A 55,727-nucleotide genomic window follows, 5' to 3' on the forward strand; every position below is an offset into this window, starting at 1 on the left:
CCGGAAGCCGGCTTCATGCAGCGCAAGGCCGTGGTCGACAGCTTCCGCGGGCGCGATGCCGCGCATGATCGCGATCAGCGGGCACGCGTCAAACGCGCGCATCAGCGCGGCGTGCGGCGTGTACGGCGCGGGCAGCGTAAGGTCGGACGACATTGGCGGTTCCTCTTCAATCGGTTCATTGGTCGGCGCAGACGGGTTCGCCGTCCGCGCGCACGAGTCCGGCACGCGACGCGATCCACCACAAGCCGCGCTCGGTCGCCTGTGCGACGACGCGTGCATGCGTGCAGCCGAATACGCTCAGCGCGTCGACGTAGCGCGCGCACAATCCGTCGTCGCCGATCAGCAGCAGCGGCTGGTTCGCGAGCGCGACACCGCGCTCCGCGAGCATCGCGTCGAGCGCGTTCAGCTCATGGCCGATCAGCAGCCCGGACAGATAGTCGCCCTGCGCATCGGGCGCGAGCCGGTCGGTCAGGCCGAGCGTGCGCGTGCTGAAGATCGTCGCGAGCAGCCCCGCGCGCTGCGCGCCGCGGGCCACCGCGACACCGCGCGCGAACGCCGCGCGATCTGGCGACGCGCTCGCGCGCATCGTGCGGCCGAGGATCGTGTGATCGCGCAGCGCCGCGAACAGCTCGCCCGTCATGAAAGTCTGGAAGCGCTCGATGAGCCCGTCCTTCACCCATGCCCACTTCGCATGCGTGCCCGGCAAGCCGATCAGTACCCCTGAACGATCGGCATCAAGCATGGGATCGTTCGCGAGTGCGCCGAATATCTGCGTTTCTTCGCCGCGCATCACGTCGGGCAATTCGCCCGTCGCGATCACGCCCGGCACGATCGACACCGTCGTGCCGCGCGCCGTCGTCACCGTGACGAGCCCCGCGACGAGCGCGTCGGCGCCGGCCGGCACCGCGACGTACGGCGCCTCGCGCCAGCCCTGCGCGCTGCCGACCATCCCGGCCGCCAGCACCGGCACGCCCGGCGCGCGGTCGAGCCAGTCGCCGCACGCTTCCTCGAACACGACGTCGAAGGCACGCGCGCCGCCGGCCGGCACGTGCATCACGCCTGCCGCGCGGCTGCGCGTGTCGAGCAGCGCGCCGTGCGCGTCGAACAGATACGCGCGCAGCGACGTCGTGCCCCAGTCGAGCGCGATCAGCGACGGGGCGGCGGAGTTGGCGTCCGGAGCGGTCCGGGTCGAATGGGTCATCGTTTGATCCTGCGGGTACCCTGCGGCGGGCTCCAGCCCAGTTCCGCGGAAATGGCTCGCGCTTCGCGCTGCACGAGCGGAATCAGTTCGTCCATCCGGTCGTGTGGCATGTACGGGATCGTGCTCGCGACCGATACGGCGGCGACGATCGCACCCGACGCGTCGCGGATCGGCGCGGCCACGCAGCGGATCGACGCTTCGTTTTCCTCGAGGTCGAACGTGTAGCCGCCGGCCGCGTAATGCGCCATGCGCTGCAGGAACGCGCTCGTCTCGGGCCGGTTGTCCGGCTTGAAATTGACGCCGGCCAGCGCGCGCCGCGCGGCTTCGAACAGCGAGCGCCACCGGTCCGGATCGAGGTCGAGCATCATCGCCTTGCCGATGCCGGTCGACGCGAGCGGCATCCGGTGGCCGACGCGCGAACGCATCTCGAGGCCGCGCGTGCCGGGAATCTTGTCGATGTACAGCACGTCGTCGCCGTCGCGCACGCCGAGGTGGATCGTGTCGAGCGTCGCTTCGGCGAGCGCCTCGAGGTGCGGCCGTGCAACCGCCGTGAGCGGCATCTGCTCGAGCGCGATCGTGCCGAGTTCGATCAGCTTCGGGCCGAGCAGGTAGCCGCCCTGCACCTGGCGCAGGTAGCGCGCCTGCACGAGGCTGCTGACGAGACGGTGCGTCGTGCTGCGCGTCGTGCCGAGCGCGGCGCCGATCGCACGCATGTCGCGCGCGCCGTTCGCGATCGCTTCGAGGATCGCGAGGCCGCGCAGCAGCGTCTGCGTGCCGGCCTGCTGCGCGGCGAGGTCGAGCGGCGTGCTGGTCGCGCCGATGCTGTCGGTCAGCGGCGCATCGTCCGGCGTCGCGCGCCGGGCGTCGAGAGCAAGGGTATCGGGCATCTTGGTCATGGAACGGGCTTCTTCAGCGGAATCGGTCTAGCCGCTGTCGCGAGGCCGGAACGAAGTCCGGCGTCGCGGCAACGCGGCGGTCGATGCACCGAGGAAAGCGCCCGGCGAACGTCATGGAAGGTGTCTCCGTGTGCGTCGGGCGCCGCGCGATGCGTGGGTCCGAAGCTGTCGATGTGCTTCGGATTGTAGGAGCGCACGCACTCGCCTCCAATATTTGAGTGCATTGTCCAGATAATGAGAAAAGCGACGGAAGCCGCGGCATTCGGCGCGGAACTGCCGCGCCATGCGCACGGGGGCGGAACCCGACACGTTGCGGGTCCCGCCCCCGTTATCCGCGCGCCGCGCGCTTACTGCTGGTTCGTGCTGCGCGCCTGCATGTAGCGCTGCACGTCGGAGAACGACACGCGGCCGCTACCGTTCGCGTCGATCTGCCGGAAGTGGTTCGCGACGTAGCCGAGGCCGGCCGCGCGCGCCTGCGCTTCGGTGATCGAGCCGGTGTTCTGCGTGTCGGCCGCGCCGAACTGCCGCGCGAGCTTTCGCACCACCTGCGCGTGCAGCGCGGCGCCCGTCGTCTGCGTGCCGGCGGTCGGCTTGCGCGCGGCCGGCGGCACGTATGGATCGCCGAGCTGCGCCTGGCGCGCGCGCGCCGGGGTGGCGGCGTCGCTCGCCTGCGCGAACGCGGACACCGATGCGGATGCTGCAACCCCGGCGCATGCGAGCGCCGCGGCAACGACGATGAAACGTTTCTTCATGTCAGGCTCCAGTCTGGAATGAGGTCGTCGACGGCCGGCGAACGGCGCCGCCGCGGGCGCGCGTCGCCAGGCCCGCACATCGCATCAGTGCGCGGCCGCGTTGTAGAAAGTCACGAGGTCGGCTTTCTCCTGCGGACGCGACGTATCGTCGAGATAGACCATATGTCCACCCTGATAGTCCTTGATCGTCAGGTTCGGTTGCGTGCCGAGCCGCGCGAGGTCGAGCTCGGTCTGGTAGAACGGCGTCGCGATGTCGTGATACCCGTTCAGCGACAGCACCTTCAGCGACGGATTCAACGTCAGCGCCGCCGCGAGATCGGGAATCGTGTCGGGCATCGCGAGGCCGTCGTGCGTCCAGTCCCAGGTCTCGATCGCATTGCTGCTGAGCGAATACGCCGACTGCGCGCTGTACTTCAGCACGTTCGGCAGGTAGCTGCCGATCGTGTCGGTGAACGGCTTCGTGATGAACGTGCTCGACGGGTCCCCGTCCGCCGCGAGCGGGCTCGACGACGGCACGTTCACGCGTGCGTCGTAGCGGCCGATCAGCGTGCCCGGGATCAGCGCCACCTGGAAGCTGTTGTCGAAGAAGGTCGGGACCACGTTGAAGTCAGCATTCCAAAGCGACTGCTTCACGCCGGTCGAATTCACCATCGTCGTGACGAGCGCAGGCGGAGGCGGCGTGTGGCTCGCGAGATAGGCGTTCACGGCGGGCGTGTAGCTGCCGGCCGTCAACTGGCGCATCTGGTCCGCGTACTGCGGCAGGCTCGACGGGTTCGGATTGTCGAGCTGGTAGTACGCGCCGACGGTGCCGTAGGACGGCACGAAGCCCGCGCAGCTCACCGGGCTCGCCCCGTTGTTCGAGTTGCCGACATAGTCGCTCGCCATGTCGCAGTTCGCGTTGTAGTTCAGGATCGACGACTGCAGCACGATGCCGTCGAGCTTCACACCGGCCGTCTCGAGCAGGTTCGCGAGCACGTCGGTGCGCGGCGTGCCGTACGACTCGCCGAACAGGTATTTCGGCGAATCGTTGCGCCGGTTCACGGCGATGTAGCGCGTCACGAAGTCGCGGAACGCGCCGCCGTCCTGGTCGACACCCCAGAACGTCTGGTTCGTGTTCGGCGCGATCGCCTCCGAGAAGCCGGTGCCGATCGCATCGACGAACACGAGGTCGGTCGTATCGAGCAGGCTTTCCGCGTTGTCGACGAACGGGAACGTCGAGGCATTCGCGTTCGGGTCGCCCGTCTGGATCCGCTTCGGACCGAACGAGCCGAGATGCAGCCACACCGATGCGGAACCGGGGCCGCCGTTGTACAGGAACGTGACGGGCCGCTTCGCCGCGGGCTGGTTGTCCGCGGTGTACGCGATGTAGAAGAACGAGGCTTCGGGCGCGCCCGTCTGCGGATTGCGCGCGACGAGATGGCCGGCGGTGGCCGTGTAGCGAATCGTCTTGCCGTTCAGCGTGATCTGGTGATGGGTGACGGCGGCCTTTTCGACCGCGGCGGACGCGTCGAGCGATGCGGTCGCGCTCGATGAATAACTGTTGGGATCGTTGTACGGCCTGTCCACCTGGGCGGCGGGATCGGCTGAATTGTCGGTACCTGCTGCCGAGGACGGGGTCACGTCGTCGTTGCAGGCCGTCAGAATCAGCGAAGAGAACACAACTCCCAACCACAGCTTCGCTTTGCTCGCTGGCATCGTTGCTTTCCTTCTCTCGAATGTTTTTTTGTGTCGAGCAGCCGGGTGAGCCGCCCCCCGCCTCGATTGCGGCCGATAAGCCGAGGCGCCGGCCAATATACGCGAGCGGGTCGGCTTTGAAAAATTTGGAAATATTCGATCGATGGCCGGTGCAGTGCACACCTTTCAGGAATGCTTCGATTCGCGAACCGTCGCTTTTCAGTCGCCTTTCGATTGCTTTCGTGTTTACTCCGGAGCACTAAAAATCACGCGGATTTCGTGCCATATCGACAAACAAAATTCCGCGCGTGCGGGCATTGCTCAGCAAAGTGAAATAGACGAATTCGTCTAATGGATGCGGCCCGAAATGCGGGCATCACGAATGCGCTGCAGTGCACCAATAGCGCGCCGGCGACGGAACGGACAATGCAACGGCGCGGGTGCGCCGCTCACTGCGATTGCGGAAGTTCGGCCGCGCCCATCCGGCGGGCAATGACGGCCGCGCGCTGCGCCTGGTAGGCCGAGCCGCGGTGCGCGTCGAACCAGCGCGGCTTCGGCAGCATCACCGCGAGGCGCGCCGACTGCCACGCGCCGAGCCGGCTCGCGGGAATCCTGTAGTAATAACGGGCGGCGGCCTCGGCGCCGTACACGCCGCGGCCCCATTCGACCGAATTCAGGTAGATCTCGAAGATCCGCTCCTTGTCGAGCACCGTCTCGAGCATCCACGTGATGATCAGCTCCTGCCCCTTGCGGATGTAGCTCTTCTCGCGCGACAGGAACAGGTTGCGCGCGAGCTGCTGGGTGATCGTCGAACCGCCCGCGACGATCCGGCCGCGCGCCTTGTTCTTCTCCCATGCCTGCAGGATCGCGTCGACGTCGTAGCCGTTGTTGGTCGCGAAGGTCGAATCCTCCGACGCGATCAGCGCGCGCTTCAGGTTGCGCGAGATCTGGTCGTACGGCACCCACTGGTGCTGGATCCGCGCGGGCGGGTTGTCGCGCGACAGCCACCATGCGTCGGTCCGCATGAACGCGGTCGAGCCGGGATTGATGAACGACCACGCGGCGATCTGCACGAGATAGAACAGCTGCGTCGCGAGCCATGCGCCCGCGAACACCGAACCCGCATAGACGAGCCAGCGCGTCGCGCCGACCGTGCGCGTGCGCTGCGTGCCGCTGACCGCCACCACGTGCCGCGCCCTGCTCAGGCCGCCGCGAGCGCCTGGCGCAGCGCGGCCAGCACCGGTGCGCCGTCCGGCCGCACGCCGCGCCAGATGAAGAACGATTCGGCCGCCTGCTCGACCAGCATCCCGAGCCCGTCGGCCGTGCGCGCGCCGAGCGACGCCGCATGCTGCATGAACACCGTCGGCTGCGCGCCGTACATCATGTCGTACGCGAGCGTGCCCGCGCCGAACGCGGCCGCGTCGCACGCCGGCAGCGCCGCATCGAGGCTGCCTGCCGTCGCGTTGACGATCACGTCGTACGGCTCGGGCCGCACGGCGTCCGGGCCGCCGCCCGACAGTACGCAGCCCGCATCGTGCGCGGCCTGCGTGAACTGGCCGACGAGCGCCTCGGCCTTGCTCGCGGTGCGGTTCACGATCGTGATCGACAGCGGCGCGCGCTCGAGCATGGGCAGCACGACGCCACGCGCCGCGCCGCCCGCGCCGAGCAGCAGGATGCGCGCGCCCGCGAGCGACACGCCGAGATTCGATTCGATGTCGCGCACGAGGCCGACGCCGTCCGTGTTGTCGCCGTAGATGCCGCCGTCGGCATCGATGCGCAGCGTGTTCACCGCGCCCGCCGCCGCCGCGCGCGGCGACAGCGTGTCGGCGAGCGCATGCGCGTCGAGCTTGAACGGCACCGTCACGTTCGCACCGCGTCCGCCTTCGGCGATGAACGCGCGCACGGCGGCCTCGAAGCCGTCGACCGGCGCGAGCCGGTGCTCGTAGACGATCGCCTCGCCCGTCTGCGCGGCGAACTGCGCGTGGATGAACGGCGACTTGCTGTGCGCCACCGGGTTGCCGAACACCACATAGCGGTCGGCGCCGCTCGTCGACGCGGCTGCGTTCATGATGCGCGCCCCTCTTCGCTTGCCGCGCTTTCCTGGCTGTTGCCGCTCGCGGCCTCGTCGCCCGCGGCCGTCGCGCCGTCCGCTTCGGCCAGTGCTTCAGCCTCGGCTTGCGCCGACGCGTCCTGCGCATCGACCAGCGTGTCGTCGCCGCCTTCGTTCTCGTCTTCGTCGTCGGCCGCGTCGCCGCTCGTCACGGTCGGCGCGTCGAGCACGTTAAGCAGCCGCACCGACGCCTCGATCGTCAGCTCGTCGAGCGACATCACGTCGAGCAGCACGCGCGTGCCGCGCGCATGCACGCCGAGCCCCGGCACGTGCAGCAGCAGCGGAATTTCCTCGAGGCGCACCAGGTCGCCCTTCACGACGCTCGCGACGACCTGCTTCTTCTGCTCCTGCGCGAGCCAGCGCAGGCACCAGAAGTACTCCATCCGGCGCTGGTAGTCGGCGTACGCGGTATAGGTGTCGTCGAAGCCCTGCACGACCGCGTACAGGTCGGCGTCCTTCGGCTTGAACGGCGCGGCGAGCTTCGCGGTGACGCCGTGCTGCACGCATGCCAGCAGTTGCCACTGGTTCACGAGGTCGACGTAACGGCGCAGCGGCGACGTGCTCCACGCGTATTGCGCGACACCGAGGCCTTCGTGCGGCGCGGCCGTCGTCTGCATCCGCGTGCGCTTCGGGCCCGGCGCGCCGAAGCCGCGCTGCGAGCGATAGATGCCGGGCACCGTGTGATCGTGCAGGAACGCGCCCCACGTCGAGTTCGCGAGGATCGCGAGCTCCGACACGATCAGGTCGAGCGGCGAGCCGCGGCGGCGCGGCGTGATCGTCACGTGCTCGCCTTCGACGTAGAAGTTGTAGTCGGTGTTGCGCTGCACTTCGCGCTTCAGGCCGTAGCCCGCGCGCGCGACCTGACGCTTCTCGAACAGCGCCTGCGCGAGCGGCCACAGCACGGCGATGTCGTCCTTGTGCGGATAGTCGCCGGTGCCGGCGGCGAGCGTCTCTTCGTTGACGAGCTCGTCGAGCGTGTTGTGGCGCAGGTTGTTCTTCACGAACACGAGTTCGGCGCGCGTCTCGTTCGCGACGATCTCCTGCGTCTCGCGGTTGACGATGATGTACAGCGACAGCGCCGGGCGGTAGTCGCCTTCCTTCAGCGTGAACACGTCGACCACGTCGTCCGGCAGCATCGTGATCTTGTCGCCCGGCATGTAGACGGTCGACAGGCGCGCGCGCGCGATCGCGTCGACCGCGTCGCCGCGCACGATGCCGAGCGCCGGCGCCGCGATGTGCACGCCGATCCGCACGCGACCGTCGGACAGGTGCTCGACCGAGAACGCGTCGTCGATTTCGGTCGTCGTGATGTCGTCGATCGAGAACGCCTCGACGTCCGCGCGCGGCAGGTCGTCCGGCAGCGGGCCGACCGTGACGGCCGGGAAGCCGGTGCCGTGCGGGAAGAATTCCGCGAGGAAGCGCGCCTCGTGCAGCGCACGCGGCGACGCGATGCCGCCGCAGTCGAGCATCAGCCGCGCCGGCGACACGCCGCGCGCGCCGGCCGCCGCTTCCATCGCCTTGTATTCGATCGCGTTCTTGTCCGGCCGCGTGAGCAGCCCGAGCACCTTGCCCGCGAACGCTTCCGGCAGCTTGCCGGCCTTCAGCTCCTCTTCGTACTGCGCCTGGACGAGCGCCTGCTGGCGCTTGCGCTCGAGCGACGCGAGCGCCATCTTGAGCTGCTCTTCCGGCGCGCGCTGATACTGGCCGCGCCCCTTGCGGCGGAAGTAGACGGGCGAGCCGTGCAGCCGCAGCACCAGCGCCGCGCGCTCGACCGGACCGTAGGTCGCGCCGAAGTATTCCGCGGCCAGCGCCGTATACGCGAATTCGTCGGCCGGCGCGCATTCCCACAGGAAATCCAGGTCGATCTGCTGCGCGGCCGTGTCGGCTTCCTGCATCAGCTCGCTCGCGGCCGGCTTCTCGAATTCGATCAGCACGTCTTTCGCGCGCACCTTCGCCCGCCGCCCGCCGGGCAACTCGACTTGAAACGCGTCGCCCTGGCGCGACAGCACGCTGCCCGCCTTGAAACTGCCCGATTCCTCGAAGAAAACGTTCACTCAGTACTCTCGTTCAGACTGCCGGGCGCCGCATCGGCGGCGCCGCATGATGATGGGAATTCGATCGGCATGACGCCGGGTTCATGACGTTCGGTCGTCGCAAAAGGCGAGAACGTCGTCGACATAGTCGGCAAATTCGCTGATTCCGTGGTCGCTGCCTTCGATCACGCGCGTTTTCGCGCCCGGGTAGTGGGCGAGCATCTCGCGGTAGTCCAGCACTTCGTCGCCCGTCGCCGCGAACAGATAGTAGCGTTCGGGCCGCGAAATCGCCGGCACGCGCAGCGCATCGAGCTCCTGCAGGTGATGGCGTTCGACGACGATCGAGCCGCCGCCGTGCCACAGCGGCTGTTCGCCCAGATGCTGCTCGAGGTCGCGCTGCGGCACGATCGCCGGATTCAGCAGCACCGCCTTCCAGCCGTGCTTTTCGGCGAGCCAGGTCGCGTAGTAGCCGCCGAGCGAGCTGCCGATCACCGTCACGTCGCGCACCCCGGCCACCGCGGCTTCCGCGACGGCGATCGCCTCGAGCGGCGACACCGACAGCGACGGACAGCGCCATTCGGGCGTGCGGCCGAGCTCGGCCATGCGCGCGGCGAGGAGCCGCGACTTCTGCGACTCCGGCGACGACCGGAACCCGTGCAGGTACAGGATCACGCGCGGCTCCCGAGCGCGTCGAGCAGCTTCTGGTGCACGCCGCCGAAGCCGCCGTTGCTCATCACGAGTACGTGGTCGCCCGGGCGCGCGGCCTCGACGACCGACTTCACCAGGAGATGGAGATCGTCGAACGCGCGGGCCTTGTCGCCGAGCGGCGCGAGCGCGTCGCCGAGATTCCAGCCGAGCGCGTCGCGCCCGGTCGGCGCGCCGTAGCCGAACACCAGGTCGGCGTCGGCGAGACTGGCCGGCAGTTGCGCCTTCATCACGCCGAGCTTCATCGTGTTCGAACGCGGCTCGAGCACAGCGAGAATACGGGAGTTTTGGCGGCCGATGCGTGCACGAAGGCCGGCGATCGTGGTTTCGATCGCGGTCGGATGGTGCGCGAAGTCGTCGTAGACGGTTACCCCATCCACGCTGCCGCGCACTTCCATGCGCCGCTTCACGTTGCGAAACGATGCGAGCGATTCGGCCGCCTGCGCGGGCGGCACGCCGACGTGGCGGGCGGCGGCGATCGCCGCGAGCGCGTTCATCCGGTTGTGGTCGCCCTGCACCTGCCACGCGACCTCACCGACACGCTCGGCCTGCGAATACACGGCGAAGCGTTCGTCGACCGGCACGCCGTCCTCGGCCGGCAGCGCCTGCCAGCCGCCATCGACGCCGAAGCGCTCGACCTCGCTCCAGCAGCCGCGCGCGAGCACGCGCTCGAGCGCGTCCGAGCGGCCGTTGGTCACGATCCGGCCGACGCCCGGCACGGTGCGCACGAGATGATGGAATTGCGTTTCGATCGCGGCGAGATCCGGGAAGATGTCGGCGTGATCGAATTCGAGATTGTTGAGCACCGCGGTGCGCGGCCGGTAATGGACGAACTTCGAGCGCTTGTCGAAGAACGCCGTGTCGTATTCGTCGGCCTCGATCACGAAGAAGCTCGAATCGGTCAGCCGCGCCGACACGCCGAAGTTCAGCGGCACGCCGCCGATCAGGAAGCCCGGGTTCAGGCCGGCATCTTCGAGCAGCCACGCGAGCATCGACGACGTGGTCGTCTTGCCGTGCGTGCCCGCGACCGCCAGCACCCACTTGCCTGCCAGCACGTGTTCGCCGAGCCATTGCGGGCCGGATACATAAGGCAGGCCGCGATCGAGGATCGCCTCCATCAGCGGGTTGCCGCGCGTGACGACGTTGCCGATCACGAACAGGTCGGGCTTCAGGTCGATCTGCTCGGCGCCGTAGCCCTCGATCAGCGTGATGCCCTGCGCCTCGAGCTGCGTGCTCATCGGCGGATAGACGCCCGCGTCGCAACCCGTCACCGTGTGGCCGGCCTCGCGCGCGAGCACGGCGAGACCGCCCATGAAGGTGCCGCAGATGCCAAGAATGTGGATGTGCATAGATGAATGCTTTCGCGCCGCCGGGCGCCGTCGATTCGGAAAGATGGTCTGCGGCACGCCGGACGGGCCGCCCGGCCAACGACTTTCGCCGCGACACAAAGACCGTCATTGTAACTGACGGCCCGCCGTGCCCGGCGGCCCGAACGACGGATCCGGACGCCGCGCGGCACGGCAGGCGACGCGCGGCCGCACCGCGTTCGGCCGCCGCGCGATCGAGTATGATTGCCGGATCATGTCTCGCAAACCTCTTGTCGACCCGCGGCGCGCCCGCGAGGAAATCGCCCAGTCCGCCGCCCGCCTGATCGCGGAGGACGGCCTCGATTACGCCAGCGCGAAACGCAAGGCCGCGCGCCAGCTGTTCGGCGATACGCGCGTTGCCGGCGAATGGCTGCCGGATAACGACCTGATCGAGGAAGAACTGCGCGAGTACCTCGCCCTGTTCCAGAGCGACACGCAGCCGGACGAACTGCGCCGCCTGCGCGAGATCGCGCTCGACTGGATGCGCCGGCTCGCCGAGTTCAATCCGTACGTGACGGGCGCGGTGCTGAACGGCACCGCGAACGCGCATTCGGACATCCATTTGCAGATATTCACCGACAACCCGAAGGACGTCGCGATCTACCTGCTGAACCAGAACGTTCAGTACGACGTGTCCGAGACGCGGCATTTCGCCGGTCGCGCCGACGTCGAGACGCTCAGCTTCCTGTGGCGCCCGCGGCGCGACGTGGACGCGATCGGCATTCATGTCGCGCTCTACGCGAGCGACGACCTGCGCGGCGCGGTCAAGGCGGACGCGCGCGGCCGGATCGCCCGCGCGGACGCCGCCGCATTGCGTGCGCTCGTCGAAGCCAGCAACGCCCCTTCCGAACCGGAATGATTCAACGATGATGATGAAACGCATGTTGCCGCTCGCGGTGGTCGCGGCCGCCGCCGTCGCCGGCGGGCTCGCCGCCGGCCACTGGTTCCGCGGCGGCAGCGCCGATGACGGCGTCGCCGTCGCCGCGCCCGCTGCGCAGGGCAGCCCGGTCGACCAGCTGTGGGCCGCGTCGCTGACCGGCGTCGACGGCAAGCCGGCGTCGCTCGCTTCCTTCAAGGGCCAGAAGGTCGTGGTCAATTTCTGGGCGTCGTGGTGCGGCCCGTGCGTCGAGGAGATGCCGGAGCTCGTCGCGCTGTCGCACCAATACAAGCAGAAAGGCATCCGCTTCATCGGGATCGGCGTCGATTCCGACCAGAACGTGAAGAACTTTCTGCAGAAGGTGAAGGTCGACTATCCGGTTTTCGTCAGCGGTTATGCGGGCGCCGATCTGGCCCGTAATTTTGGAAATACCGCCGGCGCGCTGCCGTTTACGGTCGTCATCGACGAAACCGGCAAGATTCGCGAGACAAAATTAGGACAAATCCAACCGGCCGAGCTGAAAAAGACCCTCGACGCGTTGTGATCGCCCTGAACGGCGGCCAGCACGTTGGCGGCGATTTGTACGTCGATCGCCGCAATTTCACGTGAATTCGCTGATACTTTGCAGCCGCACCGGTAATTCTTGCAGGTCCAACGCGCTCGGCCGTTCGGCAAAACTAGACAAATTTCTCTAAATAGCGCTAAAGTTCGCGCAATTCCGCAGAAATAGAAGCGACCATGACACGATTGCTGGTGCTGCACGGCCCCAACCTGAACCTTCTCGGCACCCGGGAACCGGAGGTGTACGGCCGCGTCACGCTCGCGCAGATCGATCAGGCGCTTGCCGCGCGAGCCCAGGAAGCCGGCGCCGAACTGTCGTCGTTCCAGAGCAACCATGAAGGCGCGCTCGTCGACCGCATTCAGGCCGCGCGGGAGGAACAGACCGATTTCATCCTGATCAATCCCGCCGCGTATACGCACACGAGCGTCGCGATCCGGGACGCGATCGCCGGCGTCGGCATCCCGTTCGTCGAGGTTCACCTGTCGAACGTGCACCGCCGCGAAGCGTTCAGGCATCACTCCTACTTTTCCGACCAGGCCGAAGGCGTGATCTGCGGGCTCGGCTGGAAAGGTTATCTGTACGCGCTCGAGTACGCGCTGGACAAGCTGCAAGGCGCGTCGCGCGGCTGATTTCGCGATCTAGATTCAGCGCCGGTCCCACCGGCGCTTTCACGTATTGAAAGGGGAATTCCCGATGGATCTTCGTAAGCTGAAAACTCTGATCGACCTCGTTTCCGAATCCGGCATCTCCGAGCTGGAAGTCACGGAAGGCGAAGGCAAGGTGCGTATCGTCAAGAACGCGCCGCCGGTCTACGTGCAGCCGACGGCTGGGTATGCCCCGCAAGTCAGCGCGCCCGCTCCGTCGGTCGCGCTGCCGACCGAAGGCGCTGCCGCGCCGGCAGCAGGCGCCGCCGCCGCACCGGCCGCCCCGCAAGGCCACGTCGTGACGTCGCCGATGGTCGGCACGTTCTATCGCGCGCCGTCGCCGGGCGCGGACCCGTTCGTCCAGGTGGGCGACACGGTCAAGGAAGGCCAGACGATCTGCATCATCGAAGCGATGAAGCTGCTCAACGAGATCGAGTCGGACAAGGCCGGCGTGATCAAGGAAATCCTCGTCGAGAACGGCCAGGCCGTCGAATACGGCCAGCCGCTTTTCGTGATCGGCTAAGTCCGCCGCGCGGCCCGTCCGGCCGCGCGCCGCCGATGCTCGCCAGGCGCCGTTCGCGCGCCCCTCGAAGAGACGAATACTCGCTATGTTTGAAAAAATCCTCATTGCCAACCGCGGTGAAATCGCGCTGCGCATCCAGCGCGCGTGCCGCGAACTCGGCGTCAAGACGGTGGTCGTCTACTCGGAAGCCGACAAGGAAGCCAAGTACGTGCGCCTCGCGGACGAAGCCGTCTGTATCGGCCCGGCCCCGTCGAACCTGAGCTACCTGAACATGCCGGCGCTGATCAGCGCCGCGGAAGTCACCGATGCCGAGGCGATCCACCCCGGCTACGGCTTCCTGTCGGAGAACGCCGACTTCGCCGAACGCGTCGAGCAGTCGGGCTTCACGTTCATCGGCCCGCGCCCGGAAACGATCCGGATGATGGGCGACAAGGTCACCGCGAAGCAGACCATGATCAAGACCGGCGTGCCGTGCGTGCCGGGCTCGGAAGGCGCGTTGCCGGACGATCCGAAGGAGATCGTCAAGATTGCGCGCGCGATCGGCTATCCGGTCATCATCAAGGCAGCGGGCGGCGGCGGCGGGCGCGGGATGCGCGTCGTGCACACCGAAGCCGCGCTCGTGAACGCGGTCAACATGACCCGCGAGGAAGCCGGCCGTGCGTTCGGCAACCCGCAGGTGTACATGGAGAAGTTCCTCGAGAACCCGCGCCACATCGAGATCCAGGTGCTGTCGGACGCGCACAAGAACGCGATCTGGCTCGGCGAGCGCGACTGCTCGATGCAGCGCCGGCACCAGAAGGTGATCGAGGAAGCGCCGGCGCCCGGCATTCCGCGCCGCCTGATCGAGCGCATCGGCGACCGCTGCGCGGACGCGTGCAAGAAGATGGGCTACCTCGGCGCGGGCACGTTCGAATTCCTGTACGAGAACAACGAGTTCTACTTCATCGAGATGAACACGCGCGTGCAGGTCGAGCACCCGGTGTCGGAGATGATCACGGGCGTCGACATCGTGCAGGAACAGATCCGCATCGCAGCGGGCGAGAAGCTCGCGCTGCGCCAGCGCGACATCGAGTTCCGCGGACATGCGATCGAATGCCGGATCAACGCGGAAGATCCGTTCAAGTTCACGCCGTCGCCGGGCCGGATCACGTCGTGGCATACGCCGGGCGGCCCCGGCGTGCGCGTCGACTCGCATGCGTACAATGGCTATTTCGTGCCGCCGAACTATGATTCGATGATCGGCAAGCTGATCACCTACGGCGCGACGCGCGACCAGGCGATCCGCCGGATGCGCATCGCGCTGTCGGAAATGGTCGTCGAAGGCATCCAGACCAACATCCCGCTGCACCGCGAGCTGATGATCGACTCGAAGTTCGTCGAAGGCGGCACCAGCATCCACTATCTCGAACACCGGCTCGCCCAGAAGCAGCAGGTCGCACCGGAAGAAGCGTAAGCATGAGCTATCGCGAACTCGTCGTCGAACTGGCCCGTGAGCATGCGGAGGCGCTGTCCGACGCGCTGCTCGACCTCGGCGCGCTGTCGGTGTCCGTCGAGGACGCCGACGCCGACACGCCCGACGAACAGCCGCTCTTCGGCGAGCCCGGCCTCGTTCCCGAACGCACCGCGTGGCAGCACTCGCGCGTGATCGCGCTGCTGTCGCCCGATCACGACCCGGCCGTGCTGCTCGCGGCGGCCGCGAACGAGATCGGCGTCGCCGACACGCCGAAGTTCGACGTGCGCGAAGTCGAGGAACAGGACTGGGTGCGGCTCACGCAGTCGCAGTTCGAGCCGATTCCGATCGGCGAGCGGATCTGGGTCGTGCCGTCGTGGCACGACGCGCCCGACCCCGACGCGCTCATCCTCGAACTCGACCCCGGTCTCGCGTTCGGCACCGGCAGCCACCCGACCACGCGCCTGTGCATGGAATGGCTCGAACAGTCGGTGAAGCCCGGCCAGTCGGTGCTCGACTACGGCTGCGGCTCGGGCATTCTCGCGATCCTCGCGCAGAAATGCGGGGCGAACCCCGTGGTCGGCATCGACATCGATCCGCAGGCGGTCGAATCGGCGCGCCAGAACAGCGAACGCAACCATGCGGAAGTCACGTACGGGCTGCCCGATGCGTGCCCGGCCGGCGAATTCGACATCGTCGTCGCCAACATCCTGTCGAACCCGCTGAAACTGATGGCGTCGATGCTCGCATCGAAGGTGAAACCGGGCGGGCGCATCGCGCTGTCGGGCGTGCTCGCGCGCCAGGCGGACGAAGTCGCGGCCGTCTATGCGCGCTACGTCGACATCTCGGTCTGGCGCGAACACGAAGGTTGGGTATGCCTCGCCGGAACGCGGCGGGAAAGCCATTAGAATAGCGCTGTCCTTCACTCTGGCCAGCAGGCCGCCCGGCTCGACATGCTTCTTGCGACGCGCTGCCCTCATTGCGAAACCGTCTTCCGGCTGCAGCAGGAACAGCTCGCGCTGCATGACGGGCTCGTGCGTTGCGGACACTGTCAGCAGGTCTTCAACGCATCGCAGTCGCTCGTGCCCGATCCGGCACCGCCGGAATCCGCGCTGACCGAAGCGGCGCCGGTCGAGCCGGCCGCCGCCACCCCGCAACACGACGCCGCGCCCGCGCGGCTCTTCACCACCGACGCACCGGTCGAACCAGCGGCCGGTTCCGATTACCAGCCGGAAGGCTGGGACATGTGGGCGCCGTGGCTCGATGCCGGCGTCGACCCGTCCCTGCAGCACAGTGTCGAGACCGTGCGCGCCGAGCCGCTGATCCCGCTTGCGCTGCCGTCGACGGAATCCGGTGTGGTTCACCTGTCCGGCACGCCGGCGCCGATCGCATCGCAGCCGGCCGAGTTGCACGCCGTCGCCGCGCGATCGGCCGGACCGGATGCAGTGCCGCCCGAAACCGACGAACCGCTCACGCCGCTCACGCCGCTCACCGAACCCGACCTGCGCGAACCGCGCTTCGTCGCGCCCGCGCCGTCGGTCGCACCCGCCGCAGCAGCGCCCGTCGAACCGGTCGGCAACGCGCGCTTCGCCGTGCCCGACGACGAGCACGCGCCACGCGAACCGCGCTTCGCGTTCAGGCCGGTACAAGCCGAGCCCGGACTCGAACCGAAACCCGAACCCGACACCCACGCCGAACGTGCCGCCGCACCGGCCGCAGCCGCCAGCGAACCGGGTGCCGAACCGGACGTACAACCGGCCGTCCAATCAGCGGCCCCCTTCCCCGCCGCACTGTCCGACGACGACCGCCCGCCCTTCGCCGTGACGCGCGAGCCGCGCGCGCAGCAGCGACGCGGAACGCTCGGCGGCTTTTTCGGCGGCCTCGTCGCGGCCGTGCTCGCGGTGCTGCTCGTCGCGCAGCTCGCGTGGTGGCAGCGCGAAACCGTGATGATCTACTGGCCCGTCACGCAGGGCTGGTTCCGGCAGGCGTGCGCGCCGCTCGGCTGCAAGGTGACGCCGCCGCGCGCGATCGACGGCCTGCGGCTCGACGCGGCCGACCTGCGCCAGATCGACGGCCCGCGCGTGCTGGAGTTGAAGGTACCGCTGACGAACCGCTACCGCGTCGCGCTCGCCTACCCGTCGCTCGAACTGACGCTGCTCGACGACACGAATCACGTGACCGTGCGCCGCGTGCTCGCGCCGCGCGACTACGTGCGCCCGGGCATGCCGATCGACGCCGGGCTGCCGCCCGGCACGACGCAGACGATGGTCGTCCGTCTCGACACGAACGGCGCGCCCGCCTCGAATTTCCGCGTCCAGATCTTCTATCCGTGACGCCCCGCGGCGCGCGCATGCGCGCCGTCTCAACCCGCGCGCCGCTGCGGCGCGCTATTTCGGAGCACGAACATGAGCAAAGTTACGCTGGGTGGCAACCCGATCGATCTCGCCGGCACGTTCCCGGCCGTCGGCTCGCAAGCCCCCGACTTCAAGCTGGTCGGCAAGGACCTCGCCGACCTGTCGCTCGCCAGCTTCGCCGGCAAGCGCAAGGTACTGAACATCGTCCCGAGCCTCGATACGCCCACCTGCGCGACGTCGACCCGCAAGTTCAACGAAGCCGCGTCGTCGCTCGACAACACGGTCGTGGTGGTCGTGTCCGGCGACCTGCCGTTCGCCGCCACGCGCTTCTGCACGACCGAAGGCCTCGCGAACGTCGTGACGGCTTCGACGTTCCGCGGCGGCCGCGCGTTCGCGAACGCATACGGCGTCGACGTGACGAGCGGCCCGCTGAACGGCCTGACGGCCCGCGCGGTCGTCGTGCTCGACGCGCAGGACAAGGTGCTCCACGCGGAACTCGTCGGCGAGATCAAGGACGAGCCGAACTACGACGCAGCGCTCGCCGCACTGAAGTAACCCGCAGCCGCCCGGCCCTGCCGCGCGAGGCCCGACGGCCTGCGCGCGCCGGCCGGGCAGCCGCCTCCCTTTGCTCTCTACAGGAACGCACGCCTTGACTACGCTGATTTGCGGCTCGCTCGCCTACGACAACATCATGACCTTCGAAGGCCGGTTTCGCGAGCACATCCTGCCCGACCAGGTTCACCTTCTGAACGTGAGCTTCCTCGTGCCGACGATGCGTCGCGAATTCGGCGGTTGCGCGGGGAACATCGCCTACGCGCTGCACATGCTCGGCGGCGACGCGCGCATCATGGCGACGGTCGGCGCGAACGACGCCGATCGCTATCTCGAGCGTCTCGACAGCCTCGGCCTGTCGAAGGCCAGCATACGCGTGGTGCCCGAAACGCACACCGCGCAGGCGATGATCACGACCGATCTCGAGAACAACCAGATCACCGCATTCCACCCGGGCGCGATGATGCAGTCGCACCTGAACCACGCGGACGAAGTGTCGGGCGTGAAGCTCGGCATCGTCGCGCCGGACGGCTTCGACGGGATGGTCCAGCACGCCGAGCAATTCGCGAAGGCCGGCATCCCGTTCATCTTCGATCCGGGCCAGGGCCTGCCGCTGTTCGACGGTGCGACGCTGCGCCGCATCATTGAACTCGCCACCTTCGTTGCGGTCAACGACTACGAGGGCAAGCTCGTCAGCGACAAGACGGGCTGGTCCGAACAGGAAATCGCCAGCCGGGTTCAGGCGTTGATCATCACGCGCGGCGAGCGCGGCGCCACCATTCTTCACAAAAACGGCGAAGAACAGATTCCGGTCGTGCAAGCCGAGCGTGTCGTCGATCCGACCGGCTGCGGCGACGCCTTCCGGGGCGGCCTGCTGTACGGCATCGAGAATGGCCTCGACTGGGCAACCACGGGCCGCCTCGCGAGCCTGATGGGCTCGATCAAGATCGCCCACCAGGGGCCTCAAACTTACGCACTGACGCGCGCCGAAATCGACGCGCGCTTCGAGGCTGCCTTCGGGTACAGTCTCAAATGAATATTGTGGGAGAGCAAAGATGTTGACCAAGAAAACCCTCACGCTCGCTGCCATGCTGACGGCCACGCTGACGCTCGCCGGCTGCTTCACGGCGCCGGGCTCGGCAGATGTCTATAGCGTCGGCCAGGCGCAGCGCGAGCAAACCGTGCGCATGGGCACCGTCGAAAGCGTCCGTGCGGTGCGCATCCAGTCCGATGGCGGCGGCAGCGCGATCGGCACGCTCGGCGGCGGCGCGCTCGGCGCAGTCGCGGGCAGCGCGATCGGCGGCGGCAAGGGATCGATCCTGACGGCCATCGCGGGCGGTCTCGTCGGCGCGGTCGCAGGCAACGCGGTCGGCGAAAACCTCAGCACGGCGAACGGTGTCGAAATCACCGTGCGCCTCGACAACGGCGACCTGCGCTCGATCACGCAGGCGGCGAGCGGCGAAGTGTTCCGCGCCGGCGAACGGGTGCGACTGCTGTCGAGCGGCGGCGTCACGCGCGTCACGCACTAACGAGCATCCTCAGCGCGCGGCGCAAGCCGCGGTCGAACGCATGTGCGAAGCTGCACATGCGTTTTTTTTCGTCCGTGCCCGGCAGCCGGCCGGCCCATCGATGCAGGCGGACGAAAAAAATCCCGCCACCTGAGCCAGATGGCGGGATCGATTGAGTAGCGCTACTCAACCCGCGGACACCGCGTGAGTGTCCGGGTAGTGCTGGTCAGCCGCGATTACGGACGGCTGCCGGTCGGGAACGGCCATGCCGCTGCCGGGTTGAGCGCGGTCTTCACGCCCGATGCCGGCGCGACCGATGCGGTCGACGCGGTGGTTGCCGGTGCAGCCTTCTTCACGACGGCCTTCTTCGGAGCAGCAGCCTTCTTCGGTGCAGCGGCCTTCTTCGCCGGTGCGGCAGCCTTCGGAGCAGCGGCAGCCTTCGGTGCAGCAGCGGCCTTCGGTGCAGCGGCAGCCTTCTTCGCAGGGGCAGCCTTCTTGGCAGGCGCAGCCTTCTTCGCAGCAGCCTTCTTCGCAGGCGCAGCCTTCTTGGCGGCAGCCTTCTTCGCCGGCGCGGCCTTCTTGGCAGCAGCCTTCTTCGCCGGTGCTGCCTTCTTCGCAGCAACCTTCTTCACCGCGACTTTCTTGGCTGCAACCTTCTTCGCAGCGGCCTTCTTCGCCGGTGCTGCCTTCTTCGCGGCAACCTTCTTCACCGCGACTTTCTTCGCAGCAACCTTCTTCGTTGCGACCTTCTTTGCCGCGACCTTCTTCGCAGCAGCCTTCTTCGCCGGTGCTGCCTTCTTCGCGGCAACCTTCTTCACCGCGACCTTCTTCGCAGCAACCTTCTTCACCGCAGCGGCCTTCTTCGCCGGAGCAGCAGCCTTCTTCGCAACGGTCTTCTTGGCAGCAACCTTCTTAGCAGCCGGTTTCTTCTTGGCAGTAGCCATGTTGTTCTCCTTCAGGTTCAGATGAGAGTCAGTTCAAACTACACCCTTCGTCAAAACCCGCTTCCCGCGGACGCTGTTCAGGACGTGCGCTTCGAAGCGGGCTATTCATCGGCGTACGCGGATACCACGCGCTTACGCTAATGAATACGGTATGGCGCGCGTGACCCCATGGCCTCGCGCGCCAAATCAAGTCGGTAGCCGGCGCGCCTCGCGCCGCCACCCCTAATCGCTTGATCAAGCGGACCGCCACACGGCCGTCCGCTTTTTCCGGAGGGAAGTTTGCCCATCCCACTGAAGGGTTCGCAAAGTGCCGATCATGTCGTTGGGCCGTTAAGGCACCGGGCATGCTTTGCATCAGGCGTTCTTGCTCCTAAACCTTGGGCCGGGGCCGAGAGGCCGCCGGCTGCTCACATCATGTGACGGGTTCGCTGCTGCGGGTTATTCCCAGGACAGCGCGCCGCCCGTCTGATACTCGATCACACGCGTCTCGAAGAAGTTGCGTTCCTTCTTCAGGTCGATCATCTCGCTCATCCACGGGAACGGGTTTTCCTCGTTCGGGAACAGCGGGTCGAGGCCGATCTGCTGGCAACGGCGGTTGCTGATGAAGCGCAGATAGCTCTTGAACATCGACGCGTTCAGACCCAGCACGCCGCGGGGCATCGTGTCCTCGGCGTAGCGGTATTCGAGTTCGACAGCCTGCTTGAACAGCTCGCGGATCTCGGCGCGGAATTCCGCGGTCCAGAGATGCGGGTTCTCGAGCTTGATCTGGTTGATCAGGTCGATGCCGAAATTGCAGTGCATCGACTCGTCACGCAGGATGTACTGATATTGCTCTGCAGCACCCGTCATCTTGTTCTGGCGGCCGAGCGCGAGAATCTGCGTGAAGCCGACATAGAAGAACAGGCCTTCCATGATGCAGGCGAACACGATCAGCGACTTCAGCAGCTTCTGATCCGCTTCGAGCGTGCCGGTCTTGAAGGCCGGGTCCGTCAGCGTGTGGATGAACGGGATCAGGAATTCGTCCTTCGCGCGGATCGACGTGACCTCGTGGTACGCGTTGAAGATCTCGCCTTCGTCGAGACCGAGCGATTCGACGATGTATTGGTACGCGTGCGTGTGGATCGCCTCTTCGAACGCCTGGCGCAGCAGGAACTGCCGGCACTCGGGCGCCGTGATGTGGCGGTACGTGCCGAGCACGATGTTGTTCGCGGCGAGCGAATCGGCCGTCACGAAGAAGCCGAGGTTGCGCTTGACGATGCGGCGCTCGTCCTCGGTCAGACCGTTCGGATCCTTCCACAGGGCGATGTCGCGGGACATGTTGATTTCCTGCGGCATCCAGTGGTTCGCGCAACCTGCCAGATACTTTTCCCACGCCCACTTGTACTTGAACGGCACCAGCTGATTGACGTCAGTCTGGCCGTTGATGATGCGCTTGTCTGCAACGTTGACCCGCGCTTCCGAACCGCCGGCGGGAACAGCCGATGCTTGCGGCGGCACCGCAAGATCGCCTTCGAAAATGTCGCGGACCTGATGGGCGGCAGGCGTTGCAGCCTGCATTCCGACAGCCATCCCTGCGGAGGTGCGCAACGCGTTTTGCTGCGCTCCGCTCGCGGGGGTTACGGCAGTCTTCTCGTCATCCCAGTTGAGCATAAATTCTCACCATCAATTTAGAACGGTTTGTACCATCTTTTCCTGAGCGATAAAAGGGCTCGCTCACGAAAAATCCTTTTTTCGATTCGCGTTGCGACCTCGATACAACACTTTGAGCAACGCATCGTCGTTCATGCAGCGCGCGACGTGTGTCGCACGTGTATCGCGAGGTGCGCTCGACGCATCGAACGCTGATCGAAACGCGACGTCGTCGGGGATGTTTCGATCGCTTGTCACTGCCTGCAACGCGAGTGCCGCGTTACAGATTCCTTATCATTTTTTTAGTTGAGAGCGGCGCACACTTCAACCTCGATCGGTTGTCGTGCGCGCCGCCCGAACCTTCTTCAGGTCATGCGCGCCGCGTTACTGGCAGGCTTCGCACTCGTCGAAGCCGGGATCGCCCGGGCGCATCGTGCATACCGGACCGTCCGCTTCGACCGGTGCGAGTGCCGGTGCCGCGTCGACTGCGCCCGACGACGACGCTGCGCCGCCCGCTGCACCGAAGCCGCCTGCCGCGCCTTGCGCGCCGCCGCTGCTCGAGCCACCGCTCGTCGGCACTGCGTTCAGCGCGCCGTGTGCGACCGTCGACTTCTCGACGTGCGTCGCCGCCATCGTGCGGAGGTAGTAGGTCGTCTTCAGACCGCGCAGCCAGGCGAGCTTGTAGACCTCGTCGAGCTTCTTGCCCGACGCGCCGCCCATGTAGATGTTCAGCGACTGCGCCTGGTCGATCCACTTCTGGCGACGCGATGCCGCTTCGACCAGCCACGTCGGGTCGACTTCGAACGCGGTCGCGTAGATCGCGCGCAGGTCGGCCGGGATGCGGTCGATGCGCGACAGCATGCCGTCGAAGTACTTCAGGTCGGCGACCATCACTTCGTCCCACAGGCCGCGTTCCTTTAGGTCGCGGACGAGGTACTCGTTGACCACCGTGAATTCGCCCGACAGGTTCGACTTCACGTACAGGTTCTGGAAGGTCGGCTCGATGCATGCCGACACGCCGATGATGTTCGAGATCGTCGCCGTCGGCGCGATCGCGACGCAGTTCGAGTTGCGCATGCCGTGCGCGGCGATCCGCGAACGCAGCGTCGTCCAGTCGAGCGACTCGGACGTGTCGACCTCGACGTAGCCGCCGCGCGCTTCCGTCAGCAGCTTCAGCGTGTCTTGCGGGAGGATGCCGCGATCCCACAGCGAGCCGCGGTAGCTCGAGTAGCGGCCGCGTTCCTCGGCCAGCTCGGTCGACGCGTAGTACGCGTAGTAGCAGACCGCTTCCATCGAACGATCGGCGAACTCGACCGCCGCTTCCGACGCGTACGGCGTGCGCAGCAGGTGCAGGCAGTCCTGGAAACCCATGATGCCCATGCCGACCGGACGGTGCTTCAGGTTCGAGTTACGCGCCTTCGGCACCGCGTAGTAGTTGATGTCGATCACGTTGTCGAGCATGCGCATCGCGACGCTGATCGTGCGCTTCAGCTTGTCGTGGTCGAGCGCGTAGCTGCCGTCGGCCTGCTTCACCAGGTGGGCGACGAGGTTCACGGAGCCGAGGTTGCACACCGCGATTTCGGTGTCGCTCGTGTTCAGCGTGATTTCCGTGCACAGGTTCGACGAGTGGACGACGCCGACGTGCTGCTGCGGCGAGCGCACGTTGCACGGATCCTTGAACGTGATCCACGGGTGGCCCGTTTCGAACAGCATGCCGAGCATCTTGCGCCAGAGCTGCTGCGCCGGGATCTTCTTGAACAGCTTGATCTCGCCGCGCGCGACCTTGTCTTCGTAAGCCGTGTAAGCCGCCTCGAACTCCGCGCCGAACTTGTCGTGCAGGTCCGGGCAGGTCGACGGCGAGAACAGCGTCCAGTCGGCGCCTTCCATCACGCGCTTCATGAACAGGTCGGGAATCCAGTTCGCCGTGTTCATGTCGTGCGTACGGCGGCGATCGTCGCCGGTGTTCTTGCGCAGCTCGAGGAACTCCTCGATGTCGAGGTGCCACGATTCGAGGTACGCGCACACCGCGCCCTTGCGCTTGCCGCCCTGGTTGACCGCGACGGCCGTGTCGTTGACGACCTTCAGGAACGGGACCACGCCTTGCGACTTGCCGTTCGTGCCCTTGATATGCGAGCCGAGTGCGCGCACGCGGGTCCAGTCGTTGCCGAGACCGCCGGCGAACTTCGACAGCAGCGCGTTTTCCTTCAGCGCTTCATAGATGCCGTCGAGGTCGTCCGCGACCGTCGTCAGGTAGCACGACGACAGCTGCGAGCGGTGCGTGCCCGAGTTGAACAGCGTCGGCGTCGAGCTCATGAAGTCGAAGCTCGACAGCACGTTGTAGAACTCGATCGCGCGCGTTTCGCGGTCGATCTCGTTCAGCGACAGGCCCATCGCGACGCGCATGAAGAATGCCTGCGGCATTTCGATGCGGCTGCCGTCGACGTGCAGGAAGTAGCGGTCGTACAGCGTCTGCAGGCCGAGGTAGCCGAACTGCAGGTCGCGGTTCGCGTCGAGCGCTTCGCCCAGACGCTTCAGGTCGAACTGAAGCAGCTTGTCGTCGAGCAGGCCGGCGTCGACGCCGCGCTTCAGGAACTGCGGGAAGTATTCCGCGTAGCGGGCCGACATCTCGGCCTGGACCACTTCCTCGCCGAGGATCTCGCGACGGATCGTGTGCAGCAGGATGCGGGCCGTGACCTGGCTGTATGCCGGGTCCTTTTCGATCATCGTGCGCGCAGCGAGGATCGCCGAGTCGTAGACCTGGCTCATCGGCACGCCGTCGTACAGGTTCTTCACCGTTTCCGCGACGATCGGGTCAGGGTTAACCGCAGCGCCGAGACCGTCGCATGCGGACACGATCAGCGCGCGCAGTGCGTTCAGGTCGAGCGGGCGCGTGACGCCATTGTCGACGACGTTGATGCCGGTGCTCGACTCGCCGCCCGCTGCCGCTGCTTCCTCGCCCGCATGCTGGCGCTCGAGGTGACGCTTCTCGCGATACAGCACGTATGCACGCGCGACGTTGTGCTCGCCGCCGCGCATCAGCGCGAGTTCGACCTGGTCCTGGATGTCTTCGATATGGAACGTACCGCCGTTCGGACGGCTGCGCACGAGCGCGCGCACGACGTTGTGCGTGAGCTGCTCGACGAGTTCGCGTACGCGTGCCGATGCCGCGCCCTGCCCGCCATTGACGGCCAGGAAAGCCTTGGTCACCGCAATCGCGATCTTCGAAGGCTCGAACGACACCACGCTGCCGTTGCGGCGGATCACCTTGTAGTCGGCGAACGTGGCCTGCGGCGCGAGCGCCTGCGCGCCCTGTTCGGTCCCGCCGAGCGGACGGCTCGAGGCGCTCTCGTACTGGGACGTCGCGTTGTCGGTGGTTTGCATGTGCAAAGCTCCTGGTGTTGGATGGTGCGGAGAGAACCGCGGATTAAAACGAACGCTGCGCTATCGGATGCGCGAGCGGTAAGAGGCGAGCGATGCGTCGGGGAAGCCGGTTCGGTCGATGCGCGACAACCGATCCGGTCGTGTGCTTCGTCATGTGTACGCTGCCCCGTCGAAGTTCGCTGCGCTTGATTGCGACGCCCGGACCGCCCGGCCTGGCGCGCCGCACTGAGAACCCTGGCCGCCGGCGTTGCCCGCCGGCCGGTGCCGCTCGGGTTTCCCCTGCGACACACACTATATCTAGTACAGAACCGCTCAACTGGCACCAAGTATAGTGGACATTCCGGCGACATCAAAACGGAGAATTTTCGCCGGAGGTATTGACATCAACCCGGCCGCCCGGACGGGCAGACGCGACAAGGCATTGGTCGGAAAAAAAAATTTCGCCCGCTCAAAAACCCTGCGATCAGTGCTGACGGAAAGGAAAGTATTCGGCGGAAAACCCGGCATCGCTCGCGAAGCGTTGCCAATCGAAGTGCGGACCCGGGTCGGTCTTGCGGCCCGGCGCGACGTCGGAATGCCCGGCCACCGCATCGATCGGGTAGCGCGCGGCGAGCGTGCGTGCGAGCACCCCGAGCGTCGCGTACTGCGCCGCGTCGAACGGCACGTCGTCCGCACCTTCGAGTTCGATGCCGATCGAGAAGTCGTTGCAGCGCGGCCGGCCGAAGAACTCGGACGCGCCCGCATGCCATGCACGCTCGTCGCACGACACGAACTGCACGAGTTCGCCGTCGCGGCGGATCAGGAAGTGCGCGGACACGCGCACGTCGCGCAGGTGACGCTGGTAATAGGGGTGCGTATCGCAATCGAGGCGATTCAGGAACAGCGCCTCGACCGCATCGCCGCCGAACTCGCCGGGCGGCAGGCTGATGTTGTGGACGACGACGAGCGTCGGCACCGCGCCCGCGGGCCGCGCCTCGAAATTCGGCGACGGCGCGTGGCGCGCTTCGCGCACCCAGCCGTTCGCGTCGACCGACAGCAGCGCTGCGTCGCTCATCGGGCGTCGCGGCCGCTCGCGTGTGCGCCGTGGCGCTGCGCGTGCTCGGTGCTGCAGAAGTATTCGCCGCCCGCGGCGACGGCGTCGCCCTGCGGTGTATGCACGCCGCATTCGGCGCAACGCACCATCGGTTCGGGCAGCGAGCGCGCGTCGCCGTTCGGGCGTGCCGCCCCGGCGCCAGGACCCGGTGCGCCGTCGTTGCCGCCACCGCGGCCGGCGCGCGCCTGCGCGTGCTCCTGGGCCTGGCGCAGCTTGCGCGTGAGCCACGAACCCGCGAAGAAGAGAAGAATCAGGAGAAGAATCTGTCGCATCGGAAACCTGCGTTCAAACCACGGAGCGGTGCAGCAGCACCTCGAAAACGAACCGGCTGCCGACATACGCGAGCAGCAGCGCGGCAAACGACACGAGCACCCAGCGCGCGGCGCCGCGCCCGCGCCAGCCCGACGTCTTGTGGGCGACCAGCAGGCCGCCGAACATCAGCCACGACAGCACCGCGAACACGGTCTTGTGATCGAGCCGCAGCGCGCGTGCATCGACCTGCTCGCTGAACAGGATCCCCGACGCGAGCGTCAGCGTCAGCAGCACGAAGCCGGCGCCGATCAGGCGGAACAGCAGCTTCTCGAGCGTGAGCAGCGGCGGCAGCGTTTCGAGCCAGCTCGCGATCCAGCCGGTCGAGCCGTCGCGCCCGCCGCTCCTCAGCGACTGCAGGCGCCGCTCGACCATCAGCATCAGGACCGCGTGCAGCGCGGCGATCGCGAAAAGGCCGTACGCGATGTTCGCGATCAGGAAGTGCATCTTGAACAGCGGCGCTGCGGCATAAGGCAGCACCCGCACGCCGCCGAACACGAGCGGCAGCAGCGACGCGCCGCACGCGAGCGGCAGCACGAGCAGGCGCAGGCTGTCGAGCGGGAAGAAGAAGCTCTCGATCCAGTAGATGCCGGCGCCGAGCCAGAACATCGCGGACAGCGCGAACGCGAAGCCGAAGACCATCGCGTCGTGCGGGAAGATCGTCGTGTGCAGCAGCACGCCGTGCGCGACGAGCGCCGCGAACAGCAGCGCGCGGCCGGCGCCGCTCATTCCCGACGCGGCGGACGCCGGCACCGGCACGGCCGGCACGCTCGCGACGAGCGGCGTCGCACCCTGGCGGTGCGTGCGCCAGCCTGCGACGGCGAGGCCGCCGTACAGGAATGCGGTGAGGGCATACAGTACAATATCCATGTTCGAAGTTTACACTAGGCCCCCTTCCCGCGACGGCTCCCTTTTGTACGGTTCCGTTGCGCCTTCGGGCCCCACTGTCCATCGCTCCCCATGCTCGACAATCTCACTCAACGGATGGCGCGCGTCGTCAAGACGCTGCGCGGCGAGGCCCGGCTTACCGAGGCGAACACCCAGGAGATGCTCCGCGAGGTGCGTCTCGCGCTGCTGGAAGCCGACGTCGCGCTGCCGGTCGTCCGCGAATTCATCGCCAAGGTCAAGGAAAAGGCGCTCGGCGAGGAAGTGATCAGCAGCCTGTCGCCGGGCCAGGCGCTCGTCGGCGTGGTCCAGAAGGAGCTGACCGCCGTGATCGGCGGCGACTACGAAGGCAAGGCCGCCGAGCTGAACCTCGCGGTCACGCCGCCCGCCGTGATCCTGATGGCCGGCTTGCAGGGCGCCGGCAAGACCACGACCGCCGGCAAGCTCGCGAAGCTCTTGCGCGAGAAGTACAAGAAGAAGGTGCTGACGGTGTCGTGCGACGTGTATCGCCCGGCCGCCATCATGCAGCTGAAAACGGTGAGCGAACAGGTCGGCGCCGATTTCTTCCCGTCGACGCCGGACCAGAAGCCCGTCGACATCGCACTCGCGGCCGTCGACTGGGCGAAGCGCCACTACCATGACGTGCTGATCGTCGACACGGCCGGCCGCCTCGGTATCGACGAGGCGATGATGCAGGAAATCGCCGCGCTGCACGGCACGCTGAAGCCGGCCGAAACGCTGTTCGTCGTCGACGCGATGCTCGGCCAGGACGCGGTCAACACCGCGAAGGCGTTCAACGACACGCTGCCGCTCACCGGCGTCGTGCTGACCAAGCTCGACGGCGATTCGCGCGGCGGTGCCGCGCTGTCGGTGCGCCACATCACGGGCAAGCCGATCAAGTTCGTCGGCGTCGCCGAGAAGCTCGACGGCCTCGAGGTGTTCCACCCGGACCGGATGGCGAACCGGATCCTCGGCATGGGCGACATCCTCGCGCTCGTCGAGGAAGCGCAGCGCGGCGTCGACGTGCAGGCCGCGCAGAAGCTCGCCGACAAGGTCAAGAAAGGCGGCGACTTCGACCTGAACGATTTCCGCGCGCAGATCTCGCAGATGAAGAACATGGGCGGCCTGTCGTCGCTGATGGACAAGCTGCCCGCGCAGTTCCAGCAGGCGGCGGCCGGCGCCGACATGGGCCAGGCCGAGAAGTCGATCCGCCGGATGGAAGGCATCATCAGCTCGATGACGCCCGCCGAGCGCGCCAAACCCGAAATCATCAAGGCGACGCGCAAGCGCCGCATTGCAGCCGGCGCGGGCGTGCCGGTGCAGGAAGTCAACCGGATGCTGAACCAGTACGACCAGATGCGTACGATGATGAAGAAGCTGAAGGGCGGCAACATGCAGAAGATGATGCGCGGCCTGAAGGGCATGATGCCCGGCATGCGCTGATTCCGCCCGTCGGCCGGCGCGCGGGTTTTTGCCGTAGCGCGCGCCAGCCGTTCTGCTTCATTCTTATTTGTATACCGACTGCCCGCCAGAACTCATGAACCGCGAAGAAGCCCTCCACATTTTCGAACACTCCGAAGAGATCGTCTCGGCGGACGCCGTCAACGCGTCGATCGCCCGGATGGCCGAAGCGATCCGCGCCGAGATCGGCGACGCGTTCCCGCTCGTCCTCTCGGTGATGGGCGGCGCCGCGGTGTTTACCGGGATGCTGCTGCCGCATCTCGATTTCCCGCTGGAATTCGACTACATCCACCTGACCCGCTACCGCAACACGACGCAGGGCAGCCCGGAGATGCACTGGCGCGTCGCGCCGCGCGAATCGGTGAAGGACCGCATCGTGCTCGTGCTCGACGACATCCTCGACGAAGGCGAGACGATGGCCGCGATCCGCGACCGCATCCTCGACATGGGCGCGAAGCGCTTCATGTCCGCCGTGCTTTGCGAGAAGACGCTCACGAAAGCGAAACCGCTGCATCCCGACTTCTGCGGCTTCTCGGTGCCCGACCGCTACGTGTTCGGCTGCGGGATGGACGCCAAGGGCTACTGGCGCAACCTGCCGACGATCCGTGCGCTGACCGCGAACGTCTGATCGCCGCCCTGCCCGCTATATAAATGGAAAGCGGCGCTCCGGTTACCCGGAGCGCCGCTTTTTTTCGTCGGTACGCACCGATGCGTTACATCTGCAGCTGGTGCACGAACGCCTTGATGCCGGCGAGCAGCATCTCGACCGAGATCGCGACGAGCACGAGACCCATCAGCCGCTCGAACGCGGCGACGGTCCGCTCGCCGAGCCACTGCTGGATCCGCTCGGCCAGTACCAGCGTGATCGCGCAAACGATCATCGTGACCGTCAGCGCGCCGACCCACTCGAACATCTTGCCCGGCGCCTGGGACGTCAGCAGCATCACCGTCGCGAGCGCGGACGGCCCGGCCAGCGCGGGAATCGCGAGCGGCACGATGAACGGTTCACCGCCTGCGCGCGGATCGCTGCCGAGCGCGCCGTCCGGATGCGGGAAGATCATCCGCAGCGCGATCAGGAACAGCACGATCCCGCCGCCGAGCCGCAGCGACAGGTCGGTGAGGTTCATCATCCGCAGGAAGCGGTCGCCGACCACCATGAAGAACAGCAGGATCACGAACGCGATCCCGACTTCACGCAGGATCAGCTTCACGCGCCGCTCGCGCGGCACGTCCCGCATCGCCGTGATGAACAGCGGGATGTTGCCGAGCGGATCCGTGATCAGCACGAGGAGCACGGTGGCCGACAGGAAGGTGTATTCCACCGTGTCCTCCGGTCGAAGCGCTTAGCGCGCGAGCGCGGCGCGGATCTTCTCCGTCACCGTCGCCGCGGCCGCGTCGGCCGGCAGCAGCGTCGCCTCGGCGTCGCGGCGGCCCTGATACTCGATCTTGCCTTCCTTCAGGCCGCGCTCGCCGATCACCAGGCGATGCGGCACGCCGACCAGTTCCCAGTCGGCAAACATCACGCCCGGGCGCTCGCCGCGATCGTCGAGGATCACGTCGATGCCGGCCGCGGCCAGTTCCGCGTACAGCTTGTCGGCGGCCTCGCGGACCATGTCGCTGCGATCGTAGCCCATCGGACACAGCACGACTTCGAACGGCGCGATCGACTCGGGCCAGATGATGCCGCGCTCGTCGAAGTTCTGTTCGATCGCCGCGCCGAGAATGCGCGTGACGCCGACGCCGTAGCAGCCCATCAGCATCGGCTGCGGCTTGCCCGACTCGTCGAGGAAGGTCGCGCCCATCGCTTCCGAGTACTTGGTGCCGAGCTGGAACACGTGGCCGACTTCGATGCCGCGGCAGATGTCGATCTCACCCTTGCCGTCCGGCGACGGATCGCCCTTCTTCACGTTGCGCACGTCGGCGACTTCCGGCTCCGGCAGGTCGCGGCCCCAGTTCACGCCGGCGATGTGATAGTCGACCTCGTTCGCGCCGACGACGAAGTCGCTCATGTTCGCGACCGTGCGATCGGCGATCACCTTCACCGGCTTCTTCGTGCCGACCGGGCCGAGGTAGCCCGGCGGCGTGCCGAACCACTCGACGATTTCCTGCTCGGTCGCGAAGCGGTGGTTCTTCAGCCCCGGCAGCTTCGACACCTTGATCTCGTTCAGGTCGTGGTCGCCGCGCAGCATCACGAGCCAGATGGTCGGCTCGGCGCCTTCGTTGTCGGTGGCGAGCACGATCGACTTGATCGTGCGCTCGAGCGGGATCGACAGCAGTTCGGCGACGGCCTCGCACTTCGCCTTGCCGGGCGTCGCGACCTTTTCCATCGCTTCGGCAGGTGCCGCGCGTTCGGCGATCAGCGGCAGCGCTTCGGCCGCTTCGACGTTCGCCGCGAAGTCGGACGTCGGGCAGTAGGCGATCGCGTCCTCGCCGGTATCGGCGATCACGTGGAACTCGTGCGAGAAGTTGCCGCCGATCGAGCCGCTGTCGGCCGCAACCGCGCGGAACTCGAGGCCGAGGCGCGTGAAGATGCGCACGTATGCGTCGTACATCTTGCGATACGACTCGTTCAGGCCGGCCGCGTCCTTGTCGAACGAGTACGCGTCCTTCATGATGAACTCGCGGCCGCGCATCACGCCGAAGCGCGGACGGATCTCGTCGCGGAACTTCGTCTGGATCTGGTAGAAGTTCACCGGCATCTGCCGGTAGCTCTTGATCTGGTTGCGCGCGATGTCGGTGATGACTTCCTCGTGCGTCGGCCCGATCACGAAGTCGTTGTCCTTGCGGTCCTTGAAGCGCAGCAGTTCGGGGCCGTACTGCTCCCAGCGGCCCGATTCCTGCCACAGCTCGGCCGGTTGCACGGCCGGCATCAGCAGCTCGATGGCGCCTGCCCGGTTCATTTCCTCGCGCACGATCGCCTCGACCTTGCGAATCGAACGCAGGCCGACCGGCAGGTAGTTGTAGATGCCGCCGGCGACGCGACGGATCATGCCGGCGCGCACCATCAGCTTGTGGCTGACGATCTCTGCGTCGGCCGGTGCTTCTTTGAGGGTGCCGATAAAGAAACGGGAAGCTTTCATGCGGACGGTTCCAAATACGGCGCCCCCAGGCGGGGCGCCCGAAAAAGTTTCAAGGTGAAAAAGCTGCGCGCGACGAACGACGATGGCGCAGATGACTTAGCAGACAAATCAGGGACAATTCAGCCGGTGTACCCCGCGCGGTTTCGCTCCGTCACGGTGCGCAGCGCCCGTTATCTGTTTATAATCAAAGCAATTTTAAAGGATTCGAAGGTGGTTGTATGCTGGATCGTGAAGGCTTTCGCCCGAACGTCGGCATCATCCTCTTGAACGCGCGCAACGAGGTGTTTTGGGGCAAGCGGCTCCGCGAGCATTCCTGGCAGTTTCCTCAAGGTGGGATCAAGTACGGCGAGACCCCCATGCAGGCGATGTACCGGGAACTGCACGAGGAGACGGGCCTGCACCCGGAACACGTCAAGATAATCGGCCGCACTCGCGACTGGTTGCGTTACGAGGTGCCTGACAAGTTCATCAAACGCGAAGTACGCGGACATTACCGCGGCCAGAAGCAGATCTGGTTCCTTCTGCGGATGGTCGGACGCGATTGCGACATTTGCTTGCGCGCGACCGACCACCCGGAGTTCGATGCGTGGCGCTGGAACGAGTACTGGGTGCCGCTCGATGCGGTGATCGAGTTCAAGCGGGATGTCTATCAGTTGGCGCTGACGGAACTGTCGCGCTTCCTGCGCCGCCCGGCGCAGCGAGCCGAAAAGCCGCGTGGGCCGCGTCTGTCGCGCTATCCGCGCGTCATCGGCGCGCAGGCCCAGCAGACGCTGACGATTGTCGACACATCGGTGGTCTGTTCGGAGATCGAAGTGGAGGCGAGCACGCTCGACGAGTTGCCGCCCCGCGTGATCGTCGGCAAATGACGAGTCGGACTGCATGACCGGGCGCGACCTTGGTGTCGCGCCCTTTTTTTACGAGGAATGCATATTGAAAGCGATTGCTCTCGCGCTCGCATCGATCGTCGCGGCGGCCACGCTGGCCGGTTGCGCGAATTCGAAGACGCCGACCAACAAGGATGACAGCGAGTTCGTGTATCTGCTGGACCGCCAGGGCAACTGGAAGGAAAACCCGGTCGACACGCTGCCGCCGCTGCCGCAAGCGGGCGATCTGCTGCCGTTCAACGTGTCGCAGAACACGCCGCTCAAGTTCTCCGTCGATGCGAAGTCGCTCGCGGTCGGTAGCGACGGCGTCGTGCGCTACGCAGTCGTCATCACGAGCCCGGCCGGCGCGCGCAACGTGAACTACGAAGGCATCCGCTGCGACACCTACGAATGGCGTCAGTATGCAGGCCTGAATTCGGATCACGACGGCTGGGACCGCACGGTCGAGAACGACTGGCGTCGCATCGAGAACGGCGAGCTGAACGCGTACCACTCGGCGCTGTACCAGGACTATTTCTGCGCGAACAAGATGCCGCAGGGCACGACCCAGCAGATCCTCGAGAACATCAAGTTCCATCGCACCGCGATGAGCCAGCTGCGCTGACCGCGCAACCGAGGCCGGCTGCCCGGCCTCGTTTCGCTTCGTCACAACAAAAAGCCCGCGCGATGCGGGCTTTTTGTTGTCTCGCGGCGCCTGGCCGAACGGTTACACGAGCACGAGGTTGTCGCGGTGAATCAGCTCCGGCTCCAGCATGTAGCCGAGCACCGTCTCGATCTCGCCGCTCGGCTTGCGGTGAATCAGCTTCGTTTCCGCGCTGCTGTAGTTCGTGAGGCCGCGCGCCACTTCACGCCCGTCGGGGCCGACACACGCGATCACCTCGCCGCGAGCAAACGCGCCCTGCACGCCAGTCACGCCGATCGGCAGCAGGCTCTTGCCGCCGGCCGTCAGCTTCTCGACCGCGCCCGCATCGATCACGACGTGCCCGCGCACCTGCAGGTGATCGGCCATCCATTGCTTGCGCGCGGCCATCCGCGCGGTGCGCGCGATCAGCTGCGTGCCGATCGCCTCGCCCGCCGCCAGCCGCACCAGCACGTCGGCTTCGCGGCCGCTCGCGATCACGGTGTTCGCACCGCTGTGCGCCGCGCGCTTCGCCGCGAGGATCTTCGTCAGCATCCCGCCGCGGCCGAGGCTCGAGCCTGCGCCGCCGGCCATCGCCTCGAGCTCCGGCGCGCCCGCGCTGGCTTCCGCGACCAGCGTCGCATGTGGATCCTTGCGCGGATCGGCGGTGAACAAGCCCGTCTGGTCGGTCAGGATGATCAGCGCATCGCCTTCGATCAGGTTCGCGACGAGCGCGCCGAGCGTGTCGTTGTCGCCGAACTTGATTTCGTCGGTGACGACCGTGTCGTTCTCGTTGATGATCGGCACGACGCCGAGCCGCAGCAGCGTCAGCAGCGTCGAGCGCGCATTCAGGTAGCGCTCGCGATCGGCCAGGTCGGCGTGCGTCAGCAGGATCTGCGCGGTGCGGATATCGTGCTCGGTAAAGCGGCTTTCATAGACTTGCGCGAGCCCCATCTGGCCGACCGCGGCGGCGGCCTGCAGCTCGTCGATCTCGCGCGGACGCTTGCTCCAGCCGAGCCGCTGCATCCCTTCGGCAATCGCGCCCGAGCTGACGAGCACCACTTCCTTGCCCTGCGCGCGCAGCGCGGCGATCTGGGCCGCCCAGCGGCCGATTGCAGCATGATCGAGCCCCTTGCCGTCGTTGGTCACGAGGCTGGAGCCCACCTTCACCACCAATCGCTTCGAATCCGCGATGATCGAACGCATCGTGCGCCGTCTCCTGTATCTGATGCCTGCCCGGCCGGGCGCAATTGAATTCAGGCACCGGACGCGATGCCCGGTGCGTGTCGGGCCCGCTCAGGCGTCGTCGCCGGGCGTCGCGCCGCCATCGGCTTGCGGCGCATCGCGGAACCGCACGTCCGCGGCCAGATCTTCCTCTTCCGCCGCACGATGCGCGTCCGAATGCTCGGCGAGGTAATCGTAGATCGCGTAGCACAGCGCTTCGCAGCCCTGGCCCGTGAGCGCCGAAATCTCGAACACCGGGCCGTCCCAGCCGAAACGGTCGAGGAAATCGGCGACGCGCGCCTCGCGCTCGTCTTCCGGCACCATGTCGAGCTTGTTGAGGACGAGCCAGCGCGGCTTCTCGTACAACGCCTCGTCGTACTTGCGCAGCTCGCCGACGATCGCGGTCGCTTCCGCGACCGGATCGACGCTTTCGTCGAACGGAGCCAGATCGACGAGATGCAGCAGCACGCCGGTGCGCTGCAGGTGTCGCAGGAACTGGTGGCCGAGGCCCGCGCCTTCGGCGGCGCCCTCGATCAGCCCCGGAATATCGGCGATCACGAAGCTCTTGCTCGGACCGACCCGCACGACGCCAAGGTTCGGCGCGAGCGTCGTGAACGGATAGTCGGCGATCTTCGGCTTCGCGTTCGACACCGACGAGATGAAGGTCGACTTGCCGGCGTTCGGCATGCCGAGCAGACCGACGTCGGCGAGCACCTTCAGCTCGAGCCGCAGCATGCGCCGTTCGCCGGGCTTGCCGTCGGTTTTCTGGCGCGGCGCGCGGTTCGTGCTCGACTTGAAATGCAGGTTGCCGAGACCGCCTGCGCCGCCCTTCGCGAGCATCACCTGCTGATCGTGCTCGGTCAGGTCGGCGATCAGCTCGCCCGTATCCATGTCGGTCACGACCGTGCCGACCGGCATGCGCAGCGTGACGTCGTCCCCGCCCTTGCCGTAGCAATCCGAGCCGCGACCGTTTTCGCCGTTGCGCGCGAGGTGCTTCTTCGCGTAACGGTAGTCGATCAGCGTGTTGATGTTGCGGTCGGCGATCGCGTAGACGTTGCCGCCCCGGCCGCCGTCGCCGCCGTCCGGCCCGCCGAACGGAACGAATTTCTCGCGGCGCATCGACGCGCTGCCATCGCCTCCGTCGCCGGCGATGACTTCGATTCGTGCTTCGTCAATGAACTTCATTCGTCACTCCGACCAGTATTTCCGCTATTGTGCCGCGCGCCGGCGCGCTTGAACAATCTGCCGTTCGGCCGACTGCCCGCCAGTGTCGCGACAGCCGCCGGCGCGCACATGCGCCCGGCGGCCAAATAAAAAAAGGCCCCGCGAAGACTGCGGGGCCTTTCGGCTACGAAGCCCGTGGGTGCCTGAACTTAGGCAGCCGCCGGGACAACGATGACCAGATGCTTCTTGTCCGCGCCCTTGGTCGCGAACTTGACGTGACCGTCGACCAGCGCGAACAGGGTGTGATCCTTGCCCATGCCGACGTTCTCGCCAGCGTGCATGCGCGTACCGCGCTGACGCACGATGATGCCGCCAGCGTTGATCGCCTGGCCGCCGTACACTTTCACGCCGAGACGTTTCGACTCGGAGTCGCGGCCGTTCCGGGAAGAGCCGCCTGCCTTTTTGTGTGCCATCTGATTGCTCCTTTACCGAGGCGCTTACGCGTTGATCGCGTCGATGCGCAGCTCAGTGTAGTTCTGGCGGTGGCCGCCGTGCTTTTGGTAGTGCTTCCGGCGACGCATCTTGAAGATGGTGACCTTGGCATGACGACCGTGCGACACAACGGTGGCCTTGACGGAAGCCCCACTGACCAGCGGCGTACCGAACTTAATCGATTCGCCTTCGCCCACTGCGAGAACCTGGTCGAGCGTGATTTCAGCGTCAATGTCAGCCGGTATCTGTTCTACTTTGAGTTTTTCGCCAACGGCAACCTTGTACTGCTTGCCGCCGGTTTTTATGACCGCGTACATTGAGAACCTCACTCTGGATCCAATTTTTCCGCACACCACGCGCGGAAAACACGTGATTATACATGGGCTTAGCACCCAAGTCAAAGCCGATCCACGATTGCCGCCCGCAAGCCCTGGCCGGACGGCCAAAATCACCGGGCAGACACGTCCGACAGACCGGCATATCGCGGATTCGACTTATAATCCGCGGCATCACCCATTTCGATCATCATGTCGTCGTCCACCGCCTCCCCCACCCTCAGCGCCGCCCACCTGCTCGCCCCGATCGCCAGCGACATGGAGCAGGTGAATCGCGTTATCCGGCAAAGCCTCGCGTCCGACGTGCTGCTGATCAACCAGATCGCCGAGTACATCATCGGCGCGGGCGGCAAGCGGCTGCGTCCGGCCCTGCTGCTGCTCGTCGCCGGCGCGCTCGGCGAGACGTCGCACCAGCGGCACGTGCTGGCCGCCGTCGTCGAGTTCATCCACACGGCCACGCTGCTGCATGACGACGTCGTCGACGAATCCGAACTGCGGCGCGGCCGCCAGACGGCCAACGCGCTGTTCGGCAACGCGGCGAGCGTGCTGGTCGGCGACTACCTCTATTCGCGTTCGTTCGAGATGATGGTCGGCGTCGGCAAGATGCGCGTGATGGAAATCCTGTCGGAAGCGACGACGATCATCTCCGAAGGCGAAGTGCTGCAGCTCCTGAACATGCACGACGCGGACGTCGACGAGACGCGCTACATGCAGGTGATCCGCTACAAGACGGCGAAGCTGTTCGAGGCATCGGCCCGCCTGGGCGCGGTGCTCGCCGGCGCCGATGCGCCGACCGAAGCCGCCGCCGCCGAATACGGCCGCCGGATCGGCACCGCATTCCAGATCATGGACGACTGGCTCGACTACGCGGGCACGGCCGAAGCGATGGGCAAGAATGCCGGCGACGACCTGCGTGAAGGCAAGCCGACACTGCCGCTCATCTATCTGATCGAACGCGGCACGCCCGAGCAGTCGGCGCTCGCCCGCGAGGCGATCGAACAAGGCGGCACCGATCGCTTCGACACGATCTTCGACGCAATCACGCGTTCGGGCGCGCTCGACCATACGCTCGAATGCGCGCGCCAGGAAGCACAGGCCGCTGCGGCCGCGATCGCCGCGTTCCCGGATTCGATCTACAAGGAAAGCCTGCTCGCGCTGTGCTCGTACTCGACGTCGCGACAGTCGTAAGCGCGCGGCGACCGCGACGCGAATCGCTTTTCGAAAAATTTCTTCATCAAGGTATTCCCTTTTCGAAAAAACATCGTTATAGTTACGTTCTTGCTTGTGACGACGCAGCGATCTGAACGAAAGCGGCGAAGTCGGAAGAGCAAAAAATCGGGGTGTAGCTTAGCCTGGTAGAGCGCTACGTTCGGGACGTAGAGGCCGGAGGTTCGAATCCTCTCACCCCGACCAGATTTTGAAAAAACCGTGCACCGCGTGCACGGTTTTTTTTTGCCTTCTTCTGCCTGGTCTCGCGAGCGCGCGTGTCGCGCACGACACATCCCGGCCGCCGGCCTCTGCTATATTCCCTCCATCCCTGTCCTTCACTGCCCTTCTGACGCGTGGACCAAATTCCCTTATGGGCGCAAATCGGCGCCGTCTTCCTGCTTCTCCTCTGCTCCAGCTTCTTTTCCATTTCCGAGACCGCGATGATGGCGCTCAACCGCCATCGGCTGAAGCATCTCGCCGGCCAAGGCGTGCTCGGCGCGAAAACCACGCAGGGTCTCCTCACGCGCACCGACCTGCTGCTCAGCGTGATCCTGATCGGCAACAACCTGTTCAACACGATCATCCCGGTCCTGACGACGTCGCTCGCGCTGCACACGTTCGGCCGTAACAACCTGGCGCTGTCGATCGCGACCGGCATCGTCGCGTTCCTGATCATCGTGTTCGCGGAAATCGCGCCGAAGATCGTCGGCGCGACCTTTCCCGAACGCATCGCGCTGCCCGCCAGTCTCGTGATCGCGCCGCTGATGCGCGTGTTCAAGCCGGTCGTCTGGTTCGTCAATGAACTGGCGAACGGCGTGCTCTGGATGCTACGCATCAATACGAAGAAGGGCCGCGACCAGCGGATGTCCGCCGACGAGCTGCGCGCGATCGTGCTCGAGTCGAGCAGCTTCATGCCGACCAAGCACCGCAGCATCCTGCTCAACCTGTTCGACCTCGAGAACATCACGGTCGACGACGTGATGGTGCCGCGCCGCCAGATCGAGTCGCTCAACTTCTACGCGCCGCTCGACGACATCCTGCATCAGCTCGAGACCTGCTATCACAACCGCCTCGTCGTATACGAAGGCGACATCGACAAGGTGCTCGGCGTGCTGCACGTCCGCAAGACGCTCACCGGGCTGCACAACCAGGATTTCGACCGCGAAACGTTGCGCACGCTGCTCGCCGAGCCGTACTACGTGCCGTCGGGCACGCCGGTCGTCCAGCAGCTCCAGTATTTCCAGGAAAGCCGCCAGCGGACCGCGCTCGTCGTCAACGAGTACGGCGAACTCGAGGGGCTCGTCACGCCCGAGGACATCATCGAGGAACTGATCGGCGAATTCACGACGTCGATGCCGCGCGGCGAACGCGCGGGCGGCTGGAACGAGAACGGCGAATGCATCGTCGCCGCCAGCATGCCGCTGCGCGAACTGAACCGCTGGCTGCACCTGCAACTGCCGACCGACGGACCGAAGACGCTCAACGGCCTGATCCTCGAAATCCTCGAGGAAATCCCCGAAGGCGACGTGTGCCTGAAGATCCGCGACGTGATGCTCGAGGTCATGCGCAGCGACGACCAGGCCGTGCGCACCGTCAAGCTCTTCAAGCCGCGCAGCACGCGCGCACGCGGCGCGCGCTAGCCGAACGGCCGACTGTCGGCGCCGCGCACGATACGCGACCATTTGCCGGTCACGATCAACAGGCGGCCGAGCGCCGGCTCACATGCACTTCCCACTTCCCGGGGCGCCGCTGCACACGCAGCGGCCGCCTGTCTCCACCGACGCATCGCCCGCCGAAACACCGCGGTCGCTCGATGCGGCGCAACTCGACGACTCGCCCGCCGTACGGCTGCTGACCGACACACTGCACGCCGCCCGCGTGCGCGACGCGTCCGACATCCACGTCGAACCGTTCGAAGCAGGCTGGCGCATCCGCCTGCGCATCGATGGCGTCCTGCATGAACACGCGCGGCCGCCCGCTCATCTGCGCGACGCGCTCGTGACGCGGATCAAGGTGCTCGCCCGCATGGACATCGCCGAGCGCCGGCTTCCGCAGGACGGCCGGCTGCGCATCGCGGTCGACGGCGGCACGCGCGGCGACTACCGGGTCAGCTCGCTGCCCACGCTGTTCGGCGAGAAGCTCGTGTTGCGCCGCCTCGAAACGCTGCCGCCCGACCTCACGCTCGCGCGTCTCGGCTTCGACGCGCGGCAGGCCGCGGCGATGGAAGCCGCGATACGCGCGCCGCACGGTCTCGTGCTCGTCACCGGGCCGACCGGCAGCGGCAAGACGCTGTCGCTCTACTGCGCGCTGCAGATGCTCGACCGCGATGCGCACAACGTGTGCACGGTCGAGGATCCGGCCGAGATCCAGCTCGACGGCATCAACCAGGTCGGCGTCGCCGAAAAAGCCGGGCTGACGTTCGCCACTGCGCTGCGCGCGCTGCTGCGTCAGGACCCGGACGTCATCATGGTCGGCGAGATTCGCGATGCGGAGACGGCCGACGTCGCGATCAAGGCCGCACAGACCGGGCACCTCGTGCTGTCCACGCTGCATACGAACGACGCGCCGGCAGCCGTCGCGCGACTGCTCGACATCGGCGTCGCGCCATACAACCTCGCCGCCGCGTTGCGCCTCGTCACCGCGCAACGCCTCGTGCGGCGCCTGTGCCCCACCTGCCGCGTGCGTTCGGACGCGTCGGTGCGCGCGCTGCGCGAAGCAGGCTGCAATCCGGCAGCACTGGAATCCGGGTGGCGCCCGTTCGTCGCGCGCGGCTGTGCCGCCTGTCACGGCATCGGTTATCGAGGCCGCATCGGCCTGCATCAGACGATGCCGGTTTCACCGGAGATGGCGGAACGCATCGTCGCGCGCGCAAGCGTCGGTGCGCTCGCGCAATGCGCGGCAGCCGAGGGCGTACGCAGTCTGCGCGACGCGGCACTCGCGCACGTTCGCGACGGTACGACGAGCGTCGCGGAAGCGCTGGCCGCGACGCCCGACGCGTGATCGCGATGCCTGCACCGCCGCACGAGACGCGTTTCGCGTGGCGTGGCCGTCGTCGCGACGGCACGCGATGCCGCGGGAACGTCATCGCCTTCGATTCCGCCGCCGCACGTGCGGCGCTCGCGCGCGACGGCGTCACGGTGCTGTCGCTCGATGTCCGCGGCACGGCCCGGCCGCCGTCGGCCGGCGCGCGGGAAGTCACGCGCTTCACGCGTCAGCTCGCGAGCCTGCTGCAGGCCGGACTGCCGCTCGCACCGTCGCTCGAGATGCTCGCGCGCACCCGCACGCGCGACGGGCTGCCGCGCATCGCCGCCGGCCTCGCACGCGAGATCGTCGGCGGGCAACGCTTCGCCGCCGCGCTCGCACGCTACCCGTCCCAGTTCGGCACGCTGTATCGCCAGTTGATCGAGGTAGGCGAAGCATCGGGCGCGCTCGGCACCGTACTGACCCGCGTCGCGGAACACCGCGAACGCGCCGACGCGCAATGGCGCAAGCTGCGTGCCGCGCTCGCCTACCCGGTCGCCGTCATCGTGTTCGCGCTCGCGATCTCGGCCGCGCTGATGGTGTGGGTCGTGCCGACGTTCCGGCAGATCTTCGACGGCTTCGGCGCGGCCTTGCCGGCGCCGACCCGAGCCCTGCTCGCCCTCTCGTCCGCGACCTCGGCCTGGGGCGGCACGTTCGTCGCCGGGGCAGCGGTGGCGGGGCTCGCCGCACGTCACGCGCTGCGGCGCTCGCCATCGCTGCGCTACACGGCCGCGCGGCACGTGCTGGATGCGCCGCTCGTCGGCGGCGCGCTCACGCGGTTCGCCACCGCGCGCTGGTGCCGCTCGCTCGCAACGCTGCTCGGTGCGGGCGTCCCGCTCGCCGATGCATTCGCAACGCTCGAACGCACCGCCGGCCATCCGGTGTTCGAGCAGGCCACCGCGCAGATCGCGACGCACGTGCTGCGCGGCGCGCGTCTCGCCGATGCGATGCACGCGGCGGGCTGCTTCCCGGACGACGTCGTGCAGCCGATCGCCGTCGCCGAGGAAACCGGCGCGCTCGACACGATGCTCGCCGGTATCGCCGCGCTATGCGAGCGTCAGCTCGACGCACGCCTCGATGCGCTCGCCGCGCTCGGCGAGCCGCTGATCGTGATCGTCCTGGGTGCGCTCGTCGGCGGCCTCGTGATCGCGATGTATCTGCCCATCCTTCAGCTGGGCAACGTGGTGTAGCATCGCAACCGATTCTGTCGCCTTTCAAGCCCGAACCCGAGCCCCATGACGCCCGCGCCCCTGACCGCCGTTTTCGACTCGCCCGACAGCACGTTGCACGCGCTGGCGATGCTGCCGCTCGCGGTGCAGTATGCGTTCGCCGTCGTGCTCGGCCTGTGCGTCGGCAGCTTCGTGAACGTCGTCGTGCACCGGGTCCCGGTGATGATGCAGCGCGCGTGGCAGGCGGAAATCGCGGAAGCAACCGGCAGCGCAAGCTCGCCGCCGGACGACGGCTATCCGCCGCACTACGATCTGTGGCGCCCGCGCAGCGCCTGTCCGCATTGCGGTCACGTGCTGCGTGCGTGGGAAAACATCCCGCTCGTGAGCTACCTGCTGTTGCGCGGGCGCTGCCGTCAGTGCGGCCATGCGATCGGCGTGCGCTATCCGCTCGTCGAGCTCGCCGGTGCGCTGCTCGCCGCCGGTTCGCTCGCCGCGTTCGGCCCCACCGTTGCCGCACTCGCCGCGTTCGGACTGTGCGCCGCGCTGCTGGCGATGAGCGCGATCGATATCCAGACCGGCTACCTGCCCGATTCGATGACGCTTCCTCTGCTGTGGGCCGGGCTCGCACTGAATCTCGGCGGCACGTTCACGTCGCTGCGTTCGGCCGTGGTCGGCGCGATGGCCGGCTACCTGTTCCTGTGGTCGGTCTACTGGCTGTTCAAGTGGCTGCGCGGCATCGAGGGCATCGGCTTCGGCGACCTGAAGTTGCTCGCCGCGCTCGGCGCGTGGATGGGCTGGGCCGCGCTGCCGCAGGTCGTGCTGTTCGCCGCGGTGACGGGTGCGCTCGTCGGGCTCGTCGCGACCTGGCGCGGGCGCATGCGCTTCGAGGAGCCGATTCCGTTCGGCCCGTTCCTCGCGGCAGGCGGCGTCGCCACGCTGTTTTTCGGTACCCCTTTCTATTCGGCGCTCGGCGGCTGACATGACACGCTGCCAACGTCCGCCATGTTCGCTGCGTCGCGGGGAGGCGCTTCGCTTCCGCGCGGCGGCCCGGCGGAGGCTCACATGTTTGCAATAGGACTGACCGGCGGCATCGGCAGCGGCAAGACGACCGTCGCCGACCTGTTCGCCGCACGCGGTGCATCGCTCGTCGACACCGACCTGATCGCGCACCGCATCACCGCACCGGCCGGTCTCGCGATGCCCGCGATCGAACACGCATTCGGACCGGACTTCGTCGCGGCCGACGGCTCGCTCGATCGCGCGAAGATGCGCGCACTCATTTTCAGCGACGACGATGCACGCCGGCGCCTCGAGGCGATCACGCATCCGCTGATCCGCGCCGAAACCGATCGCGAAGCCCGCGCAGCGCAGGGCCCTTACGTGATCTTCGTCGTGCCGCTGCTCGTGGAGTCAGGTAACTGGAAGGCGCGCAGCGATCGTGTGCTCGTGGTCGACTGTCCGGTCGAAACGCAGATCGCACGTGTGATGCGACGCAATGATTTCACGCGCGAACAGGTCGAAGCGATCATCGCGAGACAGGCAACGCGCGAGGCGCGTCTCGCAGCGGCCGACGACGTGATCGTCAACGACGCGACGACACCCGATGCGCTCGCCGCGCAGGTCGATGCACTGCACCAACGCTATCTCGCATTGGCGGCTGCCGCGCACTGATCGCGGCGTGCGATCGTGATGGTGTACGAAATTGGTGCGTTGCTAGGGTAGACAGTGAGCATTAGAATGTCCTGCATTGTTTCAATCCCTACCCTAGAGGCGAGCGCGCTTGATTCTTTACGAGTATCCGTTCAACGAGCGAATTCGCACGCTGTTGCGCCTCGAAGACCTGTTCGAGCGCTTCGCGTTCTTTTTGGCTCAGGAGGACCCGCGTGAGCATCACGTCGCGCTGACGACGCTGTTCGAAATCGCCGAGGTCACGGGCCGCGCGGACCTGAAATCGGATCTGATGAAAGAGCTCGAACGTCAACGCCAGACGCTCGCCCCCTTTCGCGGCAATCCGGGCATCGAACAGAATGCGCTCGAGTCCGTGCTCGGTGAAATCGAGCAGACGCTCGCCAATCTTGCGCAGATGCAGGGCAAGACCGGGCAGCATCTGGTCGACAACGAGTGGCTCGCCAGCATCCGCAGCCGCGCGGTGATTCCCGGCGGCACGTGCAAGTTCGACCTGCCGTCGTACTACGCGTGGCAGCAATGGCCCGCGGAACAGCGGCGCCAGGACATCGCGAAATGGATCCTGCCGCTGCTGCCGCTGCGCGATGCCGCGGCGATCGTGCTGCGGCTCGCGCGCGAATCGGGCCAGGCGTCGAAGGTGATGGCGATGCAGGGCAGCTACCAGCAGATGCTGTCGGGGCGCACCTATCAGCTGATGCAGGTGCGCGTGCCGCCGGAGCTGCGCGTGATTCCCGAAGCGAGCGCCAACAAATACATGTTGTGGGTACGGTTCACCATGCAGGACGGCGACGTGCGGCCGCGCGCGGTCGACATCGACGTGCCGTTCCATCTGACACTGTGCAATCTGTAACGGCCGTGTGCCGGTTCGACGCTTTCGTATGACTACCGTTGTGAAATGTCCTTCGTGCGGCGCAGAAGTGCGCTGGACGCCTGAAAACAAGTTCCGTCCCTTCTGTTCGGCCCGCTGCAAGCAGCTCGACCTCGGCGCATGGGCCGCGGAAAAGTACCGGATCGGCGGGTCCTCGGACGAGGGTCCGTCTTCGGAGGAAGACGGCACCGACGGCCGCCGAGATAGCTGAGCGGCGCACGGCACCGCCCATGGGCGGATACGGCCCGCCTTTCAGGCGAGCCGTCACGGCGTCATTGCGACGCCGCTTCCTTCTCGAGCAGTTCCAGCACCGGCAGCGCCGCCGGCAACAGCGGCGCGACCTCGACCGGCAGTTGCTGCCATACGAACGCCTGCCCTTCCTTGCTGTGCGGCTCGCCCGTCCAGCCCGTCACCTTGCAGAAATAGAGCCGCACGTACGCGTGTGGATAATCGTGTTCGAGCGTATGCCAGCGGTGGCTGGCCGTGACTTCGATGCCGAGCTCCTCGTGCAGCTCGCGCGCCAGCGCGTCCTCGACGCTCTCCCCGGCCTCCAGCTTGCCGCCCGGAAACTCCCAATAGCCTTCATACGGCTTGCCCTGCAGCCGCTGCGCGAGCAGGTAGCGACCGTCTGGCTGCACCATCACGCCGACCGCGACCTCCGTCACCTTCCGGCCGTCGGGCGCGCGCACGGCGCTCGTTACGGAATCCGTGCTCATGCCTGCTCCTTGCGACCCGACCAGTCGCGCGCGAACTGCCATGCGACACGCCCCGAACGCGAACCGCGCTCGAGCGCCCAGACGAGCGCATCGCCGCGTGCCGTCTCGATCTCGGCGTCCGCGCAACCGAAATGGCGCAGCCAGTGCGCGACGATGTCGAGGTAGTCGTCCTGCTTGAACGGGTAGAAGCTGACCCACAGGCCGAAGCGCTCCGACAGCGAGATCTTTTCCTCGACGACTTCGCCGGGGTGGATCTCGCCGTCCGGCAGATGCTTGTACGACTCGTTGTCGCTCATGTACTCGGGCAGCAGATGGCGGCGATTCGACGTCGCGTAGATCAGCACGTTGTCGGACTGCGCGGCGATCGAGCCGTCGAGCGCGACCTTCAGCGCCTTGTAGCCCGATTCGCCGTCCTCGAACGACAGGTCGTCGCAGAACACGATGAACCGCTCCGGACGCTGCGAGATCACCTCGACGATGTCGCCGAGATCGTGAAGATCGTCCTTGTCGACTTCGATCAGGCGCAGCCCGTCCTTCGCATAGGCGTTCAGGCACGCCTTGATCAGCGACGACTTGCCGGTGCCGCGGGCACCGGTCAGCAGCACGTTGTTCGCCGGCTTGCACTGCACGAACTGTCGCGTGTTCTGCTCGATCAGCCCTTTCTGCCGATCGATGTTGTGCAGGTCGTCGAGCGTGATCGTCGACGCTGCCGGCACCGGTTGCAGATAGCCGCGCCCCTGGCGCTTGCGCCAGCGAAACGCGGTGGCGGCGTTCCAGTCGACGGCCGCCGGCGCCGGGGGCAGCATCCCCTCGAGGCGGCCGAGCAGCGCTTCCGCGCGCGTCAGAAACTGTTCGAGCTTGTCCATGTCGTTCGAGCGCTCCCGATCAGGAGCGGTAGTCCGCGTTGATGCTCACGTAATCGTGCGACAGGTCGCACGTCCAGACCGTTGCCTGCGCGTCGCCGCGGCCAAGCAGCACGCGAATCGTGATTTCGCTCTGCTTCATCACGCGCTGGCCGTCCTCTTCCTGATAAGCCGGGTTACGGCCGCCGGCCTTCGCGACGAGCACGTCGTCGAGATAGAGATCGATCTTGCCGACGTCGAGATCCGTGACGCCCGCGTAGCCGATCGCCGCGAGAATCCGGCCCAGGTTGGGGTCGGATGCATAGAAGGCCGTCTTCACCAGCGGCGAATGCCCGATCGCATACGCGATCTGGCGGCACTCGGCGACGCTCTTGCCGCCCTCGACCTGCACCGTCATGAATTTCGTCGCGCCTTCGCCGTCGCGCACGATCAGCTGCGACAGCTGCTGGGCGACCTGCGTCACTGCATCGCGCAGCGCCGCATAAGCCGGCGAGTCGGTCGACGTGATCGCGGGCAGCGTGCTCTTGCCCGACGCGATCAGGATGAACGAGTCGTTCGTCGACGTGTCGCCGTCGATCGTGATGCAGTTGAACGAGCGGTCGGCCACTTCCTTCACGAGCGTGTCGAGTACCGGCTGCGCGACATTCGCATCGAACGCGAGGAAGCCGAGCATCGTCGCCATGTTCGGCTTGATCATGCCCGCGCCCTTGCTGATGCCCGTCAGCGTGACCGTATGGCCGTCGATCGTCACCTGGCGCGACGCGGCCTTCGGCAGCGTGTCGGTCGTCATGATCGCCTGCGCGGCGTCGTACCAGTTCGCGGCCTTGCGGTTCGCGAGCGCGGCCGGCAGCCCGGCCTTCAGGCGGTCGATCGGCAGCGGCTCGAGAATCACGCCGGTCGAGAACGGCAGCACCTGTGCGGCGTCGAGGCCCGCGAGACGCGCGAGTTCCGCGCAGGTTTCGCGGGTGTTCGCGAGGCCCGGCTCGCCGGTGCCCGCATTCGCGTTGCCGGTGTTCACGACGAGCGCGCGGATGCCCGCGCCGCCCGCGCGCACCTTCGCGAGATGCTCGCGGCACACGATCACGGGCGCGGCGCAGAAGCGGTTCTCGGTGAATACGCCGGCGACCGTCGCCCCTTCGTCGACGGAGATGACCAGCACGTCCTTGCGATTCGGCTTGCGGATGTTCGCTTCCGCCCAGCCGAGCGTGACGCCGGCGACGGGATGGAGTTGGGCGGGATCGATCGACGGAAAATTGACAGCCATGGGGCACACCTGCCGGATGGAAAATGCCGGCACGCGCCGGCATCGATTGGAAGAACCGGCGGCCGCACGCGCGGGCCGCCGCAACTCACGTCACTGACTCGAAGCTGCGAACGAAGCGGCACGCGGATGCGCGCCGCCGCCGATCATGACAGCTTCCCGTGACATTGCTTGTACTTCTTGCCGCTGCCGCACGGGCACGGGTCGTTGCGGCCGACCTTCGGCATCTCGCCGCCGGGGCCGCTGTGGGTCATCGCACTGCCGACCATGTCGGCCGTCGCCGTGGCCGCGGTGGCGGCCGCGACGTTCGCGACCGGCGCGCCGGATTCCGCGTAGTCGGCGTGCTGAAACTCGACGTTTTCGAGATGACCGCCGCGCTCCTCGATCTGCTCGGCGGCTTCCTCGAGCTGCTCAGGCGACTGGATCTGCACGTTCATCACGATGCGCGTGACTTCCTGCTTGATCGCGTCGAGCATCGCGGCGAACAGCTCGAACGCTTCGCGCTTGTATTCCTGCTTCGGGTTCTTCTGCGCATAGCCGCGCAGGTGGATGCCCTGGCGCAGGTGGTCGAGCGCCGCGAGGTGCTCGCGCCACAGCCGGTCGACCGTCTGCAGCATCACCGAACGCTCGAACGCGCTGAACGATTCGCGGCCGACCAGCGCGACCTTCGCCTCGTACTGCTCGTCGGCGGCGGTCGTCACGGCTTCGAGAATCTCCTCGGCCGTGATCGACGAGGACTCGTTCACCATTTCCTGGATCGCGAGGTCGAGCTGCCAGTCGTTGCGCAGCGCTTCCTCGAGCTCGGGCACGTCCCACTGTTCCTCGATGCTGCCTTCCGGCACGAACTGGCGGACGACTTCGGTGATCACGCCGTGACGCATCGCCGAGATCGTCTCGGTGATGTCGTGCGCTTCGAGCAATTCGTTGCGCTGCTGGTAGATCACCTTGCGCTGGTCGTTCGACACGTCGTCGTATTCGAGCAGCTGCTTGCGGATGTCGAAGTTGCGCGCTTCGACCTTGCGCTGCGCCGATTCGATCGAACGCGTGACGATGCCGGCCTCGATCGCCTCGCCTTCCGGCATCTTCAGGCGATCCATGATCGAGCGCACGCGGTCGCCCGCGAAGATGCGCAGCAGCGGATCGTCGAGCGACAGGTAGAAGCGCGACGAGCCCGGATCGCCCTGGCGGCCCGCACGGCCGCGCAGCTGGTTGTCGATCCGGCGCGATTCATGGCGCTCGGTGCCGATGATGTGCAGGCCGCCCGCGGCCTTCACCTGCTCGTGCAGCGTTTCCCACTCATCGTGCAACTGCTTGATGCGGCGCGCCTTTTCGTCGGCCGGGATCGCTTCGTCGGCTTCGATGAATGCGGCCTGCTTCTCGGCGTTGCCGCCGAGCACGATGTCGGTACCGCGACCGGCCATGTTGGTCGCGATCGTGATGCGCTTCGGACGGCCGGCTTCCGCGACGATCGCCGCTTCACGCTCGTGCTGCTTCGCGTTCAGCACCTCGTGCGGCAGCCCGGCCTGCTTCAGCAGGTGCGACAGCAGTTCCGAGTTCTCGATCGACGTCGTGCCGACCAGCACCGGCTGACCGCGCTCGTAGCACTCGCGAATGTCGCGGATCACCGCGTCGTAGCGCTCCTTGGCCGTCTTGTAGATCTGGTCCTGCTTGTCGATCCGCTTCGGCGGACGGTTGGTCGGGATCACGACCGTCTCGAGGCCGTAGATCTCGTTGAATTCGTACGCTTCGGTGTCCGCCGTGCCCGTCATGCCCGCGAGCTTCGCGTACATCCGGAAGTAGTTCTGGAACGTGATCGAGGCGAGCGTCTGGTTCTCGCTCTGGATCTTCACGTGCTCCTTCGCCTCGACCGCCTGGTGCAGGCCGTCGGACCAGCGACGACCCGCCATCAGGCGGCCCGTGAATTCGTCGACGATCACCACTTCGCCGTTCTGCACGACGTAGTGCTGATCCTTGTGGAACAGCGTGTGGGCGCGCAGCGCCGCGTACACGTGGTGCATCAGCGTGATGTTCTGCGGTGCGTACAGGCTCTCGCCCTCGCCGATCAGGCCCCACTCGGCGAGCAGCCGCTCGGCCTTCTCGTGGCCCGACTCCGTCAGGAACACCTGGCGCGACTTCTCGTCGAGCGTGTAGTCGCCCGGCTTCTCGACGCCCGTGCCATCGGCCTTCTCCTCGCCGATCTGGCGCTCGAGCAGCGGCGGCAGCGCGTTCATCCGCACGTACAGCTCGGTGTGGTCTTCCGCCTGGCCCGAGATGATCAGCGGCGTACGCGCCTCGTCGATCAGGATCGAGTCCACTTCGTCGACGACCGCGAAGTTCAGGGCCCGCTGCACGCGCGCGTCGGTCTCGTAGACCATGTTGTCGCGCAGGTAGTCGAAGCCGAACTCGTTGTTCGTGCCGTAGGTGATGTCCGACGCGTAGGCCTGCTGCTTCTGGTCGTGCTCCATGCCGGACAGGTTGATGCCGACCGACAGACCGAGGAAGTTGTAGAGGCGCGCCATCCATTCGGCGTCGCGCTGCGCGAGGTAGTCGTTGACCGTCACCACGTGCACGCCACGGCCGGCCAGCGCATTCAGGTACACGGGCAGCGTCGCGACGAGCGTCTTGCCTTCGCCGGTGCGCATTTCCGCGATCTTGCCGTAGTGGAGCACCATGCCGCCGATCAGCTGCACGTCGAAATGGCGCATCTTCAGCACGCGGCGGCTCGCCTCCCGGCAGACCGCGAACGCCTCAGGCAGCAGCTTGTCGAGCGACTCGCCGCCCGCGATCCGCTGGCGGAACTCATCCGTCTTGCCGCGCAACTGGTCGTCCGTCAGCTTCTCGATCTGCGTTTCGAGCGCATTGATCGTCGCGACGGTCTTTTGGTATTGCTTGACGAGCCGCTGGTTGCGGCTGCCAAAAATTTTCTGGAGAAAACCGGTTGTCATCGGATCGGATCCTGCGTCGCAGCACCGGCGCCCGGCGCGTGTTGCGCGCCCCGACGCCCGAGCCTCGGCGGCTTAGCGAATTAGTGGAATCAAACGAGGAATTTTAGCACGCGAGGAAGCATGCGCCGGTGTCCCGGCCCGACCCACGCCGCACGCCGAACCCGTGCAGGCAACCGCGCGCACGGCCCGAAAGCCGCCCGTGCGGGAGCCGGCGCGGGTACAATCGGCGTCAACGTCCGCGCCCGTGCGCGCCCGAAGAATGCCTCGATGAACCGATTTTCCAAGCGTTTCGGCCCGCTCCCCGCGTATCGCCCGCAACCCGTGTCCGAAGTGCTCAACCGCACCGACGCGTTCGCGGCGCTGCGCGCCGGCGTCGAACAGGTCGCGTCGCTGCAGCGCGACCTCGCCGCGCTCCTGCCCGACTATCTTGCGAGTCATGTCGAACCGGGCTCCATCAAGGACGGCACCCTGACCCTCTTTGCCGCGCACAATGCGCTCGCGGCCCGCTTGCGGCAAGTCGAGCCGCGCCTGCTCGCCGATCTCCAGAAGCGCGGCTGGCCGGTCTCGGCGCTGCGGGTTCGCGTGCGTCCGAAGGACGCGCCGGAACCGCCGCACGTGAAGCAGGCGCGCATGACGACCGTCGGCGCCGCCGCGTTGCGCGAACTCGCCGATCACCTCGAGCCATCGCCGCTGCAGGCCGCGCTCGCGCGGATGGCCGCACGGCACGGTGCGAAGTCGTCGCGCTGAACGCGCACCGCCGCCGCCCGTGCGGGCCGGCCGCCCAATAAAAAAGCGACCCGAGGGGCGCTTTTTTTATCGCGGGGCGCCGGACGTCGATCAGGCGAAGGCCGTCTGCGCGTCGAACGCGAAGCCCTTCGGCGCAGCCTGCGGATCGTCGAACGTGACGATCTCGTACGCGTCTTCGTGCGCGAGCAGTTCGCGCAGCAGCGCGTTGTTCAGCCCGTGGCCCGACTTGTACGCGGTGTACGACGCCAGCAGCGGATGGCCGACCACGTACAGGTCGCCGATCGCATCGAGCATCTTGTGCTTCACGAACTCGTCGTCGTAACGCAGCCCGTCGTTGTTCAGGATCCGGTACTCGTCGAGCACGATCGCGTTGTCCATGCTGCCGCCGCGCGCGAGACCCAGCTCGCGCATCATTTCGACTTCATGGGCAAAACCGAACGTGCGCGCACGCGCGATCTCGCGCACGTACGACGTATTCGCGAAATCGACCTCGAGCTCCTGGCCGGTCTTGTCGACGGCCGGGTGACGAAAGTCGATCGTGAACTTCAGCTTGAAGCCGAAATACGGATCGAGACGCGCGAACTTGTCGCCGTCGCGGATTTCGACCGGCTTCTTCACCTTGATGAAGCGCTTCGGCGCGTTCTGCTCCTCGATGCCCGCGGACTGGATCAGGAACACGAAGGACGCGGCGCTGCCGTCCATGATCGGGATTTCCTCGGCCGTCACGTCGACATAGAGGTTGTCGATGCCGAGGCCGGCGCACGCCGACATCAGGTGCTCGACGGTCGACACGCGCGCTCCATCCTTCTGCAGCACCGACGCGAGCCGCGTGTCGCCGATCGACATCGCGGATGCCGGGATGTCGACAGGCGTGGGCAGGTCGACGCGCGAGAATACGATCCCCGTGCCCGGCGCGGCCGGGCGGAGCGTCAGTTCGACCTTGCGGCCCGAGTGGAGACCGATGCCCACGGTCTTCACGATCGATTTGATGGTGCGCTGCTTCAGCATGATGTTCTTCGTCTTGATTGAGAATATCAATCAGGAGTTATATTCGATAGGTGAGATTATAGCGTAATTCCCTATTCGACGCTGTTTGAAACTGCGTATCAATCTGTTTCGACTGGTTACCCGCGCCGATACGGGACGGGCCGATGCCCGGAACGGAGGCGTTTCCGGTCATCGGCCCGTGTTACAACTGCCCTGAGGCCGGTGAGCAGCGTTGCCGGCAGGCAACGGCGCACCGCACGATCAGGACTTCAACGTCGCGAGCACGCTCGCCGCATCGCTCACTTCGAACTTGCCCGGCGCTTCGACGGCCAGCGTCTTGACCACACCGTCGTCGACCACCATCGCGTAGCGCAGGGAACGGATTCCCATGCCACGCGCGGACAAATCCTGCGTCAGCCCCAGCGCATGAGTGAAAGCAGCGCTGCCGTCCGCCATCATGCGCACCTTGCCCGCGGTGTGCAGATCACGTCCCCATGCGCCCATCACGAATGCGTCGTTGACGGACACGCACCAGAGCTCGTCGATGCCCGCCGAGCGCAGTTGCTCGGCGTGCTCGACATAGCCCGGCACATGCTGCGCCGAGCAGGTCGGCGTGAAAGCTCCCGGCAATCCGAAGATCACCACCCGCTTTCCCGCAACCTGGTCGCGCACGCTGAAGGCATTCGGCCCCAGCGTGCAGCCTTCGCGCGCGTCGTCGATGAACTCGAACAGTTGCGCGTCGGGCAGCGCGTCGCCCACTTGAATCATGGCTGGTCCCTCATAGCGATACGGTTTTTCAGCGTGTAGCGGACAGCACGGCCCATCCCGCCTCGCTCGAGCGAAGAGGGCACGTTTCCCGGCCCGGCGTCGCATCCGACGCGGCCTGTCGTGGTCCGTGGCATCCGTCACGCCGGCGTTACCGCGGCAAACTTGCCGCGGCTTCGCCTGTGTGCGTCGTCAGTCAGCCTGCTTGCGCAGGAAAGCCGGGATGTCGTACGTGTCGACACCCTTCTCCTGCAGCGCCTGCACGTGCGATGCCGCGGTTTCGCGCGAGTTGCGCCACACCGCCGGCGTATCGAGCGCGCCGTAGTCGGCCGTGCTGACGTGCTGCGGCTGCGCATAGCCGTGCGAGACGTTCACCGGCTGGTTGTCGGTGCCGGTGCGCAGCAGCGTCATCGGAGCCGATTGCTGCTTCTTCGCCGCACGGCCCAGACCCGTCGCCACGACCGTCACGCGCAGCGCATCGCCCATCGCGTCGTCGTACACCGCACCGAAGATCACCGTGGCATCTTCCGCCGCGTAGCTCTTGATCGTGTTCATCACTTCGCGCGTTTCCGACAGACGCAGCGAACGGCTCGACGTGATGTTGACCAGCACGCCGCGCGCGCCCGACAGATCGACGCCTTCGAGCAGCGGGCTCGCCACGGCCTGTTCCGCCGCGAGGCGTGCGCGATCGACGCCGGCGACCGTCGCCGTGCCCATCATCGCCTTGCCCTGCTCGCCCATCACCGTCTTCACGTCTTCGAAGTCGACGTTCACGAGGCCATCGACATTGATGATTTCGGCAATGCCCGCAACCGCGTTGTTCAACACGTCGTCCGCGCACTGGAAGCACTTGTCCATCTCGGCGTCATCGCCCATCACGTCGAACAGCTTGTCGTTCAGGACGACGATCAGCGAGTCGACGTGATCCTCCAGTTGCTGCGAGCCTGCTTCCGCGACGCGCATGCGCTTGCCGCCTTCGAATTCGAACGGCTTGCTGACGACACCCACCGTCAGGATGCCCATCTCCTTCGCGATCTGCGCGACCACCGGCGCCGCGCCCGTGCCCGTGCCGCCACCCATGCCGGCCGTGATGAACACCATGTGCGCGCCACGCAGTGCGTCGGCGATGCGCTCGCGCGCCTCTTCCGCCGCCGCCTTGCCCATTTCCGGCTTCGCGCCGGCGCCGAGGCCCGTGTTGCCGAGCTGGATCACGGACGGTGCGCGCGCACGCGACAGCGCCTGTGCGTCGGTGTTCATCACGATGAAGTCGACGCCCTGCACGCCACGGTTGATCATGTGCTGAACGGCATTGCCGCCAGCGCCGCCAACGCCGACCACCTTGATGATGGTGCCGTTGGTTTCGGTTTCCAGCATTTCGAATTCCATTGTTGCCTCCGTCAAGAAAATAGAACTACTCGGCCGTTATTCGGCAGGAGATCGGGCAACCCCCTGTCGCGCGCCAGCCGCCGGCACCGGCGCGAATTTCGATTCGGTATGTCAAAAGTTGCTCAGGAACCATTCCTTCATCCGCGAGAAGATCTGCCCCGCGTTGCCGGACTGCACGGCGACCTTGCGGCCGCGCATGCGCTGCGCACTGCCTTCGACCAGCAGGCCCATCGCCGTCGAGTAGCGCGGGTTGCGCACCACGTCGGCGAGGCCGCCTGCGTATTCCGGCGCGCCGATGCGCACCGGCTTCAGGAAAATGTCTTCGCCGAGCTCGACCATGCCCGGCATCATCGAAGCCCCGCCGGTAATGACCACGCCGGAGCTCAGCAGTTCTTCGTAACCCGACTCGCGCACGACCTGCTGCACGAGCGAGAACAGTTCCTCGACGCGCGGCTCGATCACGGCGGCAAGCGCCTGGCGCGACAGCGTGCGCGGACCGCGTTCGCCGAGGCCCGGCACTTCGACCATCTCGTCCGGATCGGCGAGCGCCTGCTTCGCGATCCCGTAGCCGACCTTGATGTCTTCCGCGTCCGGCGTCGGCGTGCGCAGCGCCATCGCGATGTCGCTCGTGATCTGGTCGCCGGCGATCGGAATCACCGCGGTGTGGCGAATCGCGCCTTCGGCGAAGATCGCGATGTCGGTCGTGCCGCCGCCGACGTCGACCAGCACCACGCCGAGATCCTTCTCGTCTTCAGTCAGCACGGCCAGCGACGACGCGAGCGGCTGCAGGATCAGGTCGTTCACTTCCAGCCCGCAGCGGCGCACGCACTTGACAATGTTCTGCGCGGCGCTGACCGCACCGGTCACGATGTGCACCTTCACCTCGAGGCGGATCCCGCTCATGCCGATCGGCTCGCGCACGTCTTCCTGGCCGTCGATGATGAATTCCTGCGTGAGGATGTGCAGCACCTGCTGGTCGGTCGGGATGTTGATCGCCTTCGCGGTCTCGATCACGCGCGCGACGTCGGTCTGCGTGACCTCCTTGTCCTTGATCGCGACCATCCCGCTCGAGTTGAAGCTGCGGATGTGGCTGCCGGCGATCCCCGTGAACACGTTGGTGATCTTGCAGTCGGCCATCAGCTCGGCTTCCTCGAGCGCGCGCTGGATCGACTGCACGGTGGCCTCGATGTTGACCACCACGCCCTTCTTCAGACCTTTCGACTCGCTCTGGCCGAGGCCGATCACCTCGTAATGGCCTTCGCCCTTCAGCTCGGCGACGATGGCCACCACCTTCGACGTGCCGATGTCGAGGGAAACCAGCAGATCCTTGTAGTCTTTGCTCATAAAGTGCTCTTGCGTGTGATCTCTCGTTACTTCTTGCGCTTGTCGGTATCGG

General features: G+C 66.5%; 55 protein-coding genes and 1 tRNA gene (2 of these 56 cut by a window edge). 24 read left to right on the plus strand and 32 right to left on the minus strand.

The features are described from left to right. The 10 genes from U4Z31_RS21950 to mpl form a co-directional block, all read right to left on the minus strand. Positions 1-153 carry the beginning of a 2-dehydro-3-deoxy-6-phosphogalactonate aldolase gene (locus U4Z31_RS21950; protein WP_321811374.1) on the minus strand. 525 nt of this gene lie to the left of the window's left edge, so the window shows 153 of its 678 coding nt (coding positions 1-153); it begins with the start codon at positions 151-153; the stop codon falls past the left edge of the window. A 22-nt stretch (positions 154-175) separates the two neighbouring features. Then, positions 176-1,201, minus strand: coding sequence for a 2-dehydro-3-deoxygalactonokinase (locus U4Z31_RS21955; protein ID WP_044844189.1), 1,026 nt, complete (start codon positions 1,199-1,201; stop codon positions 176-178). Then, positions 1,198-2,097 carry an IclR family transcriptional regulator gene (locus tag U4Z31_RS21960; RefSeq protein ID WP_044844190.1) on the minus strand — a complete coding sequence of 300 codons (900 nt, stop codon included), beginning with the start codon at positions 2,095-2,097 and terminating at the stop codon, positions 1,198-1,200. The genes U4Z31_RS21955 and U4Z31_RS21960 overlap by 4 nt, the downstream gene beginning before the upstream one ends. A 347-nt stretch (positions 2,098-2,444) precedes the next feature. Next, complete coding sequence (locus tag U4Z31_RS21965; RefSeq protein WP_044844191.1) at positions 2,445-2,849, minus strand: hypothetical protein; 405 nt, start codon at positions 2,847-2,849, stop codon at positions 2,445-2,447. 84 nt (positions 2,850-2,933) lie between these two features. Beyond that, positions 2,934-4,544: a S10 family peptidase gene (locus tag U4Z31_RS21970; RefSeq protein WP_044844192.1), complete on the minus strand. Its 1,611-nt coding sequence runs from the start codon at positions 4,542-4,544 to the stop codon at positions 2,934-2,936. Between the two features lie 428 nt (positions 4,545-4,972). Further along, positions 4,973-5,710, minus strand: coding sequence for a monofunctional biosynthetic peptidoglycan transglycosylase (gene mtgA, locus U4Z31_RS21975; protein WP_124892853.1), 738 nt, complete (start codon positions 5,708-5,710; stop codon positions 4,973-4,975). A 14-nt stretch (positions 5,711-5,724) separates the two neighbouring features. Then, on the minus strand, positions 5,725-6,591 hold the full coding sequence (gene aroE / locus U4Z31_RS21980; RefSeq protein ID WP_321811375.1) for a shikimate dehydrogenase: 867 nt from the start codon (positions 6,589-6,591) through the stop codon (positions 5,725-5,727). Then, positions 6,588-8,687: an RNB domain-containing ribonuclease gene (locus U4Z31_RS21985; protein WP_321811376.1), complete on the minus strand. Its 2,100-nt coding sequence runs from the start codon at positions 8,685-8,687 to the stop codon at positions 6,588-6,590. Before U4Z31_RS21985 ends, aroE begins: the two co-directional genes overlap by 4 nt. A gap of 81 nt (positions 8,688-8,768) precedes the next feature. After that, on the minus strand, positions 8,769-9,338 hold the full coding sequence (locus U4Z31_RS21990; RefSeq protein ID WP_044844196.1) for a YqiA/YcfP family alpha/beta fold hydrolase: 570 nt from the start codon (positions 9,336-9,338) through the stop codon (positions 8,769-8,771). Continuing rightward, positions 9,335-10,720 carry a UDP-N-acetylmuramate:L-alanyl-gamma-D-glutamyl-meso-diaminopimelate ligase gene (gene mpl, locus U4Z31_RS21995; protein ID WP_059689100.1) on the minus strand — a complete coding sequence of 462 codons (1,386 nt, stop codon included), beginning with the start codon at positions 10,718-10,720 and terminating at the stop codon, positions 9,335-9,337. Before mpl ends, U4Z31_RS21990 begins: the two co-directional genes overlap by 4 nt. A 232-nt stretch (positions 10,721-10,952) precedes the next feature. Between mpl and U4Z31_RS22000 the strand changes: the two genes are divergently transcribed. The 10 genes from U4Z31_RS22000 (at position 10,953) to U4Z31_RS22045 (ending at position 19,229) form a co-directional block, all read left to right on the plus strand. Then, a complete protein-coding gene (locus tag U4Z31_RS22000; RefSeq protein WP_321811377.1) occupies positions 10,953-11,597 on the plus strand; it encodes a UDP-N-acetylmuramate--alanine ligase in 645 nt (214 codons plus the stop codon). A gap of 7 nt (positions 11,598-11,604) precedes the next feature. After that, on the plus strand, positions 11,605-12,159 hold the full coding sequence (locus U4Z31_RS22005; protein ID WP_124488238.1) for a TlpA family protein disulfide reductase: 555 nt from the start codon (positions 11,605-11,607) through the stop codon (positions 12,157-12,159). 194 nt (positions 12,160-12,353) lie between these two features. Beyond that, positions 12,354-12,806 carry a type II 3-dehydroquinate dehydratase gene (gene aroQ / locus U4Z31_RS22010; RefSeq protein WP_040143361.1) on the plus strand — a complete coding sequence of 151 codons (453 nt, stop codon included), beginning with the start codon at positions 12,354-12,356 and terminating at the stop codon, positions 12,804-12,806. 64 nt (positions 12,807-12,870) lie between these two features. Continuing rightward, positions 12,871-13,344 carry an acetyl-CoA carboxylase biotin carboxyl carrier protein gene (accB, locus tag U4Z31_RS22015; protein ID WP_044844199.1) on the plus strand — a complete coding sequence of 158 codons (474 nt, stop codon included), beginning with the start codon at positions 12,871-12,873 and terminating at the stop codon, positions 13,342-13,344. Between the two features lie 85 nt (positions 13,345-13,429). Beyond that, the gene (accC, locus tag U4Z31_RS22020) at positions 13,430-14,797 is read left to right on the plus strand and encodes an acetyl-CoA carboxylase biotin carboxylase subunit (RefSeq protein WP_044844200.1); all 1,368 of its coding nucleotides are present in this window, start codon (positions 13,430-13,432) and stop codon (positions 14,795-14,797) included. Between the two features lie 2 nt (positions 14,798-14,799). After that, complete coding sequence (gene prmA / locus U4Z31_RS22025; RefSeq protein WP_321811378.1) at positions 14,800-15,702, plus strand: 50S ribosomal protein L11 methyltransferase; 903 nt, start codon at positions 14,800-14,802, stop codon at positions 15,700-15,702. Positions 15,703-15,747: 45 nt separating this feature from the next. Further along, a complete protein-coding gene (locus tag U4Z31_RS22030; protein WP_321811379.1) occupies positions 15,748-17,127 on the plus strand; it encodes a DUF3426 domain-containing protein in 1,380 nt (459 codons plus the stop codon). 72 nt (positions 17,128-17,199) lie between these two features. Then, positions 17,200-17,703, plus strand: coding sequence for a thiol peroxidase (tpx, locus tag U4Z31_RS22035; protein WP_044844203.1), 504 nt, complete (start codon positions 17,200-17,202; stop codon positions 17,701-17,703). A gap of 94 nt (positions 17,704-17,797) precedes the next feature. Further along, entirely contained in the window at positions 17,798-18,736 is a 939-nt protein-coding gene (locus U4Z31_RS22040; protein WP_321811380.1) for a carbohydrate kinase family protein, read from the plus strand. Between the two features lie 19 nt (positions 18,737-18,755). Then, positions 18,756-19,229: a glycine zipper 2TM domain-containing protein gene (locus U4Z31_RS22045; RefSeq protein ID WP_011883213.1), complete on the plus strand. Its 474-nt coding sequence runs from the start codon at positions 18,756-18,758 to the stop codon at positions 19,227-19,229. Between the two features lie 215 nt (positions 19,230-19,444). Here the strand turns inward: U4Z31_RS22045 and U4Z31_RS22050 are convergent, their stop codons facing one another. The 7 genes from U4Z31_RS22050 to U4Z31_RS22080 form a co-directional block, all read right to left on the minus strand. Next, the gene (locus tag U4Z31_RS22050; protein ID WP_044844205.1) at positions 19,445-20,152 is read right to left on the minus strand and encodes a histone H1-like DNA-binding protein; all 708 of its coding nucleotides are present in this window, start codon (positions 20,150-20,152) and stop codon (positions 19,445-19,447) included. 28 nt (positions 20,153-20,180) lie between these two features. Then, complete coding sequence (locus U4Z31_RS22055; RefSeq protein WP_082088468.1) at positions 20,181-20,507, minus strand: hypothetical protein; 327 nt, start codon at positions 20,505-20,507, stop codon at positions 20,181-20,183. 83 nt (positions 20,508-20,590) lie between these two features. After that, positions 20,591-21,802, minus strand: a complete 1,212-nt coding sequence (locus U4Z31_RS22060; RefSeq protein WP_044844206.1) for a ribonucleotide-diphosphate reductase subunit beta — start codon at positions 21,800-21,802, stop codon at positions 20,591-20,593. A 363-nt stretch (positions 21,803-22,165) separates the two neighbouring features. Next, positions 22,166-25,162 (minus strand): ribonucleoside-diphosphate reductase subunit alpha, encoded by a 2,997-nt coding sequence (locus U4Z31_RS22065; RefSeq protein ID WP_044844207.1) that lies wholly within the window; start codon positions 25,160-25,162, stop codon positions 22,166-22,168. A gap of 463 nt (positions 25,163-25,625) precedes the next feature. Further along, on the minus strand, positions 25,626-26,216 hold the full coding sequence (gene ampD / locus U4Z31_RS22070) for a 1,6-anhydro-N-acetylmuramyl-L-alanine amidase AmpD (protein WP_321811381.1): 591 nt from the start codon (positions 26,214-26,216) through the stop codon (positions 25,626-25,628). Continuing rightward, positions 26,213-26,527 carry a PP0621 family protein gene (locus tag U4Z31_RS22075; protein WP_321811382.1) on the minus strand — a complete coding sequence of 105 codons (315 nt, stop codon included), beginning with the start codon at positions 26,525-26,527 and terminating at the stop codon, positions 26,213-26,215. Before U4Z31_RS22075 ends, ampD begins: the two co-directional genes overlap by 4 nt. A gap of 13 nt (positions 26,528-26,540) precedes the next feature. Next, positions 26,541-27,434: an inner membrane protein YpjD gene (locus U4Z31_RS22080; protein ID WP_124488230.1), complete on the minus strand. Its 894-nt coding sequence runs from the start codon at positions 27,432-27,434 to the stop codon at positions 26,541-26,543. A 90-nt stretch (positions 27,435-27,524) separates the two neighbouring features. Here U4Z31_RS22080 and ffh point away from each other — a divergent pair, with 90 nt between their 5' ends. Both ffh and U4Z31_RS22090 read left to right on the plus strand, forming a co-directional pair. Beyond that, positions 27,525-28,892: a signal recognition particle protein gene (gene ffh, locus U4Z31_RS22085; RefSeq protein WP_039317379.1), complete on the plus strand. Its 1,368-nt coding sequence runs from the start codon at positions 27,525-27,527 to the stop codon at positions 28,890-28,892. Between the two features lie 94 nt (positions 28,893-28,986). Then, positions 28,987-29,538, plus strand: coding sequence for a hypoxanthine-guanine phosphoribosyltransferase (locus tag U4Z31_RS22090; RefSeq protein WP_044844211.1), 552 nt, complete (start codon positions 28,987-28,989; stop codon positions 29,536-29,538). Between the two features lie 85 nt (positions 29,539-29,623). Here the strand turns inward: U4Z31_RS22090 and U4Z31_RS22095 are convergent, their stop codons facing one another. Beyond that, positions 29,624-30,232 (minus strand): MarC family protein, encoded by a 609-nt coding sequence (locus U4Z31_RS22095; protein ID WP_044844212.1) that lies wholly within the window; start codon positions 30,230-30,232, stop codon positions 29,624-29,626. Between the two features lie 21 nt (positions 30,233-30,253). Then, a complete protein-coding gene (locus U4Z31_RS22100) occupies positions 30,254-31,990 on the minus strand; it encodes a proline--tRNA ligase (RefSeq protein ID WP_321811383.1) in 1,737 nt (578 codons plus the stop codon). A gap of 218 nt (positions 31,991-32,208) precedes the next feature. On the opposite strand from U4Z31_RS22100, the gene U4Z31_RS22105 reads away from it, so the two are divergent. Next, entirely contained in the window at positions 32,209-32,856 is a 648-nt protein-coding gene (locus tag U4Z31_RS22105; RefSeq protein ID WP_321811384.1) for an RNA pyrophosphohydrolase, read from the plus strand. 13 nt (positions 32,857-32,869) lie between these two features. After that, on the plus strand, positions 32,870-33,478 hold the full coding sequence (locus tag U4Z31_RS22110; RefSeq protein ID WP_044844215.1) for a CNP1-like family protein: 609 nt from the start codon (positions 32,870-32,872) through the stop codon (positions 33,476-33,478). Positions 33,479-33,580: 102 nt separating this feature from the next. On the opposite strand, the gene proB is transcribed toward U4Z31_RS22110, so the two are convergent. From proB to rplU, 4 genes are all read right to left on the minus strand, one after another. After that, a complete protein-coding gene (proB, locus tag U4Z31_RS22115; RefSeq protein WP_321811385.1) occupies positions 33,581-34,699 on the minus strand; it encodes a glutamate 5-kinase in 1,119 nt (372 codons plus the stop codon). Between the two features lie 90 nt (positions 34,700-34,789). Beyond that, entirely contained in the window at positions 34,790-35,902 is a 1,113-nt protein-coding gene (gene cgtA, locus U4Z31_RS22120; RefSeq protein WP_044844217.1) for an Obg family GTPase CgtA, read from the minus strand. Between the two features lie 188 nt (positions 35,903-36,090). Further along, positions 36,091-36,354 carry a 50S ribosomal protein L27 gene (rpmA, locus tag U4Z31_RS22125; protein ID WP_006476999.1) on the minus strand — a complete coding sequence of 88 codons (264 nt, stop codon included), beginning with the start codon at positions 36,352-36,354 and terminating at the stop codon, positions 36,091-36,093. A gap of 24 nt (positions 36,355-36,378) precedes the next feature. Continuing rightward, entirely contained in the window at positions 36,379-36,690 is a 312-nt protein-coding gene (gene rplU, locus U4Z31_RS22130) for a 50S ribosomal protein L21 (RefSeq protein WP_006025184.1), read from the minus strand. Between the two features lie 210 nt (positions 36,691-36,900). On the opposite strand from rplU, the gene U4Z31_RS22135 reads away from it, so the two are divergent. The 9 genes from U4Z31_RS22135 (at position 36,901) to U4Z31_RS22175 (ending at position 44,872) form a co-directional block, all read left to right on the plus strand. Then, on the plus strand, positions 36,901-37,896 hold the full coding sequence (locus U4Z31_RS22135; RefSeq protein WP_044844218.1) for a polyprenyl synthetase family protein: 996 nt from the start codon (positions 36,901-36,903) through the stop codon (positions 37,894-37,896). Between the two features lie 148 nt (positions 37,897-38,044). Beyond that, a tRNA-Pro gene (locus U4Z31_RS22140) sits at positions 38,045-38,121 on the plus strand. Between the two features lie 149 nt (positions 38,122-38,270). Further along, on the plus strand, positions 38,271-39,557 hold the full coding sequence (locus tag U4Z31_RS22145) for an HlyC/CorC family transporter (protein ID WP_082088470.1): 1,287 nt from the start codon (positions 38,271-38,273) through the stop codon (positions 39,555-39,557). 82 nt (positions 39,558-39,639) lie between these two features. Then, complete coding sequence (locus tag U4Z31_RS22150; protein WP_124571479.1) at positions 39,640-40,917, plus strand: GspE/PulE family protein; 1,278 nt, start codon at positions 39,640-39,642, stop codon at positions 40,915-40,917. A 5-nt stretch (positions 40,918-40,922) separates the two neighbouring features. Continuing rightward, a complete protein-coding gene (locus U4Z31_RS22155; RefSeq protein WP_321811386.1) occupies positions 40,923-42,128 on the plus strand; it encodes a type II secretion system F family protein in 1,206 nt (401 codons plus the stop codon). 45 nt (positions 42,129-42,173) lie between these two features. Continuing rightward, a complete protein-coding gene (locus tag U4Z31_RS22160; protein ID WP_044844221.1) occupies positions 42,174-43,085 on the plus strand; it encodes a prepilin peptidase in 912 nt (303 codons plus the stop codon). Positions 43,086-43,169: 84 nt separating this feature from the next. Then, the gene (gene coaE, locus U4Z31_RS22165) at positions 43,170-43,778 is read left to right on the plus strand and encodes a dephospho-CoA kinase (RefSeq protein WP_124488225.1); all 609 of its coding nucleotides are present in this window, start codon (positions 43,170-43,172) and stop codon (positions 43,776-43,778) included. Between the two features lie 109 nt (positions 43,779-43,887). After that, positions 43,888-44,643, plus strand: coding sequence for a cell division protein ZapD (zapD, locus tag U4Z31_RS22170; protein ID WP_044844223.1), 756 nt, complete (start codon positions 43,888-43,890; stop codon positions 44,641-44,643). Between the two features lie 28 nt (positions 44,644-44,671). After that, complete coding sequence (locus U4Z31_RS22175; protein WP_039317342.1) at positions 44,672-44,872, plus strand: DNA gyrase inhibitor YacG; 201 nt, start codon at positions 44,672-44,674, stop codon at positions 44,870-44,872. Between the two features lie 61 nt (positions 44,873-44,933). On the opposite strand, the gene U4Z31_RS22180 is transcribed toward U4Z31_RS22175, so the two are convergent. From U4Z31_RS22180 to secA, 4 genes are all read right to left on the minus strand, one after another. Next, positions 44,934-45,377, minus strand: a complete 444-nt coding sequence (locus tag U4Z31_RS22180; RefSeq protein WP_044844224.1) for an NUDIX domain-containing protein — start codon at positions 45,375-45,377, stop codon at positions 44,934-44,936. Beyond that, entirely contained in the window at positions 45,374-46,243 is an 870-nt protein-coding gene (locus U4Z31_RS22185; RefSeq protein WP_044844225.1) for an ATP-binding protein, read from the minus strand. Before U4Z31_RS22185 ends, U4Z31_RS22180 begins: the two co-directional genes overlap by 4 nt. A 19-nt stretch (positions 46,244-46,262) precedes the next feature. Then, positions 46,263-47,504 carry a bifunctional glutamate N-acetyltransferase/amino-acid acetyltransferase ArgJ gene (argJ, locus tag U4Z31_RS22190; RefSeq protein WP_321796699.1) on the minus strand — a complete coding sequence of 414 codons (1,242 nt, stop codon included), beginning with the start codon at positions 47,502-47,504 and terminating at the stop codon, positions 46,263-46,265. A gap of 143 nt (positions 47,505-47,647) precedes the next feature. Continuing rightward, a complete protein-coding gene (gene secA / locus U4Z31_RS22195; protein WP_124488223.1) occupies positions 47,648-50,446 on the minus strand; it encodes a preprotein translocase subunit SecA in 2,799 nt (932 codons plus the stop codon). Between the two features lie 267 nt (positions 50,447-50,713). Here secA and U4Z31_RS22200 point away from each other — a divergent pair, with 267 nt between their 5' ends. Continuing rightward, positions 50,714-51,193 (plus strand): DUF721 domain-containing protein, encoded by a 480-nt coding sequence (locus U4Z31_RS22200; protein WP_044844228.1) that lies wholly within the window; start codon positions 50,714-50,716, stop codon positions 51,191-51,193. A gap of 90 nt (positions 51,194-51,283) precedes the next feature. On the opposite strand, the gene lpxC is transcribed toward U4Z31_RS22200, so the two are convergent. From lpxC to U4Z31_RS22225, 5 genes are all read right to left on the minus strand, one after another. After that, positions 51,284-52,201, minus strand: a complete 918-nt coding sequence (gene lpxC / locus U4Z31_RS22205; RefSeq protein ID WP_044844229.1) for a UDP-3-O-acyl-N-acetylglucosamine deacetylase — start codon at positions 52,199-52,201, stop codon at positions 51,284-51,286. A 240-nt stretch (positions 52,202-52,441) separates the two neighbouring features. Continuing rightward, positions 52,442-52,948 carry a peroxiredoxin gene (locus tag U4Z31_RS22210; RefSeq protein WP_044844230.1) on the minus strand — a complete coding sequence of 169 codons (507 nt, stop codon included), beginning with the start codon at positions 52,946-52,948 and terminating at the stop codon, positions 52,442-52,444. A gap of 189 nt (positions 52,949-53,137) precedes the next feature. Beyond that, on the minus strand, positions 53,138-54,331 hold the full coding sequence (gene ftsZ, locus U4Z31_RS22215) for a cell division protein FtsZ (RefSeq protein ID WP_044844231.1): 1,194 nt from the start codon (positions 54,329-54,331) through the stop codon (positions 53,138-53,140). Positions 54,332-54,442: 111 nt separating this feature from the next. Beyond that, positions 54,443-55,675, minus strand: a complete 1,233-nt coding sequence (gene ftsA, locus U4Z31_RS22220) for a cell division protein FtsA (RefSeq protein WP_044844232.1) — start codon at positions 55,673-55,675, stop codon at positions 54,443-54,445. A gap of 26 nt (positions 55,676-55,701) precedes the next feature. Beyond that, positions 55,702-55,727: the final stretch of a cell division protein FtsQ/DivIB gene (locus tag U4Z31_RS22225; protein WP_124520021.1), read on the minus strand. It continues 727 nt past the right edge of the window; 26 of the gene's 753 nt are visible here — the last part of the coding sequence; its start codon lies off the right edge, out of view; it ends in the stop codon at positions 55,702-55,704.

The sequence above is a fragment of the Burkholderia sp. BCC1985 genome, from assembly GCF_905339915.1.
Lineage (GTDB): Bacteria > Pseudomonadota > Gammaproteobacteria > Burkholderiales > Burkholderiaceae > Burkholderia.

Excerpts from the sequence above, each read along its gene's own strand:
- U4Z31_RS22075 (WP_321811382.1), bottom strand. The coding sequence starts at position 26,527 with ATGCGACAGATTCTTCTCCTGATTCTTCTCTTCTTCGCGGGTTCGTGG.
- mpl (WP_059689100.1), bottom strand. The coding sequence starts at position 10,720 with ATGCACATCCACATTCTTGGCATCTGCGGCACCTTCATGGGCGGTCTC.
- tpx (WP_044844203.1), top strand. The coding sequence starts at position 17,200 with ATGAGCAAAGTTACGCTGGGTGGCAACCCGATCGATCTCGCCGGCACG.
- U4Z31_RS22065 (WP_044844207.1), bottom strand. The coding sequence starts at position 25,162 with ATGCAAACCACCGACAACGCGACGTCCCAGTACGAGAGCGCCTCGAGC.
- aroQ (WP_040143361.1), top strand. The coding sequence starts at position 12,354 with ATGACACGATTGCTGGTGCTGCACGGCCCCAACCTGAACCTTCTCGGC.
- accB (WP_044844199.1), top strand. The coding sequence starts at position 12,871 with ATGGATCTTCGTAAGCTGAAAACTCTGATCGACCTCGTTTCCGAATCC.
- U4Z31_RS22090 (WP_044844211.1), top strand. The coding sequence starts at position 28,987 with ATGAACCGCGAAGAAGCCCTCCACATTTTCGAACACTCCGAAGAGATC.
- U4Z31_RS21970 (WP_044844192.1), bottom strand. The coding sequence starts at position 4,544 with ATGCCAGCGAGCAAAGCGAAGCTGTGGTTGGGAGTTGTGTTCTCTTCG.
- U4Z31_RS22055 (WP_082088468.1), bottom strand. The coding sequence starts at position 20,507 with ATGCAAAGCATGCCCGGTGCCTTAACGGCCCAACGACATGATCGGCAC.
- U4Z31_RS22110 (WP_044844215.1), top strand. The coding sequence starts at position 32,870 with ATGACCGGGCGCGACCTTGGTGTCGCGCCCTTTTTTTACGAGGAATGC.
- prmA (WP_321811378.1), top strand. The coding sequence starts at position 14,800 with ATGAGCTATCGCGAACTCGTCGTCGAACTGGCCCGTGAGCATGCGGAG.
- U4Z31_RS22100 (WP_321811383.1), bottom strand. The coding sequence starts at position 31,990 with ATGAAAGCTTCCCGTTTCTTTATCGGCACCCTCAAAGAAGCACCGGCC.
- U4Z31_RS22030 (WP_321811379.1), top strand. The coding sequence starts at position 15,748 with ATGCTTCTTGCGACGCGCTGCCCTCATTGCGAAACCGTCTTCCGGCTG.
- rpmA (WP_006476999.1), bottom strand. The coding sequence starts at position 36,354 with ATGGCACACAAAAAGGCAGGCGGCTCTTCCCGGAACGGCCGCGACTCC.
- argJ (WP_321796699.1), bottom strand. The coding sequence starts at position 47,504 with ATGGCTGTCAATTTTCCGTCGATCGATCCCGCCCAACTCCATCCCGTC.
- U4Z31_RS22050 (WP_044844205.1), bottom strand. The coding sequence starts at position 20,152 with ATGGCTACTGCCAAGAAGAAACCGGCTGCTAAGAAGGTTGCTGCCAAG.
- U4Z31_RS22155 (WP_321811386.1), top strand. The coding sequence starts at position 40,923 with ATGCCTGCACCGCCGCACGAGACGCGTTTCGCGTGGCGTGGCCGTCGT.
- ftsZ (WP_044844231.1), bottom strand. The coding sequence starts at position 54,331 with ATGGAATTCGAAATGCTGGAAACCGAAACCAACGGCACCATCATCAAG.
- U4Z31_RS22005 (WP_124488238.1), top strand. The coding sequence starts at position 11,605 with ATGATGATGAAACGCATGTTGCCGCTCGCGGTGGTCGCGGCCGCCGCC.
- U4Z31_RS22150 (WP_124571479.1), top strand. The coding sequence starts at position 39,640 with ATGCACTTCCCACTTCCCGGGGCGCCGCTGCACACGCAGCGGCCGCCT.
- aroE (WP_321811375.1), bottom strand. The coding sequence starts at position 6,591 with ATGAACGCAGCCGCGTCGACGAGCGGCGCCGACCGCTATGTGGTGTTC.
- U4Z31_RS22160 (WP_044844221.1), top strand. The coding sequence starts at position 42,174 with ATGACGCCCGCGCCCCTGACCGCCGTTTTCGACTCGCCCGACAGCACG.
- cgtA (WP_044844217.1), bottom strand. The coding sequence starts at position 35,902 with ATGAAGTTCATTGACGAAGCACGAATCGAAGTCATCGCCGGCGACGGA.
- U4Z31_RS22200 (WP_044844228.1), top strand. The coding sequence starts at position 50,714 with ATGAACCGATTTTCCAAGCGTTTCGGCCCGCTCCCCGCGTATCGCCCG.
- rplU (WP_006025184.1), bottom strand. The coding sequence starts at position 36,690 with ATGTACGCGGTCATAAAAACCGGCGGCAAGCAGTACAAGGTTGCCGTT.
- ftsA (WP_044844232.1), bottom strand. The coding sequence starts at position 55,675 with ATGAGCAAAGACTACAAGGATCTGCTGGTTTCCCTCGACATCGGCACG.
- U4Z31_RS22045 (WP_011883213.1), top strand. The coding sequence starts at position 18,756 with ATGTTGACCAAGAAAACCCTCACGCTCGCTGCCATGCTGACGGCCACG.
- U4Z31_RS22210 (WP_044844230.1), bottom strand. The coding sequence starts at position 52,948 with ATGATTCAAGTGGGCGACGCGCTGCCCGACGCGCAACTGTTCGAGTTC.
- U4Z31_RS21965 (WP_044844191.1), bottom strand. The coding sequence starts at position 2,849 with ATGAAGAAACGTTTCATCGTCGTTGCCGCGGCGCTCGCATGCGCCGGG.
- coaE (WP_124488225.1), top strand. The coding sequence starts at position 43,170 with ATGTTTGCAATAGGACTGACCGGCGGCATCGGCAGCGGCAAGACGACC.
- U4Z31_RS22135 (WP_044844218.1), top strand. The coding sequence starts at position 36,901 with ATGTCGTCGTCCACCGCCTCCCCCACCCTCAGCGCCGCCCACCTGCTC.
- ampD (WP_321811381.1), bottom strand. The coding sequence starts at position 26,216 with ATGAGCGACGCAGCGCTGCTGTCGGTCGACGCGAACGGCTGGGTGCGC.
- U4Z31_RS22180 (WP_044844224.1), bottom strand. The coding sequence starts at position 45,377 with ATGAGCACGGATTCCGTAACGAGCGCCGTGCGCGCGCCCGACGGCCGG.
- U4Z31_RS22080 (WP_124488230.1), bottom strand. The coding sequence starts at position 27,434 with ATGGATATTGTACTGTATGCCCTCACCGCATTCCTGTACGGCGGCCTC.
- lpxC (WP_044844229.1), bottom strand. The coding sequence starts at position 52,201 with ATGCTGAAGCAGCGCACCATCAAATCGATCGTGAAGACCGTGGGCATC.
- secA (WP_124488223.1), bottom strand. The coding sequence starts at position 50,446 with ATGACAACCGGTTTTCTCCAGAAAATTTTTGGCAGCCGCAACCAGCGG.
- U4Z31_RS22105 (WP_321811384.1), top strand. The coding sequence starts at position 32,209 with ATGCTGGATCGTGAAGGCTTTCGCCCGAACGTCGGCATCATCCTCTTG.
- U4Z31_RS22000 (WP_321811377.1), top strand. The coding sequence starts at position 10,953 with ATGTCTCGCAAACCTCTTGTCGACCCGCGGCGCGCCCGCGAGGAAATC.
- U4Z31_RS22060 (WP_044844206.1), bottom strand. The coding sequence starts at position 21,802 with ATGCTCAACTGGGATGACGAGAAGACTGCCGTAACCCCCGCGAGCGGA.
- U4Z31_RS22185 (WP_044844225.1), bottom strand. The coding sequence starts at position 46,243 with ATGGACAAGCTCGAACAGTTTCTGACGCGCGCGGAAGCGCTGCTCGGC.
- ffh (WP_039317379.1), top strand. The coding sequence starts at position 27,525 with ATGCTCGACAATCTCACTCAACGGATGGCGCGCGTCGTCAAGACGCTG.
- proB (WP_321811385.1), bottom strand. The coding sequence starts at position 34,699 with ATGCGTTCGATCATCGCGGATTCGAAGCGATTGGTGGTGAAGGTGGGC.
- U4Z31_RS21960 (WP_044844190.1), bottom strand. The coding sequence starts at position 2,097 with ATGACCAAGATGCCCGATACCCTTGCTCTCGACGCCCGGCGCGCGACG.
- accC (WP_044844200.1), top strand. The coding sequence starts at position 13,430 with ATGTTTGAAAAAATCCTCATTGCCAACCGCGGTGAAATCGCGCTGCGC.
- U4Z31_RS22175 (WP_039317342.1), top strand. The coding sequence starts at position 44,672 with ATGACTACCGTTGTGAAATGTCCTTCGTGCGGCGCAGAAGTGCGCTGG.
- U4Z31_RS21955 (WP_044844189.1), bottom strand. The coding sequence starts at position 1,201 with ATGACCCATTCGACCCGGACCGCTCCGGACGCCAACTCCGCCGCCCCG.